At 66.4% G+C, this 56,854-nt stretch carries 54 protein-coding genes, 1 pseudogene and 1 riboswitch (1 of these 56 cut by a window edge); of the genes and pseudogenes, 34 read left to right on the top strand and 21 right to left on the bottom strand.

What is annotated here, in order from left to right; all coding sequences use genetic code 11:
- On the bottom strand, positions 1-1,070 hold the 5' portion of the coding sequence (locus ACQP1G_RS18720; protein WP_433205812.1) for an MFS transporter. It extends 412 nt beyond the left edge of the window; the window shows 1,070 of its 1,482 coding nt (coding positions 1-1,070); it begins with the start codon at positions 1,068-1,070; its stop codon lies off the left edge, out of view.
- A gap of 91 nt (positions 1,071-1,161) precedes the next feature.
- Here ACQP1G_RS18720 and ACQP1G_RS18715 point away from each other — a divergent pair, with 91 nt between their 5' ends.
- Both ACQP1G_RS18715 and ACQP1G_RS18710 read left to right on the top strand, forming a co-directional pair.
- The gene (locus tag ACQP1G_RS18715) at positions 1,162-1,839 is read left to right on the top strand and encodes a TetR/AcrR family transcriptional regulator (protein ID WP_433205809.1); all 678 of its coding nucleotides are present in this window, start codon (positions 1,162-1,164) and stop codon (positions 1,837-1,839) included.
- 57 nt (positions 1,840-1,896) lie between these two features.
- Positions 1,897-2,877, top strand: coding sequence for a zinc-binding dehydrogenase (locus ACQP1G_RS18710; RefSeq protein WP_433205806.1), 981 nt, complete (start codon positions 1,897-1,899; stop codon positions 2,875-2,877).
- Positions 2,878-3,056: 179 nt separating this feature from the next.
- Here the strand turns inward: ACQP1G_RS18710 and ACQP1G_RS18705 are convergent, their stop codons facing one another.
- The 5 genes from ACQP1G_RS18705 to ACQP1G_RS18685 all read right to left on the bottom strand — a co-directional run bounded on the left by ACQP1G_RS18705 (position 3,057) and on the right by ACQP1G_RS18685 (position 7,239).
- Positions 3,057-3,737 (bottom strand): O-methyltransferase, encoded by a 681-nt coding sequence (locus tag ACQP1G_RS18705; protein WP_433205803.1) that lies wholly within the window; start codon positions 3,735-3,737, stop codon positions 3,057-3,059.
- Between the two features lie 538 nt (positions 3,738-4,275).
- On the bottom strand, positions 4,276-5,997 hold the full coding sequence (locus tag ACQP1G_RS18700) for an urease subunit alpha (protein WP_433205800.1): 1,722 nt from the start codon (positions 5,995-5,997) through the stop codon (positions 4,276-4,278).
- Between the two features lie 84 nt (positions 5,998-6,081).
- The gene (locus ACQP1G_RS18695) at positions 6,082-6,393 is read right to left on the bottom strand and encodes an urease subunit beta (protein WP_433205797.1); all 312 of its coding nucleotides are present in this window, start codon (positions 6,391-6,393) and stop codon (positions 6,082-6,084) included.
- Between the two features lie 77 nt (positions 6,394-6,470).
- Positions 6,471-6,773, bottom strand: a complete 303-nt coding sequence (locus ACQP1G_RS18690; protein ID WP_364790948.1) for an urease subunit gamma — start codon at positions 6,771-6,773, stop codon at positions 6,471-6,473.
- A 67-nt stretch (positions 6,774-6,840) separates the two neighbouring features.
- A complete protein-coding gene (locus ACQP1G_RS18685; protein ID WP_433208628.1) occupies positions 6,841-7,239 on the bottom strand; it encodes a PaaI family thioesterase in 399 nt (132 codons plus the stop codon).
- Between the two features lie 324 nt (positions 7,240-7,563).
- Here ACQP1G_RS18685 and ACQP1G_RS18680 point away from each other — a divergent pair, with 324 nt between their 5' ends.
- Complete coding sequence (locus ACQP1G_RS18680; protein WP_433208625.1) at positions 7,564-8,067, top strand: nitroreductase family protein; 504 nt, start codon at positions 7,564-7,566, stop codon at positions 8,065-8,067.
- A gap of 6 nt (positions 8,068-8,073) precedes the next feature.
- On the opposite strand, the gene ACQP1G_RS18675 is transcribed toward ACQP1G_RS18680, so the two are convergent.
- Entirely contained in the window at positions 8,074-8,787 is a 714-nt protein-coding gene (locus ACQP1G_RS18675) for a hypothetical protein (protein ID WP_433205794.1), read from the bottom strand.
- 82 nt (positions 8,788-8,869) lie between these two features.
- Here ACQP1G_RS18675 and ACQP1G_RS18670 point away from each other — a divergent pair, with 82 nt between their 5' ends.
- From ACQP1G_RS18670 to ACQP1G_RS18620, 11 genes and pseudogenes are all read left to right on the top strand, one after another.
- The gene (locus ACQP1G_RS18670; protein ID WP_433205791.1) at positions 8,870-9,970 is read left to right on the top strand and encodes a FecCD family ABC transporter permease; all 1,101 of its coding nucleotides are present in this window, start codon (positions 8,870-8,872) and stop codon (positions 9,968-9,970) included.
- A gap of 61 nt (positions 9,971-10,031) precedes the next feature.
- Positions 10,032-11,192 (top strand): FecCD family ABC transporter permease, encoded by a 1,161-nt coding sequence (locus ACQP1G_RS18665; protein WP_433205788.1) that lies wholly within the window; start codon positions 10,032-10,034, stop codon positions 11,190-11,192.
- Positions 11,189-12,025 carry an ABC transporter ATP-binding protein gene (locus ACQP1G_RS18660; protein ID WP_433205785.1) on the top strand — a complete coding sequence of 279 codons (837 nt, stop codon included), beginning with the start codon at positions 11,189-11,191 and terminating at the stop codon, positions 12,023-12,025. Before ACQP1G_RS18665 ends, ACQP1G_RS18660 begins: the two co-directional genes overlap by 4 nt.
- Positions 12,026-12,122: 97 nt before the next feature.
- Positions 12,123-12,515, top strand: a complete 393-nt coding sequence (locus ACQP1G_RS18655; RefSeq protein ID WP_040689937.1) for a BlaI/MecI/CopY family transcriptional regulator — start codon at positions 12,123-12,125, stop codon at positions 12,513-12,515.
- A 64-nt stretch (positions 12,516-12,579) separates the two neighbouring features.
- Complete coding sequence (locus ACQP1G_RS18650; RefSeq protein ID WP_433205782.1) at positions 12,580-13,518, top strand: M48 family metalloprotease; 939 nt, start codon at positions 12,580-12,582, stop codon at positions 13,516-13,518.
- Positions 13,519-13,638: 120 nt separating this feature from the next.
- Positions 13,639-15,042, top strand: a pseudogene (locus ACQP1G_RS18645) (DEAD/DEAH box helicase); the annotation flags it as partial.
- A gap of 514 nt (positions 15,043-15,556) precedes the next feature.
- Positions 15,557-16,402 (top strand): DMT family transporter, encoded by an 846-nt coding sequence (locus ACQP1G_RS18640; RefSeq protein ID WP_433205779.1) that lies wholly within the window; start codon positions 15,557-15,559, stop codon positions 16,400-16,402.
- A 92-nt stretch (positions 16,403-16,494) separates the two neighbouring features.
- Positions 16,495-17,931 (top strand): GuaB1 family IMP dehydrogenase-related protein, encoded by a 1,437-nt coding sequence (locus ACQP1G_RS18635; RefSeq protein WP_433205776.1) that lies wholly within the window; start codon positions 16,495-16,497, stop codon positions 17,929-17,931.
- Positions 17,932-18,610: 679 nt separating this feature from the next.
- Positions 18,611-20,017: a hemolysin family protein gene (locus tag ACQP1G_RS18630; protein ID WP_433205773.1), complete on the top strand. Its 1,407-nt coding sequence runs from the start codon at positions 18,611-18,613 to the stop codon at positions 20,015-20,017.
- A complete protein-coding gene (locus ACQP1G_RS18625) occupies positions 20,010-21,074 on the top strand; it encodes a hemolysin family protein (RefSeq protein ID WP_433205770.1) in 1,065 nt (354 codons plus the stop codon). Before ACQP1G_RS18630 ends, ACQP1G_RS18625 begins: the two co-directional genes overlap by 8 nt.
- Positions 21,071-21,997, top strand: a complete 927-nt coding sequence (locus tag ACQP1G_RS18620; RefSeq protein ID WP_433205767.1) for a 3-methyladenine DNA glycosylase — start codon at positions 21,071-21,073, stop codon at positions 21,995-21,997. The genes ACQP1G_RS18625 and ACQP1G_RS18620 overlap by 4 nt, the downstream gene beginning before the upstream one ends.
- A 157-nt stretch (positions 21,998-22,154) precedes the next feature.
- On the opposite strand, the gene ACQP1G_RS18615 is transcribed toward ACQP1G_RS18620, so the two are convergent.
- On the bottom strand, positions 22,155-22,298 hold the full coding sequence (locus tag ACQP1G_RS18615; protein ID WP_433205764.1) for a hypothetical protein: 144 nt from the start codon (positions 22,296-22,298) through the stop codon (positions 22,155-22,157).
- Positions 22,299-22,664: 366 nt separating this feature from the next.
- On the opposite strand from ACQP1G_RS18615, the gene ACQP1G_RS18610 reads away from it, so the two are divergent.
- The 5 genes from ACQP1G_RS18610 (at position 22,665) to ACQP1G_RS18590 (ending at position 27,267) form a co-directional block, all read left to right on the top strand.
- A complete protein-coding gene (locus tag ACQP1G_RS18610) occupies positions 22,665-23,381 on the top strand; it encodes a class I SAM-dependent methyltransferase (protein ID WP_433205761.1) in 717 nt (238 codons plus the stop codon).
- Positions 23,382-23,415: 34 nt separating this feature from the next.
- Positions 23,416-23,859 carry a nitroreductase/quinone reductase family protein gene (locus ACQP1G_RS18605; protein ID WP_433205758.1) on the top strand — a complete coding sequence of 148 codons (444 nt, stop codon included), beginning with the start codon at positions 23,416-23,418 and terminating at the stop codon, positions 23,857-23,859.
- 400 nt (positions 23,860-24,259) lie between these two features.
- Complete coding sequence (locus tag ACQP1G_RS18600) at positions 24,260-25,834, top strand: LVIVD repeat-containing protein (protein WP_433205755.1); 1,575 nt, start codon at positions 24,260-24,262, stop codon at positions 25,832-25,834.
- A gap of 2 nt (positions 25,835-25,836) precedes the next feature.
- Positions 25,837-26,484: a DUF305 domain-containing protein gene (locus ACQP1G_RS18595; protein WP_433208622.1), complete on the top strand. Its 648-nt coding sequence runs from the start codon at positions 25,837-25,839 to the stop codon at positions 26,482-26,484.
- A 54-nt stretch (positions 26,485-26,538) separates the two neighbouring features.
- Positions 26,539-27,267: a hypothetical protein gene (locus tag ACQP1G_RS18590; protein WP_433205752.1), complete on the top strand. Its 729-nt coding sequence runs from the start codon at positions 26,539-26,541 to the stop codon at positions 27,265-27,267.
- A 161-nt stretch (positions 27,268-27,428) separates the two neighbouring features.
- On the opposite strand, the gene ACQP1G_RS18585 is transcribed toward ACQP1G_RS18590, so the two are convergent.
- Positions 27,429-27,986 (bottom strand): hypothetical protein, encoded by a 558-nt coding sequence (locus tag ACQP1G_RS18585; protein ID WP_433205749.1) that lies wholly within the window; start codon positions 27,984-27,986, stop codon positions 27,429-27,431.
- Positions 27,987-28,408: 422 nt separating this feature from the next.
- Positions 28,409-30,592, bottom strand: a complete 2,184-nt coding sequence (locus ACQP1G_RS18580) for a malate synthase G (protein ID WP_433205746.1) — start codon at positions 30,590-30,592, stop codon at positions 28,409-28,411.
- A gap of 257 nt (positions 30,593-30,849) precedes the next feature.
- On the opposite strand from ACQP1G_RS18580, the gene ACQP1G_RS18575 reads away from it, so the two are divergent.
- Genes ACQP1G_RS18575 through ACQP1G_RS18560 form a run of 4 tightly spaced genes read left to right on the top strand, consistent with a single transcriptional unit; the run spans position 30,850 to position 34,626 of the window.
- Positions 30,850-31,605 carry an SDR family NAD(P)-dependent oxidoreductase gene (locus ACQP1G_RS18575; RefSeq protein WP_433205744.1) on the top strand — a complete coding sequence of 252 codons (756 nt, stop codon included), beginning with the start codon at positions 30,850-30,852 and terminating at the stop codon, positions 31,603-31,605.
- On the top strand, positions 31,602-32,651 hold the full coding sequence (locus ACQP1G_RS18570) for a zinc-binding dehydrogenase (RefSeq protein WP_433205741.1): 1,050 nt from the start codon (positions 31,602-31,604) through the stop codon (positions 32,649-32,651). The genes ACQP1G_RS18575 and ACQP1G_RS18570 overlap by 4 nt, the downstream gene beginning before the upstream one ends.
- Positions 32,648-33,334, top strand: coding sequence for a TetR/AcrR family transcriptional regulator (locus ACQP1G_RS18565; RefSeq protein WP_433205738.1), 687 nt, complete (start codon positions 32,648-32,650; stop codon positions 33,332-33,334). Before ACQP1G_RS18570 ends, ACQP1G_RS18565 begins: the two co-directional genes overlap by 4 nt.
- 2 nt (positions 33,335-33,336) lie before the next feature.
- The gene (locus ACQP1G_RS18560) at positions 33,337-34,626 is read left to right on the top strand and encodes an acyl-CoA dehydrogenase family protein (RefSeq protein WP_433205735.1); all 1,290 of its coding nucleotides are present in this window, start codon (positions 33,337-33,339) and stop codon (positions 34,624-34,626) included.
- Between the two features lie 5 nt (positions 34,627-34,631).
- Here ACQP1G_RS18560 and ACQP1G_RS18555 read toward each other — a convergent pair whose 3' ends face one another.
- The gene (locus tag ACQP1G_RS18555; RefSeq protein WP_433205732.1) at positions 34,632-35,309 is read right to left on the bottom strand and encodes a DUF4232 domain-containing protein; all 678 of its coding nucleotides are present in this window, start codon (positions 35,307-35,309) and stop codon (positions 34,632-34,634) included.
- 231 nt (positions 35,310-35,540) lie between these two features.
- Here ACQP1G_RS18555 and ACQP1G_RS18550 point away from each other — a divergent pair, with 231 nt between their 5' ends.
- Positions 35,541-35,759 carry a hypothetical protein gene (locus ACQP1G_RS18550; RefSeq protein WP_433205729.1) on the top strand — a complete coding sequence of 73 codons (219 nt, stop codon included), beginning with the start codon at positions 35,541-35,543 and terminating at the stop codon, positions 35,757-35,759.
- 439 nt (positions 35,760-36,198) lie between these two features.
- Here the strand turns inward: ACQP1G_RS18550 and ACQP1G_RS18545 are convergent, their stop codons facing one another.
- A complete protein-coding gene (locus tag ACQP1G_RS18545; RefSeq protein ID WP_433205726.1) occupies positions 36,199-36,897 on the bottom strand; it encodes a winged helix-turn-helix transcriptional regulator in 699 nt (232 codons plus the stop codon).
- A gap of 91 nt (positions 36,898-36,988) precedes the next feature.
- Here ACQP1G_RS18545 and ACQP1G_RS18540 point away from each other — a divergent pair, with 91 nt between their 5' ends.
- From ACQP1G_RS18540 to ACQP1G_RS18520, 5 genes are all read left to right on the top strand, one after another.
- A complete protein-coding gene (locus tag ACQP1G_RS18540; protein ID WP_433205723.1) occupies positions 36,989-38,128 on the top strand; it encodes an acyl-CoA dehydrogenase family protein in 1,140 nt (379 codons plus the stop codon).
- Between the two features lie 394 nt (positions 38,129-38,522).
- A complete protein-coding gene (locus tag ACQP1G_RS18535) occupies positions 38,523-39,443 on the top strand; it encodes a cutinase family protein (RefSeq protein WP_433205720.1) in 921 nt (306 codons plus the stop codon).
- Positions 39,444-39,678: 235 nt separating this feature from the next.
- Positions 39,679-40,224 carry an HNH endonuclease gene (locus tag ACQP1G_RS18530; RefSeq protein WP_433205717.1) on the top strand — a complete coding sequence of 182 codons (546 nt, stop codon included), beginning with the start codon at positions 39,679-39,681 and terminating at the stop codon, positions 40,222-40,224.
- A 27-nt stretch (positions 40,225-40,251) separates the two neighbouring features.
- Positions 40,252-40,521 carry a WhiB family transcriptional regulator gene (locus tag ACQP1G_RS18525; protein WP_433205714.1) on the top strand — a complete coding sequence of 90 codons (270 nt, stop codon included), beginning with the start codon at positions 40,252-40,254 and terminating at the stop codon, positions 40,519-40,521.
- Positions 40,522-40,666: 145 nt separating this feature from the next.
- Positions 40,667-42,271, top strand: a complete 1,605-nt coding sequence (locus tag ACQP1G_RS18520; protein ID WP_433205711.1) for a VWA domain-containing protein — start codon at positions 40,667-40,669, stop codon at positions 42,269-42,271.
- A 4-nt stretch (positions 42,272-42,275) separates the two neighbouring features.
- On the opposite strand, the gene ACQP1G_RS18515 is transcribed toward ACQP1G_RS18520, so the two are convergent.
- The gene (locus tag ACQP1G_RS18515; protein ID WP_433205708.1) at positions 42,276-43,106 is read right to left on the bottom strand and encodes a Vgb family protein; all 831 of its coding nucleotides are present in this window, start codon (positions 43,104-43,106) and stop codon (positions 42,276-42,278) included.
- On the bottom strand, positions 43,099-44,586 hold the full coding sequence (locus ACQP1G_RS18510) for an ABC-F family ATP-binding cassette domain-containing protein (protein ID WP_433205705.1): 1,488 nt from the start codon (positions 44,584-44,586) through the stop codon (positions 43,099-43,101). Before ACQP1G_RS18510 ends, ACQP1G_RS18515 begins: the two co-directional genes overlap by 8 nt.
- Positions 44,587-44,646: 60 nt before the next feature.
- Here ACQP1G_RS18510 and ACQP1G_RS18505 point away from each other — a divergent pair, with 60 nt between their 5' ends.
- The 4 genes from ACQP1G_RS18505 (at position 44,647) to ACQP1G_RS18490 (ending at position 47,386) form a co-directional block, all read left to right on the top strand.
- The gene (locus ACQP1G_RS18505) at positions 44,647-45,234 is read left to right on the top strand and encodes a TetR/AcrR family transcriptional regulator (RefSeq protein ID WP_433205702.1); all 588 of its coding nucleotides are present in this window, start codon (positions 44,647-44,649) and stop codon (positions 45,232-45,234) included.
- 48 nt (positions 45,235-45,282) lie between these two features.
- Complete coding sequence (locus tag ACQP1G_RS18500; protein WP_433205699.1) at positions 45,283-45,963, top strand: hypothetical protein; 681 nt, start codon at positions 45,283-45,285, stop codon at positions 45,961-45,963.
- Positions 45,964-46,571: 608 nt separating this feature from the next.
- Positions 46,572-46,907: an ArsR/SmtB family transcription factor gene (locus ACQP1G_RS18495; protein WP_433205696.1), complete on the top strand. Its 336-nt coding sequence runs from the start codon at positions 46,572-46,574 to the stop codon at positions 46,905-46,907.
- A complete protein-coding gene (locus tag ACQP1G_RS18490) occupies positions 46,904-47,386 on the top strand; it encodes an SRPBCC family protein (protein ID WP_433205693.1) in 483 nt (160 codons plus the stop codon). Before ACQP1G_RS18495 ends, ACQP1G_RS18490 begins: the two co-directional genes overlap by 4 nt.
- Before the next feature lie 53 nt (positions 47,387-47,439).
- On the opposite strand, the gene gcvP is transcribed toward ACQP1G_RS18490, so the two are convergent.
- The 7 genes from gcvP to ACQP1G_RS18455 all read right to left on the bottom strand — a co-directional run bounded on the left by gcvP (position 47,440) and on the right by ACQP1G_RS18455 (position 54,961).
- A complete protein-coding gene (gene gcvP / locus ACQP1G_RS18485) occupies positions 47,440-50,244 on the bottom strand; it encodes an aminomethyl-transferring glycine dehydrogenase (protein ID WP_433205690.1) in 2,805 nt (934 codons plus the stop codon).
- 173 nt (positions 50,245-50,417) lie between these two features.
- A riboswitch (glycine riboswitch) is annotated at positions 50,418-50,518 on the bottom strand.
- 133 nt (positions 50,519-50,651) lie between these two features.
- Complete coding sequence (locus ACQP1G_RS18480) at positions 50,652-51,215, bottom strand: MerR family transcriptional regulator (RefSeq protein WP_364381510.1); 564 nt, start codon at positions 51,213-51,215, stop codon at positions 50,652-50,654.
- Between the two features lie 447 nt (positions 51,216-51,662).
- Entirely contained in the window at positions 51,663-52,136 is a 474-nt protein-coding gene (locus ACQP1G_RS18475; RefSeq protein ID WP_040689884.1) for a bifunctional nuclease family protein, read from the bottom strand.
- A 160-nt stretch (positions 52,137-52,296) separates the two neighbouring features.
- A complete protein-coding gene (ftsR, locus tag ACQP1G_RS18470) occupies positions 52,297-53,133 on the bottom strand; it encodes a transcriptional regulator FtsR (RefSeq protein WP_433205687.1) in 837 nt (278 codons plus the stop codon).
- 74 nt (positions 53,134-53,207) lie between these two features.
- On the bottom strand, positions 53,208-53,693 hold the full coding sequence (gene odhI / locus ACQP1G_RS18465; protein ID WP_330254658.1) for an oxoglutarate dehydrogenase inhibitor Odhl: 486 nt from the start codon (positions 53,691-53,693) through the stop codon (positions 53,208-53,210).
- Between the two features lie 170 nt (positions 53,694-53,863).
- On the bottom strand, positions 53,864-54,262 hold the full coding sequence (gcvH, locus tag ACQP1G_RS18460) for a glycine cleavage system protein GcvH (protein ID WP_433205684.1): 399 nt from the start codon (positions 54,260-54,262) through the stop codon (positions 53,864-53,866).
- A 39-nt stretch (positions 54,263-54,301) separates the two neighbouring features.
- Positions 54,302-54,961 carry a CDP-alcohol phosphatidyltransferase family protein gene (locus ACQP1G_RS18455; RefSeq protein WP_433205681.1) on the bottom strand — a complete coding sequence of 220 codons (660 nt, stop codon included), beginning with the start codon at positions 54,959-54,961 and terminating at the stop codon, positions 54,302-54,304.
- 176 nt (positions 54,962-55,137) lie between these two features.
- On the opposite strand from ACQP1G_RS18455, the gene ACQP1G_RS18450 reads away from it, so the two are divergent.
- Positions 55,138-56,832: a GMC oxidoreductase gene (locus ACQP1G_RS18450; RefSeq protein WP_433205678.1), complete on the top strand. Its 1,695-nt coding sequence runs from the start codon at positions 55,138-55,140 to the stop codon at positions 56,830-56,832.
- The last annotated feature ends 22 nt before the right edge of the window (positions 56,833-56,854 follow it).

The following is a 56,854-nucleotide window of genomic DNA, read 5'->3' as shown; positions in this document are numbered from 1 at the left end:
ATCAGCATCACATTGCCGACCGCCGAGGCCAGCAACGCCAGCACGAAGGTGGAGCGCACCCCGAGCTTGTGCCCGACCCGCGCACCGCCCATCGAGCAGACGAACACCGCGATCGCCATCGGAATCCCGAGCAGCGCGGCCGCCAGCGGCTCACGTCCGGTCACCGATTGCAGATAGACGCTGGTGAGATAGCTCATCGCCGCCAGCGACATCATGCCGACCAGACTCGATCCGATGGCGACCGTGAACTGCACCCGCCGGAACAACCGCAGATCCAGCAGCGGTTCGGCCAGCTGTCGCTGCCGCCGCACGAAGACGGCGAGTAGCACGACGCCGATGAGTCCGATGACGATCGATGTGATGTCGAACCCTTCGGCCGCGATCTGTTTGACCGCGTATACCACCGGTAGGATGCCGCCGATCGACAGCAGCACACTCGCAATATCGAGCGGTCCGACCACACCGGAGCGATGTTCGGGCAGTACGAACGGACCGAAGGCGAGCAGGATCAGCAGCACCGGAATGTTGATGAGAAATACCGAACCCCACCAGAAGTGGTGCAACAGCACCCCGCCGAGAATCGGACCCACCGCGGATCCGCCCGCGAAGAACGCAGTCCACACACCGATCGCGGCGGCGCGTTCACGGGCATTCGGAAACAGGCTGGAGATCAGTGCGAGACTCGACGGCAGCAGGGTCGCGCCGCCCATACCCATCAGCGCCCTGGCGATGATCAACACCATCGCGCTCGGCGCGAAGGCCGCGATGATCGAGGCGATGCCGAATACCGAGGCACCGACCAGCAGAATGTTGCGCCGTCCGATTCGATCCCCGAGATTGCCCATGGTGATGAGCAGGCCCGCGATGAGGAAGCCGTAGATATCGAGAATCCACAGCTGCTGCGCGGCCGACGGATCGAGATCGAGGGTGAGCGTCGGCATGGCCAGAAACAGCACCGAGATATCCATCGACACCAGCAGCACCGGCAGCAGCAGCACCGCGAGGCCGAGCCGAGCGCGCCGCGAACCTGTCGGCGCCGTCGCCACCGGCGCGGCCTCCACCTGAGTCATTCCGAATGTCCTCTCCATGTCGCGTACGGCGTACGCGTCAGTCCGGGTACAGTGTACGCATGCGGGTCCAAAACCGGAAGCGAGTCATGGGATGACTGAGCCGAAGCTCACTCGAGCCGCCATCGTCGACACGGCGATCACCCTCGCCGATGCGGAAGGGCTCGACGGGTTGTCCATGCGACATATCGCCGAGCGAATGGGCGTCGGCGCCATGTCGCTGTACCGGCACGTCGCGAATAAGGACGAACTGCTCGCCCTGATGACCGATGAGATATCGGCTCGCAACCCGTATCCGTCACCGGAGGGCAAGAACTGGACCTGGCGCGACCGAGTCCGTATTGCCGCCGAGATCGATTGGGCGCTTTACCAACAGCATCCGTGGGTGCTGCTCACCTTCGCCATGCCCCGCTACAGTTTCGGCCCACAGGGCCTGGCCTGCTTCGCCTGGCTGGTCGAGGGTCTGCGCGAGTTGAATGTCTCGACCCGCGAGGCGGCCACCATGGCATTCGCGGTGTGGAACTACATCTCCGGGGCCACGCTTCCGCACATCAGTGGTGCGCTGGTCGCGCGCAAGGGCATGAATCCGGAGGGGTCCAACGGACTGCGGGCCCTACTGGAAGGAAAATCACAGCTGCCGATTCCGGCCGCACTCGCCGATCTGGACGGCAGCGGTGTCAGCGATCTGACCTCGGAGGATCTGCTGTATCTGGGATTGTCCGCGCTCTGCGACGGATTCGAGGCCCGTTGCGTGCAGGCGAGCACGCCTTGACCTGAATGGCACTTCAGGTTGCAGGGTTGACTCCACTGCCGACGAACAGGAGTCACCGTGCACGCCATCCGCCTTCATACCTTTGGACCGGCCGAGAATCTGCGCTACGAAACGGTTTCCGATCCGGTGCCGGGGCCGGGCCAGGTGCTCATTCGGGTCGCGGCGGCGGGTGTGCATGTCATCGATACCGCGTTGCGCAGGGGCGAGCCCGGCCCGTACCCGCTGCCGCAGTTGCCCACCATCCCGGGCCGTGAGGTCGCCGGGACCGTGGACCGGATCGGACCGGATGTCGATACGTCCTGGCTCGGCAAGCGGGTCGTCGCCCATCTCGGGATGGCACCCGGCGGCTATGCCGAGTTGGCCGTGACGGAAACCGCTCGACTGCACGAGATTCCGGCCGATCTCGATGCGGCCGAGGCAGTCGCGATCGTCGGCACCGGGCGAACGACCATGGGGATCTTATTGTTCACCGAACTCGGTCCCGACAGTGTGGTGGTGGTAGCCGCCGCGGCGGGCGGTATCGGGACCCTGCTGGTTCAGTATGCGAAGAACGTCGGGGCCACGGTGGTCGGTCTGGCCGGTGGGCCCGCGAAAGTCGAACTGGTGCAACGCAATGGCGCGGATATCGCGATCGACTACCTACTCCCCGACTGGCCGGATCAGGTCACGGCGCGACTCGGCGACCGGCGCGCCACCGTACTGTTCGACGGTGTCGGCGGCGAAATAAGCCGCGCCGCCATCGATCTGCTCGGCAAGGGCGGCCAGCACCTCAGCTACGGCGCGGCCAGCGGTGCGCCGCGGTCGCTGCCGGAGCAGGAGTTGGCCACGCGTGGCATCACCTCCGAACTGGTCGTCGGACCGCGGCTGCTGCAGCGGGTCGGCGGCGATCTGCGCCCGCTCGAGGACAAGGCGATGGCCGAGGCCGCAGCCGGTCGACTGCGGCCCGCGGTCCAGCGATTCGCGCTGTCCGATGCGGTCGGCGCGCACCGCGCGCTGGAGACGCGCGGCACCGTCGGCAAGGTGGTACTTCAGGCGTAGGAGCGATAGCCCGGATCGTTCTCCTCGCGGAAGCCCTCGACCGTGGCACGCACGGCACGGTCGAGGTTGTCCGTGATGACCAATGAAGATCAACCGTCACAGCCTCGTTCGTCCTACGGAGCGTCGGTATCAACCGGGCTGCCCGACTCCGACGCGGCGTGCCCGGCCGTCAGCAACGCTCAGTCGGTGAACTCGCCGTTGACCACGGCGTAGGCGAAACCGTCCCAACCCTTACTACCGACGGTTTGCACCACCGTGGCGTCGAGGCTCGGTTCGGAGGCGAGCAGGTCGACCAGGTCGCGGCTGGCCTGCACGGCCGGATCGTCCGAATTCTCGTCGACGACACCACCATTGCGCACGACATTGTCGACGATGATCACCGATCCGGGCCGGGTCAAACGCAGTGCCCACAGCACATAGTTCGAGTTGTTGACCTTGTCGGCATCGATGAACACCAGATCGAACGGCTCCGGATCCTCGTCCGCCAGTACCGGCAGACTGTCCAGCGCCGCGCCCACCCGGACCTCGACCCGATCCCCGACCCCGGCCCGATCCAGATTCTCGCGCGCGACCCGCGCGTGCCGCGGCTCGAATTCCAAGGTGACCACCAGGCCGTCCTTACCCACCGCCCGCGCCAGCCAGATCGTGCTGTACCCACCGAGCGTCCCGATCTCCAGCACCCGTCGCGCGCGAACCGACCGCGCGATCAAGTGCAGGAACTTCCCTTGCGCCGGTGATACGTCGATGGCGGGCAATCCGGCCGCCGCGTTCGCGGCCAATGCCGTCGCGGTCGAATCCTCGCCTCCCACCAAAGAGTCCACGATGAAGCTGTCCACGTCGGCCCACTCGAACGTCGTCATAATCGCAGTCTGCCACCGGATGCGTCGATACCGGCCGAACCAGGCGCTAGCAATCGGATGGGCACACCCGCGAAAACATGCGCGACGTCGCCGACATCATCGCCCGGGGCCATCCCTACCACCCAGCGGTGAACGTTGTCAGCACCACTCGGGCGCGGCTTTGCCCAGTTCCTGTGCGCACCATCGCGCACGACGACAGATCAGGTCACTGGACGTTTCAGTCACCGAAACGGCTGCCATTCGGCCGTGCAGGCTCTGGTACTGCTGGACCTTGCGCTCGAGATTTTCGGCCCATTGTGCGAGGTCATCGGCCGCCTGGCCCGGGTCACCATTCAGCAACTCGGTCCCATCCCAGCCATGGCGCACGTTCTCGGTACCGATTTCCGGGGGTCACGTGATCTCCGGCCCGACGCCCGAACCGACCTTACGAGGTCGGATCGGCACTGGCAACACGCCTGCAGAGGTGCACGTGTGGATTGCGTCGAGATGCCGCGGCCAGGCGCCGCAACGGCCTCCGGCGCGGACCACCGTTTCGTGGTCAGAACAGGAAATACCGCTGGGCCATGGGCAACTCGGTCGCGGGCTGTTCGGTCCAGACCTCGCCATCGACACGGACGGTGAATGTGTCCGGGTCGACTTCGATGCGCGGCATGGCGTCGTTGTTGGGCATATCGGTCTTGGTGACGCCACGAACGTTCTTGACGGGGGCCAGTTTTCGGCGGAGGCCGAGACGGTCGGCGAGACCGTCTTCGATGGCCTGTTCGGAGACGAAGTGTAGCGAAGTCGCCGCGGCGACCAGCGGTGCCGCACCGAACATGGGCCGCGGCAACACCGGCTGCGGAGTGGGAATGGAGGCGTTGGCGTCGCCCATGGCGGCCCAGGCGATCGCGCCGCCCTTCAGGACGGCGTGTGGGCGGACACCGAAGAAGGCCGGATCCCAGAGGACGAGGTCGGCGAGTTTGCCGACCTCCACCGAGCCGATTTCCTGGTCGAGACCGTGCGCGATGGCCGGGCACATGGTGTATTTCGCGATATACCGCTGCACGCGGGCGTTATCCGCGGCGCCGTCGCCCGGCAGCGCACCGCGGCGGCGCTTCATGACGTGCGCGGTCTGCCAGGTACGCATGACGACCTCGCCGATGCGGCCCATGGCCTGCGAGTCACTGCCGATCATCGAGATCGCGCCGAGATCGTGCAGCAGATCCTCGGCGGCAATGGTGGAGGGCCGGATCCGGCTCTCCGCGAAGGCCAGGTCCTCCGGGATGGACGCGCTGAGGTGGTGGCACACCATCAGCATGTCCAGATGCTCGTCCAAGGTATTGACCGTATGCGGGCGGGTCGGGTTGGTCGAACTGGGCAGCACATTGAGATATGCGGCGACGGTGATGATGTCGGGCGCATGCCCGCCGCCCGCACCCTCGGTGTGATACGCGTGGATGCCGCGGCCCGCGATGGCCGCGAGGGTGTCCTCGACGAATCCGGCCTCGTTCAAGGTGTCCGAGTGCAGCGCCACCTGCACGCCCGCCGCATCGGCGACGGTAAGACAGGCATCGATCGCGGCCGGGGTGGACCCCCAGTCCTCGTGCAGTTTGAAACCCGCTGCGCCGCCGCGCAATTGCTCCCACATGGATTCGGCACTGACCGTATTCCCCTTGCCGAGCAGCACGATATTCATCGGCCAGCCGTCGGTGGCCTCCAACATCCGTGCCAGATGCCAGGATCCGGGTGTGACGGTGGTCGCCTTGCTGCCCTCGGCCGGACCGGTGCCGCCGCCGATCAGTGTGGTGATGCCGCCGCCGAGTGCCTCGTCCATCAGCTGCGGACAGATGAAGTGCACGTGACAGTCGATCGCGCCCGCGGTGAGAATGCGGCCGTTGCCCGCGATGACCTCGGTATTCGGGCCGACCACCAGATCCGGATGCACCCCGTTCATGGTGTCCGGATTGCCCGCCTTGCCGATCGCACGGATGCGGCCGTCTCGAATACCGACGTCGGCCTTGATGATTCCCCAGTGGTCGATGATGACCACGCCGGTGATCACGGTGTCCGGGGTACCCTCGGCACGGGTCGCGCGGGCTTGGCCCATGGATTCGCGCAACACCTTGCCGCCGCCGAATACGGCCTCGTCGCCCGCGAGTCCCGGTCCGCCGCTGCGGTCTTCGGTGATCTCGATCAGCAGATCGGTGTCCGCCAGGCGAATGCGGTCACCGGTGGTGGGGCCGAACAGTTCGGCATACCGCGCACGGCTCAGCTCACTCATCGCGTTCCACTTCCCGGCCTGCGGGCACTCCGCACCGAATCGTCTGCGATTACCTCCGCGGGATACGAATCGCGCGGGTTCGTGCTAGTCATCAAGACGGCCGGGTGGGGTCAGGCTGATGCCGTGGACCTCGCGAGTGCCGCCGAAGGGTACCAGCGAAACCCGTTGGCCGAGACCGGGTTCGAAACGCACCGCAGTACCGGCCGGGATGTCGAGCCTGCGCCCGTGCGCGGCCTCACGATCGAAGCGCAGCGCGGCATTCGCCTGTGGGAAGTGCACATGGCTACCGACCTGGATCGGGCGGTCACCGGTGTTCACGACGTCGAGTTCGATGCGGTCGGAGCCGGCGTTGAGTTCGATTGTGCCTTCGGCACAGAGATATTCACCCGGAATCATGACAACGCCCGGCGTGTGGCGCGAACGCGGTCCCGACGTTCGCCGGGACGACGGTGTGACAGTCGCACGCGGCGCTCCTAACCGATCGGGTGGTGCACGGTCACCAGTTTGGTGCCGTCCGGGAAGGTGGCCTCGACCTGCACGTCGTGGATCATCTCCGGCACGCCCTCCATCACATCGGCACGCGTGAGAACTGTTCGCCCCGACGACATCAGCTCTGCGACAGTGCGTCCGTCGCGGGCGCCCTCGAGTACGTGATCGGTGATCAGCGCGACCGCCTCGGGATGGTTCAGCGCGAGCCCGCGTGCCTGCCTGCGCCGGGCCAGTTCGGCCGCGTAGCTCAGCAGCAGCCGTTCCTGCTCGTGCGGGGACAGTCGCATCCGGGCTCCTCGGCGGTCGTGGATCAGGGTGACGGTAATTCTGGCACGCCTGTGTCGGGGGCGCCGGTCAATCCCTGGCGGGCAGGTTCTGCAGCCGCACCTGGCCGCGTGCCACTGTGCGACCCTCGTCATCGGTGAGCACGACCTGCCACAGCTGCTGCAGCCGGCCGCGGTGCAGCGGCGTCGCCTCACCGAAGACCTTGCCCTCGCGCACCGAGCGCAGGAAGTCGGTGTTGTTGTTCACCCCGACCACGGTGCCTGTATTGCCCTGCGCCGTGTACCAGACCCCGCCGCCGATGCTGGCGAGCGATTCGATGACCGTGCAGTACACCCCGCCGTTGACGATGCCCGCCAGCTGCAGCAGCTGCGGCCCCACGGTCAGCTCGCCACGCACCCGATCCGGCGTGACCTCGGTGAATTCGAGGCCGATCAGATCGGTGAAGGTGTTCTTGCTGAGCTCGGTCATCAGCTCGGGCGTGACATCGGCCAGCGACTGGATCTGGGCAACTTCCTGCTGTGTCATGTATTCACCTTGGCACAGCGCGTCTCGGCCCCCGCGCCATGCTCCCCGTGACCACTTCTCGGCCGAGGTGCTGGTTCGCCATTCAACGGTGTTATTCGCCCGATACAGAGCGGTGGGCTCCACACATACGTGGAGCCCACCGCGGCAATGGATCGGGGGTTCACGGCAGCCCTCCGGAACACTCGGCCGACCCCAACGCCGCTCACAGTATAGGTCAGGCTTACCTAACTAGGCAACTCTGCGGTGTGCCACATTGGGCTCGTGGCGATGCAGTCGATCAAAACCCTGCGGTCTACCAGACACTTTCTGCCGGAGCCCGTTCCGCGCTCGACCATCGAGGACATCATCGACACGGCCCGATGGACCGGTTCGGCGCGTAACCGCCAACCGTGGCGGTTCATCGCGGTGACCACCGACGCACTGCGCATCGAGCTGAGCAAGCTCGGGCGCTACGCAGGCCATCTCGCCGAGGCGCCGTTGATCCTGGTATTGCTCTCTGCGGACAACGGTTTCACCGATACCGAGTTCGACATGGGTCGCATCTGCCAGTCGCTCTGCCTGGGGGCGCACGACCGCGACCTCGGCACCTGCGTCACGACATTTCACCCCAGCGATAACGTCACCCGGCTGGTCGCCCTGCTCGGCATCCCATCCGGCTGGCTCCCGCACCACGCGATTGCCATCGGCCGCGGTGACCCGCACCGGCATCGGCGTCCATCGGCCGTCCCCACCGGGCGACTGCCCGGATCAACCCTGCTCACCTGGGCATAGGCGGACTTACCGAACCGAGCACCCCACGACACGCCGTACCGGCAGACCGCGCTCTTCCAGCGCCAGCAGCAATCCCTCACCACGCCGCGCACCAGCCATGGAATCCGTCCGCGCCAGATCCGGTACGTAGGTGGCCGCGCCGACGATGGATTCGCCGACGAGCGACCAGAATCGACGTTCGCCGAGCCCCGAGCAACCCGCCAAGGTGCGCTGGATCAACCGCAGCGAGGGTTCACACCGATGCGCGAGCCAGACGTACATCGCCTGCTCGCACGGCAACGTCACCACGCCGGGCTCCCCCGCAAGTCGATCACCGTCGAGCACGCGAATTGTGGTGTCGGCCAAGCCAGCCCAATCGATGCCGCCATCGTTGTCCGCATGGATCCACAGGTTCTCGATACCCGGATCCCAGGCTCGTCCTTCGGCTACCAGTAGGGCGACCACTCGCCCGATCACCGCGTGGATCAACGCGGTCGCCACCACTTCGGCGGCGGTATCGGCGCTGATCATTTCCGCGGCGTGGCGCCGATACATCAGCTCGATCCGGCCCTCACGCAATCCGTCGGCAAGCCGCCACCACCGTCGTTTGCCCTGCTCGGACATCGCCGCCACCGCATATACCCGTGGATGTTCGGGTTGCAGCGAGCGCAGCCGGGCGCACGCTCTCCCGAACGCCACAGGGGACTGGCGGGGCATGCGGGTTGTCACTGACTCGGGCATCGAACCTCCTCGGGGCGGCTCCGTCATGGGGTCGGCATCGAAAGATAGGTTAGGCTTACCAGACCTAGCAACCGGACACCATATGTCGAGTCAGGAGAAGTTCGTCGCCGTGACGGCATCAGGCACCATCGCGCCGGGGGCGCGACGGACAAATCCACCGCGTCGTCGTCGGCATGGACTCGTCCTGCTGAGTGCGCTGCTCTTGCTCGCCACCGTGGCCAGCATCGCGATCGGCACTCGATCGCTGTCCCTGGGCACCGTCTACGACGCCGTGCACAACGCCCTCACCTGTCCGGGTGGACCGTTCAACTGCCCGGCCGGATCGACCGCGGAGGAAATCGTGCGCGGACTTCGCTTGCCGCGCACCGCACTTGCATTGGTCACCGGGCTCGCACTGGGGATCGCCGGTGCGCTGATCCAGGGCTATACCCGCAATCCGCTCGCCGACGCGGGACTGCTCGGATTGAATGCGGGTGCGGCATTCCTTGCGGCGCTGAGCATTTACCTGTTCGCATTCACCGCGCCCGAACAGTACATCTGGTTCGCCTTCTCGGGAGCGCTGGTCGCGGGGCTGGTGGTGTTCGGGGCGGCGGCGATCGGCGGCGGTAAGGCAAGCCCGCTGAGCTTGGTGCTGGCCGGTGCCGCGGTGACCGCATTCCTACAGGCCATGACCAATGCCATTGTGCTGCTGGACAATGCGGCGCTGGACACCTACCGATTCTGGGTGGTCGGCACCGTGAACGGACGCGACGCCGAGGTGTTCTGGCAGGTGTTGCCGTTCTTGGCGATCGGTGTGGTGCTGGCCGTCGTTGCCTCGCCCGGGCTGAATCTGCTCAGCCTCGGTGACGAGGTCGCGCGTGGGCTCGGGGTGAATGTCGGGCGCAGCCGGGCGCTCGGATCGGCCGCGATCGTTTTGCTGTGTGGTGCGGCGACGGCGGCCGTCGGCCCGATCGCATTCATCGGGTTGGTAGTGCCGCATGTCGCACGGGTTTTCACCGGTCCCGACTACCGCTGGCTGATCCCGTATTCCGGACTGCTCGGCGCATTACTTTTGCTTGTCGCCGATGTGGTCGGGCGAATTGTGGCGCGGCCCGGTGAGTTACAGGTTGGCGTAATGATCGCGGCCCTCGGCGCACCGTTCTTCATCCTGCTCGTCCGCCGCAAGAAGCTGGTGAGCCTGTGAGCGACATGTCACACTGCCGGTCGACCGAGCCACACGTGGGGCGGTTATGAGCGAGCAAACGATGGACACGGCATCTCCGGATCCCGCGGAAATCCGCCAGAGCGCATTGACTTCGACCCGGACTCCGCAGGCGACAGCCGCCGCACCACTGCATCGCATCCGACCGGCGCTGCGCCTCGGTCCGGTGTCCCTGGTACTGCGGCCCACTATGGCAGTCATCGTTGTTGCACTCGCCGCGGCTCTGCTCGCACTGTTCTGCCTCGATATCGCCTTCGGCGACACCCACATTCCGCTCGGCCGAGTACTGGATGTGCTCGCCGGCGGCGGCACCCGATCCCAGCGTTTCATCGTGCTGGAATCGCGCCTGCCGCGCGCGCTCACCGCACTGGTCGTCGGCGCGGCGCTCGGCATCGCGGGTGCGATTACCCAGTCCATCCTGCACAACCCGTTGGCCGCGCCGGATATGCTCGGCATCACCACCGGCTCCAGCCTCGGCGCGGTCGCGGTGCTTGTCGGAACCGGTGGCGCGACAACTGGATTCGCCGCTAGCGTCGGCGCTCCGCTGGCCGCACTGGCGGGTGGACTGCTCGCCGCGATCGCCATCTACCTCCTCGCTTGGGGCCGCAGCGCGACCGGTGAGCGCGGCGTCACCCCGATGCGACTGGTGCTGATCGGCATCGGTGTGAACGCATTGCTGTTGTCCGGCATCAGCTTTCTGCTCACCCGCGCCAGCCTGCAGGACGCCGCCCGCGCGCAACTCTGGCTCAACGGCTCACTCAGTAGTGCGGATCGGACCGGACTGATTCCGGCCGCACTCGCGCTGGGCGTTGTCGCGTCGGTAGCGGTGGGATCCGCGAGAACCCTTGCGGCACTGCGCCTGGGCACCGACACCACCCGGGCACTCGGGGTGCGGATCCAGACCCAGCAGATGCTGCTGATCGGCGCGGCCGTGGTGGCCGCATCCGTCGCCACCGCCGCGGTCGGTCCGGTCGGATTTGTGGCGCTCGCCGCACCGCAGATCGCCCGCCGACTGCTGCGAACTCCCGGCGAACCGCTCATCGGCTCGGCGTTCATCGGTGCCATCCTGGTGATCGGCGCGGATGTGGCCGCGCGATCGATGTTTCCGGTCGATCTGCCGGTCGGTGTCGTGACCGCTGCCTTCGGCGGACCGTTCCTGCTCTACCTGCTCGTGCGTATGAATCGGAAGGCGACACTGTCATGACTCGCGATACCCGGCTCGCCGCACAGGACGTCACCCTCGGCTACGGCGACCGCGTCATCGTCGACGGCCTCAGCATCGATATCGCCCCCGGCGTGATCACCACCGTCATCGGCCCCAACGGCTGCGGCAAGTCGACCATGTTGCGCTCGCTGGGTCGCTTGCTGCGCCCGCAGCAGGGGCGAATCCTGTTGGACGGCAAGGCGATCTCGTCGATGAAGACCAAGGATGTCGCGCGTATCGTCGGCATGCTCCCGCAGTCGCCGGTCGCGCCCGAGGGGCTGACCGTCGCGGATCTCGTTGCGCGCGGCCGTCATCCGCACCAGTCCTGGATCCGGCAGTGGTCGGCCACCGACGAAGACGAGGTCTTGTCCGCGCTCGCGGCGACGGGCATTGCCGAGTTGGCCGATCGCGCGCTCGACGAGTTGTCCGGCGGGCAGCGTCAGCGCGCCTGGATCTCGATGGCCTTGGCCCAGGGCACCGATATCCTGCTGCTCGACGAGCCGACCACCTACCTCGACCTCGCACATTCGGTCGAGGTCCTGGACCTGGTCGACCGGTTGCACTGCGACCTCGGCCGCACCGTGGTGATGGTGCTGCACGATCTCAACCTGGCCATCCGCTACAGCGACCAGCTGATCGTCATGCGCGACGGACGCATCATCGCCCAGGGCGCGCCCGCCGACATCATCAATGTCGCGCTGCTGCGCGAGGTCTTCGATCTCGACGCCTCCGTACTCGAGGATCCGGTCTCCGGCCGACCGATGGTCGTGCCCATCGGAACCAGGCACGTCCTGGCGGCGTATGCGGCGCAGCCGGGCACAGCCCCCGAGTAGTTCCCGGCCGGGCCTATGACAAATGCCACACCAGCAATCAGGCAGTTACGACGTCGCGTAGTACGCAATTGCGTCGTTGAGTCCGTAAACTTGTGGGATGGCAGGACTTGGTGAACTCGAGAAAGCGGTCATGGACCAGCTGTGGTCCAGTGACGAGCCGCAGACCGTACGGCAGGTACACGAGGCTTTGGCCGCCCGCCGTGAGCTCGCGTACACCACGGTGATGACGGTGCTGCAACGGCTGGCGAAGAAGAATCTGGTGGTCCAGCGACGCGACGACCGCGCCCACCGCTACGCCCCGGTGCACACCCGCGACGAACTCGTGGCCAGTTTGATGGTCGACGCACTGCAGCAGGCCGATGTGGCGGGCAGTCGCGCGGCCGCGCTCGTGCACTTCGTTGAACAGGTCGGCAGGGACGACACGGATGCGCTGCGCGAAGCACTCGCTAAGCTCGAAGCATCCGAAGATACTGCGCCGCCGAAGCAGTAGTCTTGGGATCCTGGCCTCACAATGAGGTGAGTGCCCTGGCCCCACAACGCAGTGAGCTGAGTCGATGAACGCAACCGCGCCGGTCTTTGCCGGTCTCGCTTTGCTTCTCGCGGGGCCCGCCCCAGCACTGTTGAGCCGCGCGACCTGGCCGTACCGGACACCCCGCGCCGCGCTCGTGTTGTGGCAGGCCATCGCGCTCGCCGCCGTGCTCAGCGCATTCGGCTCGGGTCTGGCCATCGCCGCCCAATTGCTTGTACCGGGACCGGACGGTCGCCCGACCACCTCCCCGGCACGCGAAATCGATGCACTCGGATTGCCGCTGTGGCTGGCGTACGTCTTCGTCTTCGCGTTGACGCTGTTGGTCGGCGCGCGCCTGATCTACGCGATCGTGCGCGTCGGCGTGCACACGCGCCGACGTCGGGCGCACCACCGCATGCTCGTCGATCTGCTCGATCAGAGCGGACCGCAGCGCCGCGCCGCCGATATCCGGGTACTCGGCTCGACCGAGCCGATCGCCTATTGCCTGCCCGGCTTGCGCCAGCGGGTCGTATTGAGCGAGGGCACGCTCACCAGCCTGCAGGACGCCGAGGTCACGGCCATCGTCAGCCATGAGCGCTCCCATCTGCGGGCTCGCCACGACCTGGTGCTCGAGGCCTTCACCGCGGTGCACGAGGCCTTCCCCCGGGTGGTGCGCAGCAAGGCCGCGCTCGGCTCGGTGAAATTGCTGATCGAATTGCTCGCCGATGACTCGGCGGTCAAGGTGACCGGCCCGAAGCCGCTGGCCCGCGCCCTGGTCGCCTGCGCCAAATCCACCGCACCGCAGGGCGCGCTCGCCGCTGGCGGTCCGACCACCTTGATCCGCATCCAGCGACTGGGTGGACGGATCGGCGATATTCGGGTCGCCTCGGCGGCATATCTGGGGTCGGCGGCCATCCTGGTGGTCCCGACCATGGCTGTCGCGGTACCCTGGCTGGTCGAACTGGATCGACTGCTCCGTAACTGATTCATCCGGTTCCACCTGACACACCCGGTCCTACCGCATCCCGATGACCGGGCCCAACCATCTCGGCGGCACCACGCGTGCCCGGATCCCCCGCGCCGAGACACGAAAGGCACACCCCCTTTGACCTCCTCCACCCCTGCCACCACCTTCGCGGATCTGGGCCTACCCGCCGTGCTCGTCCAGGCATTGCGCCGCGACGGCATCGAGGCCCCGTTCCCGATCCAGGCCGCGACCGCGACCGATGCGCTGGCGGGTAAGGATGTGCTCGGGCGCGGACCGACCGGCTCCGGCAAGACCCTGGCCTTCGGGCTGCCGATGCTCGCCCTGCTCGCGGGCGCCCAGGCCAAGCCGGGTAAGCCGCGCGGTCTGGTGCTGGTGCCGACCAGGGAACTGGCGGCCCAGATCGAGAAGGCACTGGACAACGTCGCCTTATCGTTGGGGTTGCGGATAGCCTCGGTGGTCGGCGGCGCGCCGATCAAGCGGCAGGCCGATCGGCTCGCGCGCGGTGTCGACCTGCTCATCGCCACGCCAGGGCGCCTCGAAGATCTGATCAACCAGCGCTCCGCCGAGCTGTCCGACGTGCGGATCACCGCACTCGACGAGGCCGACCATATGGCCGATATGGGCTTCCTGCCCCAGGTCACCAAACTGCTCGACCGGACGCCGAAAGACGGTCAGCGACTGCTGTTCTCGGCCACGCTCGACGGTGAGGTCGACAAGCTGGTCAAGCGCTATCTGCGGTCCCCGGTCACACATTCGACCGCACCGCCGTCGGCCTCGGTCGCGACCATGTCGCACCACCTGCTGTATCTGCGCAAGGCCGATAAACGCGAGATCACCGCGCAGATCGCCGCGCGCGACGGACTGACCATCATGTTCGTGCGCACCAAGCATGGTGCGGACCGGCTCGCGAAGCAGTTACGCGCGTCCGGAATCACCGCGGGCGCGCTGCACGGCGGTAAGGCGCAGAACAATCGCGTGCGCACCCTCGCCGCATTCGCGGACGGCACGACACCGGTGCTGGTGACCACCGACGTGGCCGCGCGCGGCATCCACGTCGACGGGATTTCCCTTGTCGTGCATGTGGATCCGCCCGGCGAATCGAAGGCATACCTGCATCGCGCTGGCCGCACCGCGCGCGCCGGTGAGGACGGCGTCGTCGTCACACTGGTCACCGAGGACGAACGCGCCGAGGTCGAGAAGATGACCCGCAAGGCGGGCGTCGACGTCGACGGCGTGCAGGTGCGTCCGGGTGACCGGCGCCTGATCCAGATCACCGGTGCGAAGCAACCGTCGGGCGTGCCGATCGTCGCGGCGAACTCGGCGGTCACGGTGGGCGACGAAGGTGAGTCGAAGGTCGGCGCTGGTCGGCGCGGTGGATCGAACCGCAGGTCGGGCGGCACGGGTCGCGGTGCGGGATCGGGTCGCGCCGGTCGCGGCGCGGGTTCCGGCGGCACCGGTCGACGTGCGGGGGCGGGTAATGCCACCCGCGGCGCAGCATCGGGTCACGCCGGACGGGGCGCCGGGTCCGATGGCGCCGGTCGCGGTGCGGGTTCTGGCGGTGCTGATGGTCGTGGTGCTGGTTCGGGTGGCGCGAAGCAGTCTTCGGGCCGGTCTTCCAGTTCCACCGCGACGTCGAATCGGCGCGGTGTCGGATCTTCGGGTCGAACCGCGGGTGCGTCGACGGGCACCGCGGCCACTGGTCGGACCGCAGGCATGGCAACAGCTGCCCCTGGCCGCGGCGCGGGATCGGCGAAGACGGCTCCGGGGCGGACCGCGAGCGCGGCATCGAGTCGTGCTGCTGGATCCTCGAAGACGACCGCCCATACCGCCGCTGGCCTCGGCACCGGATCAGGCTCCGCCGCGCGCGGAGCATCGGCCAACCATGGCACCGGGGTGGGTTCCGGTCGCGGCGTCGGCTCCGCCGCGGCGGATCGCACCGCCGCGACCAGCGGCGACACGCCCGGGCGTGCGCGGCGACGCGCCGGGCGGGCACAGGGGGTTCCGGGTAGCCGCAATCGCGGGGCAAACTGACCGAGTGTCGAATCACGAGGTGGGCGCGGTTGCCTGTGCCTTGATCGGGGCGCTGCTCTTCGCGGTGGCGGCGGTCGCGCAACAGCATGCCGCGGCCGCAGTCCCCGAAAACGAGTCGCTGATGGGTTCGCTGGTGCGCAATCCGCGCTGGTGGGCCGGAATCGTCGGAGATGCCGGCGGTTACGCGATGCAGGTCGCCGCACTGACCTTGGGTGCGGTGCTGCTCGTGCAACCGATCCTGGTGAGCATGCTGGTCTTTGCGCTTCCAATATCCGCCCGGCTCAACGGCCGCCGGATCACCCCGCGCACCTGGGCGACCGCCATCGCCCTCGCGGCGGCCCTGGCCTGCTTCTTGATCGTCGGCGATCCGACCAAGGGCAATACCACTGCGCCCCTGCGTGATTGGATCCCGCCGCTGGCCGCACTGCTGACCCTGCTCGCGGTCGCGCTGGTCATCGGTATCAAGTCCGCCGACCCGACCCGCCGTGCCCTGCTCTTCGGCGCCGTCGGCGGTGCCCTGTTCGGCGTCGCCGCCGCACTCACCGCCTATGTGACGGAGTTGTTCGACGGCGGCCTCGGCCATGTGCTCGGCAGTTGGCAGACCTGGGCACTGGTCGCATGCGGCCTGATCGGCCTCTACCTCCAACAACGCGCCTTCCAGTCCGGCCCTCTCGTTGCCTCGCTGCCCGCCGTCACCATCGCCGAACCCCTGGCCGCCGCCTTCATCGGCATCACTGTCCTCGACGAACGCTTCCGCACCGACCAGATCGGCCTACTCGTCATCGCCGTCGCGGTAATCATCATGTGCGCGACCACAATCCAACTCTCGCGCGTACAAGCCGAGGCCTGATCTGCGGCGTCGCGGCCCTCGCCGCACGCGTGGCGCGGACCGAATGCTGGGCAATTGCACACAACGACGGCGCACCGGTTAGAATCGGTTAAGTGCAGTTTCTCCCTGGTCATCAGCCGCCGTACGACCTGACCTACGACGACCTCTTCCTCGTCCCGAATCGGACGGATGTCGCGTCACGGTTCGACGTGGATCTATCGACCGCAGACGGGTCCGGCACCACCATTCCTATTGTCGTCGCGAATATGACCGCGGTCGCCGGACGCCGGATGGCCGAGACGGTCGCCCGCCGCGGCGGCATCGTCGTTCTGCCGCAGGATCTCCCGATCGCCGCGGCCGCCGACACCATCGCCTTCGTGAAGAGCCGTTCGCTCACCGCGGACACCCCGGTCACCCTAGATCCGGAGCGTTCGATATCCGAGGCCGTCGCCCTGATGCACAAACGCGCCCACGGCGCTGTCGTCGTCGTCGACGGCGGGAAGCCGGTCGGCGTGGTCACCGAGGCGTCCTGCACCGATGTCGACCGCTTCGCTCGGTTGCGCGATGTCGCGATCACCGATTTCGTGCAGGCACCGGCCAGCACCTCGCCGCGCGATATCTTCGATTTGCTCGAGGCCGAGCACGCGCAACTCGCCGTGCTCATCGCCGAGGACGGCGGCCTCGCGGGCGTGATGACCCGCACCGGAGCCATCCGCACCGGCATCTACCAGCCCAATGTCGACGCCGAGAACAAGCTGCGGGTGGCCGCCGCGGTCGGCATCAACGGCGATGTGGCCGCCAAGGCGAAGGCATTGGTCGACGCCGGTGCGGACCTGCTCGTCATCGACACCGCGCACGGCCACCAGGCCAAAATGCTCGAAACCCTCAGCGCCATTCGCGATCTCGGACTCGGCGCGCCGCTGGTCGCGGGCAATGTGGTCTCCACGCAGGGCACCCGCGACCTGGCCGCGGCGGGCGCGGACATCATCAAGGTCGGTGTCGGTCCCGGCGCCATGTGCACCACCAGGATGATGACCGGCGTCGGCCGTCCACAGTTCTCCGCGGTAGCCGAATGCGCCACCGCCGCAAAGGAACTCGGCGTGCACATCTGGGCCGACGGTGGCGTCCGACACCCGCGCGACGTCGCCTTGGCACTGGCCGCCGGCGCGTCCAACGTGATGATCGGCTCCTGGTTCGCCGGCACCTACGAATCCCCCGGCGACCTGCGTGTCGACCGTGACGGCAACGCCTACAAGGAAAGCTTCGGCATGGCCTCCAAGCGTGCCGTCGCCGCCCGCACCGCCAGCGACAGCGGTTTCGACCGCGCCCGCAAGGCACTGTTCGAAGAGGGCATCTCCAGCTCGCGGATGCGCCTGGACCCGGAACGCCCCGGCGTCGAGGACCTCATCGACCACATCTGCTCCGGCGTCCGCAGCGCCTGCACCTACGCGGGCGCCCGCAGCCTGCCCGAGTTCCACGACCAAGCGGTACTCGGCGTCCAGTCGGCCGCCGGTTTCGCCGAGGGCCGCCCACTACCGAGCGGCTGGTAGAAGCCGGACTCCCCTGCTCTACCGACCACCACTAAGCGAGTCTTACAAGCGAGGAGTTCGCGGCCCGTCTCGCATCCGAGCCATCGAAGCGCATCCGCCGAAATCGCGAGTCTCGACCACTGGACGGATATGCATCCAGCGGCGACGTACCCACCCACTCGCCCAACACGGAGCGAGTCTTACAAGCGAGGAGTTCGCGGCCCGTCTCGCATCCGAGCCATCGAAGCGCATCCGCCGAAATCGCGAGTCTCGACCACTCGACGGATATGCATCCAGCGGCGACGTACCCACCCACTCGCCCAACGCGGAGCGAGTCTTACGAGCGACCGTTCGCGGCCCGTCTCGCGTCCGAGTCGTCGAAGCGACGCGCCGAAGGCGCGAGTCTCGACGGCTCGGACGCGAGACCAAGGGGGCCGCGAACACGCCGCGCCGCAGGCGCGGCAAATCCAACAGAGCACCGGCCCACGCGGGCACGCGCGTGGGCCGGTAGCATAGGGGTTGCCGGTCTCCCGGCACCACAAACCCCATTTGCCGAGAGGAACAAGTTGTCACCCGCGTCCGAGGGCGCCGCACAGGAGGGCTCCTCTACCGAGCCGGGTGACAAACCCGGCGCTCTCCTTCTCACAGCAGCCCGATTCGATTCAGCCCGTCGTCGTGTATCTCGCAGGTGGTGCTGACGATGTCCGTCGTGCTCACCGTGCTCAGCCTGGTCGGGCTCATGGCCCTCACCGTCGGCACGGCATTGTTCGTCGCCGCCGAATTCTCGCTCACCGCATTGGAACGCAGCACCGTCGAATCGCATGTGCGCACCGTCGGAGACGCCCGCTCGCGAATGGTCCGACAAGCCCACACCACCCTGTCGTTCCAACTTTCCGGCGCCCAGCTCGGCATTACCATCACCACCCTGATCACCGGCTATATCGCCGAACCGGTGCTGGCCCGGCTGCTATCGCCGCTGTTCACCGCGCTCGGCCTGAGCGAGGGTGCGGCGCAGGGCATCTCGCTCACGCTGGCACTCGTGCTGGCCACCTCGCTGTCGATGGTCTACGGCGAACTGGTCCCGAAGAATATCGCGATCTCCAAGCCACTCGGCACCGCGCGGGTGACCGCGGGCCCGATGGTCGCCTTCTCGGTGGTGTTCAAATGGATGATCCGCTTCCTCAACGGCACCGCGAACTGGGTGGTCCGCCGCCTCGGCGTCGAACCCGCCGAGGAATTGCGTTCGGCTCGCTCCCCGCAGGAACTCGGCTCGCTGGTACGCACCTCCGCGTTGCGCGGCGCCCTTGACCACCGCACCGCGCAGCTGGTCGACCGCTCGCTGCAGTTCGGCGAGCGCAGCGCCGAAGAACTGATGACGCCCCGGGTCAAGATCGAGTCCCTGGACAAGTCCGACACCATCGCCGACCTCATCGCGGCCGCCAGCCGCACCGGTTACTCCCGCTTCCCGGTCATCGATGGCGATCTGGACAACACCCTCGGCGTGGTGCACATCAAACAGGCCTTCACTCATCCGGCGAATGTCCGCAAAACCATCCCGCTGTATCAGCTCGCGCGCCCGGTGCCGATCGTGCCCGCCAGCCTCGACGGCGACGAGGTCCTCGAGCGGGTGCGCGCACACGGTATGCAGGTCGCGCTGGTGGTCGACGAATACGGCGGCACCGCGGGCATTGTCACCATGGAGGACCTCATCGAGGAGATCCTCGGCGATGTCCGAGACGAACACGATGAGGAAGAACGCGATGTCCGCCGGGTCGCCGATGGCTGGGATTGCTCGGGTCTGCTCCGCATCGACGAGGTCTCCCGCGCCACCGGATACGACGCGCCGGAGGGCGAATACGAAACGCTCGGCGGTCTGGTGCTGACCCGGCTCGGCCGCATCCCGGTCACCGGCGATGAGGTGATACTGCCGAATCCGCGTTCCTCGCACCGCTATCCGGACGACGAGGAGGAGGGCGGCTGGATCGCCAAGGTGGAACGGATGGACGGGCGGCGCATCGACCGGATCCGGCTGGTCCCGGTCGCCGCCGCCGCGCTGAGCTCGCATCACGCCAACGCGCACAATGCCAAGGAGAACAGCCATGGGTGATCTCCTCGGCGTCCTGCTCACGGTGGTGCTGCTGGCGTGCAACGCCTTCTTCGTCGCCGCCGAATTCGCGCTGATCTCGGCCCGCCGCGACCGCCTCGAAGCGCTCGCCGCACAGGGAAAACGCAAGGCCGACACGGTGATCCGGGCCGGTGAGAACCTGTCCATGATGTTGGCCGCCGCGCAGCTCGGCATCACCATATGTTCGATCCTGCTCGGCCGGGTCGGCGAACCAGCGGTCGCGCACCTGCTGGAGGGGCCGTTCGATCTGGTCGGTATGCCCGAACAACTGTTGCATCCGATCGCATTCGCTGTCGCCCTGACGATCGTGGTGGTCCTGCACATCCTGTTCGGCGAGATGATTCCGAAGAATATCGCGCTGGCCGGACCGGAACGCAGTGCGCTGCTGTTGGTTCCGGTGCATCTGATGTGGTTGCGGTTGGCGCGTCCGGTGATCGCGCTCTACAACCTGGCCGCGAACCTGTCGCTGCGGATGCTGCGGATCGAACCCAAGGACGAACTGGACGCCACGGTTTCCAGTGTGGAGCTCGCCGAGATGATCGGTGAATCCCGTTCGGAGGGATTGCTGGACGAGGAGGAACACCGTCGCCTCACCCAGGCGCTCGGCACGTCCGATCGCGTCGTCGGCGATGTGATGGTGCCGCTGGCGACGACTCGCTCGGTTCCGTTGCGCGGCAATGGAACCGAGCTCGGCGATATCGAATCCGCCGTCGCGGAGACCGGTTTCTCCCGGTATCCGGTGCGCGCGAGCGATGGTTCGCTGGTCGGGTATCTGCATGTCAAGGATGTGCTCGACAAGGTCGCCGACGAGAGCGCCGGGCCGCATACACCCATACCGCGTACGGATATTCGCCCATTGCCGACCGTCGGCTCCGGCACCACGTTGTACGAGGCACTGGCTCGGTTGCGCCGCACCAACTCGCATCTGGGCCGGGTCGTCGACAATCGCGGCAATACAGTCGGCATTGTGGCGCTGGAGGATCTGGTGGAAGAGTTCGTCGGCACCGTGCGTGACGGGACGCACCGGGTGATCGAATGATCGTGCTGGCCGAGTCCGAGTGGCGGGCCAGGGCGGCCGCGCACCGGGCTCGGCTGGACGAACTCGTCGGACCGTATCTCGAACGACGCGCGGCGGGTTCGTCACATCCGGTGATCGATTTTCTGTTCACGTATTACGGGCACAAGCCCGCGCAGTTGCGGCGGTGGCACCCGGGATTCGGCATCGCATTGGCTGGGGCGCGCGAATACGACGGGGGCCGCGGATATCACCGCATCGACCTGCCCGACCACGCCGAGTCGGGCGAGGGGACGTTCGGTGCGGATACCGCATCCGGTGCGTCCGCATACACCGCGGACCCGGCCTACCTCGCGCGACGCCGCGACACCATCGCCTTCATCGCGAATCTGTTGCGCGCCACGGCATCCCGCCCGGCCCAGCTGTCCTGCTTCGGACTGCACGAATGGGCAATGGTGTACAAAACCGACGAGGTCCGCCACCAACAGGTCCCGCTCCGCCTCGGCGGCACCGGCACCGACGCGGTCGTCGAATCAATGTCCTTGCGCTGCACTCATTTCGATGCCTTCCGCTTCTTCACCCCGAATGCCGTCGGCCGCAACGCGGAACCCCTCACCCGCGCCGACCAGGTCGCCCGTGAACAGCCCGGCTGCCTGCACGCCAATATGGACCTCTACAAATGGGGTTTCAAACTGACCCCGCTCATCTCCTCCGACCTGCTCTTGGACTACTTCGAGTTCGCCTGCGCCGCACGCGAACTCGATATGCGCGCGAGTCCATACGACCTCACCGCATACGGTTATGAGCCGGTCCGCATCGAAACACCCGCCGGACGCGCCGACTACGTCCGCCACCAGTCGGATATCGCCCAACAAGCCCGCGTACTGCGCGCTCGACTCCTCACCGCGTGCCAAGACCTCCTCACCCTGGCTCCCGAAGCGCCATAGCCAGCCCGTCGAGACGCTCCACTCCGATCAGGGCCACCGCCGCGATGCGGCACCGGAAATCAACCAAGCCCCGCGGCCGGCACCAACCCTGCCCGCACCAGAAAGCGAAACCCCTGACCCGCAAGGTATCCGCTGGTGACGACACGGCTGGAGACGGTCAGGGTTCGATCAGTTCCTCGGCGGATTCGTCCTCGGCGGTACCGGTTCGGCGCAGGAAGTCGGCGATGATCTCGAGGTCGGCCTCCGAGTAGTGCGCACACAACTCGTCCATGCGCTCGTCTTCGCCATATCGTCCGATCACCGGTGGACAGGTTCACGAAGCGCGCCTCGGACGGTCGGCAAAACGGTCGTCGCGGGCAGCACGGTCTCGATGGGCACTGGCATCCACCATCATCGTTCTACCAGCAATCATTGCCATAAAGTACGGTTTCTGTATTCTATTGGCATCATAGAATATTGGTAACGTATCCAGCGATGTTCCGGCAGCCTCCGGCGGCCGCGGAACCAGTTCGGCCGGAGGTTGCGGTGCAAGAGAATTCGGAACGAGTGAAAGTTCACTTCGCCAGCGGTGGCACGCAGTGCGCCGCCTGGCACTACTTCGGGCGGAGCATGACGGCCGAACCTTCGGCAACGAACAAGTAGATGGACACGAAAGGCAAAGGCGCACATGACCAACCATGAGGAGACTCCGCCATCCGCCCCGCCCGCCGTCGACTACGAGCGGCTGTATCGCGGCGAGGAGGTCTTTCCGGGTGTTGCCATCGACCGGCCACCCTGGGACATCGGTCGGCCGCAACCACTGTTGCTGGATTTCGAGCGCACCGGCCGTATCGTCGGTGAGGTCCTCGATGTCGGCTGCGGACCAGGAGACACCGCCGTCCACCTCGCCGGACTCGGATACCGAGTGACCGGCCTCGACGTCGCCCCCACCGCTATCGAACAGGCCCGCGCCCGCGCTGCCGAACGAGAGGTCGCCGCGACCTTCGACGTCGCCGACGCCGTGGTTCTGGATGGGTACGACGCGTGTTTCGACACCGTGGTGAGCAGTGCGCTGCTGCACTGTCTCGATCCGGAGCAGCGTGTCACCCACGTGCATGCGCTGGCGCGCGTGCTCAAACCCGGCGGCCGGTTGATCCAGTTCTGTTTCCTGCGAACCGATCACGCCGAGTTGTATGCCCCGTATCCGATCACCGAGCAGCAGTTGCGCAGCGCATTCGAGCCGCCGACCTGGTCGGTCACCACACTGCGCACCGATCGACTGGAAGTGGCCGGGCCGGTCGGCCGGATGCTGAGCGCCTTCGCGCAGCACGGATTCGAACCCGAATTCACCGAGGCCGGCGCGATGCTGCTGCCGGTCCTGGTGCTCGAGGCGCAGCGCATCTGAGGCGCCACTTTCTATTTCACGAGAGGACCATGACATGGACGAGAACAGCTACCGCCGTCGGACAAACAGTTTCAACAAGATCATCGTCGGCCTACAGCGCATGGGTATCGCCTTCGGCCCGATGCAGCTTCTGACGGTCACGGGACGCCGAACCGGGAGGGTGCTCACCTTCCCGATCGCGGTCAACAAGCTGAAGGGCGGCCGATACATCTTCCAGGCGTTCCCGAAGGCCGCCTGGGTGGCCAATGTTCGTGCGGCGGAGGCGGTCACACTGACGCGCGGTCGGCGGACCTCGACCGCCCGGCTGACCGAGATTTCGGTGGAAGAGCGTCGGCCGCTGCTGCACGAGCTGGTCGCCGGGAGTCCGGCCAGTGTCGGCAAGCGTTTCGTCACAACGGGTCTGGCCGAGGCTGCGACACCGGACGGCGTCGCCGCGGCGGCTCACCAGATCGCGGTCTTCCGCGTCGACCCGGCCTGACAGCGCTCGATCGCGGCCGCTTCCGGCGGCCGCGATCGAGACCGGGTAGCGATCAGACCTGTTCCACCACAGGCTCCTCGACCGATCCGGACTGCTACGCAGAGGACGCTCGCTTCGTGCAGAATGTCGCCCCACACGTGTGACGTCCGGGCGCAGTCGGCACCGACCGAGCGATACACGAGACTCAGACAGTCTCTCTTCGATGCCTGTACAACATTGCGAACATCCGACACCGCCGCAATCGCCGTCGACTGAGCGCTTCCCCGCAACACCCTGTCCACCAGCTATTTTCACCAAAATGTTCCTTTAAGTTACCGCCTGTTACTACCATGCAGTCAGTTCATGTTCCGTCTGAGTCGGCGCCGTCTGCGCCCATGATGAGGAAAGTTGGGATGCAACGATGCACCCGAAACTGACACTGCGCCGAGCCCGGCCACTGGCTCTGCTCGCCACGGCGGTCCTCGCCGCGATGATGCTGCCGAGCAGCGCGTCGGCCGATCTACAGTCCGATATCGCCACCGCGGTCCAGGAATTCCTCGATATCGGCCGCACCTCGGTGCCGCGGGCCGACTGCGGACCGGGATCGATGCCGGAAACCGGGCTGCAGGGTGATGTTCCGGCCGCCGACCGCGATAGTCGGCGCAGCACCCAGGGCTACCGCTGCAATATGTCGATGGTCGGCAATTACGCCGGGCGCGGGGCCGGCATCACCTCCACCAGCTTCGACCACTGCGCCTATCTGGGTTCGTTCTTTCCCGGCGATCTGATCAGCGAGGGTCGCGGCGTCCAAGTCCTCGATATCTCCGATCCGGCCGATCCACGGCCGACGGTCACCCTGACCGAACCCGCGATGCTGGCGGGCACCTGGGAGAGCCTCAAGGTCAATACCGAGCGCAAACTGCTGGTCGGTACCGGTGTACCGGTCGGCGAGGGCGTCGGCTATCTGTCGGTCTACGACATCTCCGATTGCGCGTATCCGAAGCTGCTCAATCCGGGTCCCGGCTCGAATCTGCTGATGCCGCTGCCGATCACCACGCACGAGGGCGGCTGGTCCCCCGACGGCCGCACCTACTGGGCCTCGGGTATCGCACCCGGTTTCGTCAGCGCCATCGATCTCACTGATCCGGCGAATCCGCACGTCATCTGGCAGGGCCTGACCGGCATCGAGGCGCACGGCTTCGGCATCAGCCCGGACGGCAACCGAATGTATCTGTCGGCACTCGGCGGATTCACCGTGCTCGACATCAGTTCCGTACAGCGCCGCGACCCCAACCCACAGGTCACCCATATCGGCCGTACCTTCTGGACCGACGGGTGGGCCACCCAGCACAGCGTCCCGGTGACCTATGACGGCCAGCCGTACCTCTACACCGTCGACGAAGGTGGTTCCGGCGGTGTGAAACTCATCGATATCTCCGATGACACCGCCCCCAAGGTCGCCGGGAAGGTCAAGCTGGAGATCAATCTGCTGCAGAATATCGACAGCAATATCGGTAGCTCCATGGGCGGTTCGGCCTTCGCCTACGAATCGCACTACTGCGCCGCCGACCGCCCCGACGATCCCACGGCGCTCGCCTGTGGCTGGATCTCCTCCGGCATCAGGGTCTTCGATATCCGCGACCCGCACAATATCCACGAGATCGCCTACTTCAACCCGCCCGCCCGCACCGGGCAGAACCTGAGTCTCTGGAACTCTCCGCACGCCCTCGCCTCGATCATCGGTGTGCCGTTCATGAGCGCACCTCCGGCCGCACGCGCGGTACTCGAGGGGCAGTTCAATCCGTTGGACGCGCTCACGCCGCGCACCGGCAACCTCGCCTTCGGTGATGTCTCCACCGACTGGTGCTTCTCGCCGCCGGAGTGGCGCGGCAACCAGCTGTATGTCGCCTGCTCCGATAACGGATTCATGGTGCTGCAACTCGACAATGACGTGTACACGGCACCCGCGGATCAGCGATCAACCGTCGGGTCGTGACCATGTCCCGCTGGTTTCGAGTCGCGGCGTTCGCCTGCGTAGCCTTCGCTCTGCTGGTTGTCGGCGCGGCGGTGCGGCCGCTCGTCCTACCCGAAGGCCATACGGCCGCACCGGTTCTCAGCTCGGTGGAGATCGGGTTCGCGCAGGATATGACCGCACATCATCAGCAGGCGCTGATCATGGTGCAGCGCTTGGATCGTGGGGTCGCCCCGACGGTACTGCGTCTGGCACAGCAGCTCTCGGACGCCCAGCGCATCGAGATCGGCACGATGCTCGGGTGGCTGCGGTTGGCGGATGCGTCGCCGTTGTCGCCACACCCGATGGCCTGGATGCACGCCGATGCGGCTGCGTCGCACCAGCATTCGACCGCCCTTGCCGGTCAGCCGACCGGGGACACGATGCCAGGCATGGCGAGTACCGCCGAACTCGATGCGCTCGCCGCCGCCCGCGGTCACGATGCCGAAATCCTTTTCCTGCAACTGATGTTGCGCCACCATCAGGGTGGACTGGCCATGGCTCGCGCCGCAGACGAGTTGCTGGCCTCCGGCCCCGTCAAGGAAACGGCGCGGTCGATGTTCCAGAGCCAGAGCCAGGAGGCCGGCGTTCTCAGCGTGCTGCTCACCCAACTCGGCGGTCAGCCACTGCAATAGCCGGCCCCGGTATGGTCGATCTAGATCAACGGCATAGGAAGGATCGAGCGATACGTGATCCGGACCGAGGCAGTCACCGTTCCCGAACACGTGCACGGGTATCCCGGCGTTGCCTTCGGCGGATATGTGGCGGGTCTGCTCGCCGGGCGGTCCGAGGCCGCCGAGGTGCGCGTCGACTTCCGCGCCAAGGTGCCGCTGGAGGCACCGATGTCGTTGCGCCCCACCAGATCCGGTGGACATAGGCTCACCGACGCCGACGGCGTGCTGCTCGCCGAAGCCACGCCGGCGGTGCTCACCATCGATCCTCCACCCGCTCCGACCTGGGCCGAGGCCAAGGCGGTCACCGATGCGGCCATGGTGTCGCGCCGCGTCACCGACTGCTACGGCTGCGGCGCCGCCTGCGCAACCGGCCGGGGCCTGCGCCTACTCACCTGGGACACTCCGGACCACGATCTCATCCTCGCCGCGTGGACCCCCGACCCCGAACTCGCCGACGAATCCGGCCGACTCCCGCCGGAAGTCGTCTGGTCGGCCCTCGACTGTCCCGGCGGCTGGACCGCGATGCGCAAACAAGGTATGCGCATGGGCGGAGTCACCGCTGCCCTCACCGCCACCCAACTGCACCCCATCTACCCCGACTCCCCCTACATCTCCTACGCCTGGCCCATCACCCGCCAAGGCCGCAAACACACCGTAGGCATCGCCCTCGCCACACCCTCCGGCGAACTCTGCGCCCTGGCCGAAGCTCTCTGGATCGAACCCAAACCTGAACCAGCTGGCTGAAAATCCCGTTTTCGCCCGCCGCCCGCCAGCCTGGTCGCATCCTTCGCAGATCCGCATCGCCCCGATACGCACTAGGCGATATCGGTGCATCCGAGCTCATGTATGACGTTGGTATGTGCCAGGTTTCAAGCTTCGGCTCCGATAACGGCCTCGGCCAGTCGTCAGGTGCTTTCGACGAAGCGGTACCAGGGGCCATGGAAGGGTTCGTAGCCGATGCCACCGGCGGCGGGTTCGCCGATGCTGGGGGCACTGTCCGGGAAGTAGGCGAAGCCTTCGGAATTCGTCGCTCCACCGTCGACATAGAAGAGGCAGGCACCGTCGCGGCGGGTGATGTAGGTGACGCTGTAGACGCCGAGGCGGGTGCGGTGGCCCGGATTGGCGCAGGCGGTGGCCTGATCTTCGAGGATGGGGCGGGACAGGCGCCAACCGGCGGACTGGGGGATCTCGTACCACACCAGGGCGGCGAGGACGGCGATGAGAATCGGGGCGGCCAGGCCGACGAGGATGGCGTGGTAGCGGATCAGGCCGAGGATCGCGAAGCAGACGGCAACCACGCCGACGACCGAAAGCCCCACCCACAGCAGCACTTCGGTCGGAAAGCTGCCCTGGGCCGCCAGCTCCCAGCACAGCGCCGCGCAGAGTAGCGCGATGACGGCGGTGATGGCGCCCATCCAGAGCTCGAACCAGAGCGGTGTCGGTCGGGGGCGGCCGCTGTTCATGTCAAGAAGATACGTCGGCGGGCCCTATCCCCGAAGGGAATCGGCGCGGGCCGGAGGAGATATCGCCGGGCGGAGGAAAACCCCCGGCCACGGCATCCTACGTGGAGCCATGACCGGGGGTTTGTCGCACAAGATGTTCCGCTCGTCGATTACAGCGGCGGGAAACCGGCCGAGCCGGTAGCCATCCAATTCCAGAACTGTGCCGCGCGATTGGCGAGCAGGGCGAACACATCAAGGACAACGCTTCCCATAGAACTTCCTCACATCCGACTATCCCATGCAGCGCCCAGGGTAACGGATCGTTACATAGGCCGAAACCGGTCATCCACCTCGCCGATGGCCGCCCTGTGGTAAAGGAATCCCCCGCCCGGCAAGAGGCTACCGGGCGGGGGATTCACGAGTTCCTCAGACACACAACGCCCTTAGACGCAGGCGAGCGCCTTGGCCTCCCGACGACGCCGGTGCAGGATCGGCTCGGTGTAGCCATTGGGCTGCTTGGTACCTTCGAGCACCAGTTCCTTCGCGGCCTGGAACGCGACGCTGCTCGCGAAGTCCGGCGCCATCGGCCGGTAGTTCGGGTCGCCCGCGTTCTGCTTGTCGACCACCGGCGCCATCCGCTGCAGGCTGGCCACCACCTCATCGGCGGTGACCACGCCGTGGCGCAGCCAGTTCGCCATCAGCTGGCTCGAAATGCGCAGGGTTGCACGGTCTTCCATGAGACCGATATCGCGGATATCGGGCACCTTGGAGCAGCCGACGCCATGGTCGATCCAGCGCACCACGTAGCCGAGAATGCCCTGGGAGTTGTTGTCCAGCTCCTGCTGCTTCTCCTCGGCGGTCCAGTTCGGGTTCGCCGCGAGCGGGATCTCCAGGATCTGGTCGACGGTGGCGCGACGGCCATCGGCGCTGATCTCCTGCTGCCGCTCGAACACGTCGACCTGGTGGTAGTGCGTCGCGTGCAGGGTGGCGGCGGTCGGCGAAGGCACCCACGCGGTATTGGCGCCCGCACGCGGGTGGCCGATCTTCTGCTCGAGCATGTCGTGCATCAGATCCGGCATGGCCCACATGCCCTTACCGATCTGCGCCTTGCCGGGCAGGCCGGTGGCCAGACCCGTGTCGACGTTCCAATCCTCGTAGGACAGGATCCACTGCTGGGTCTTCATCTCGGCCTTGCGGACCATCGGCCCGGCCTCCATGGAGGTGTGGATCTCGTCGCCGGTGCGGTCCAGGAAGCCGGTGTTGATGAACACCACGCGCTCGGATGCGGCATGGATACACGCCTTCAGGTTGACCGTGGTGCGGCGCTCCTCGTCCATGATGCCGACCTTGAGGGTGTTGCGGGTCAGACCGAGCACATCCTCGATCCGGCCGAACAGCTCATTGGTGAAGGCGACCTCGTCCGGGCCGTGCATCTTCGGCTTCACGATGTAGACCGAACCGGTGCGGCTGTTCTTCAGCTCGGTATCACCGAGCAGGCTGTGCTTGGCGATCAGCGAGGTGATCAGGCCGTCCATGATGCCCTCTGGCACCTCATTGCCCTCGGCATCGATGATCGCGTCGGAGGTCATCAGATGACCGACGTTGCGCACGAACAGCAGCGAACGGCCGTGCAGCACCAGTTCGCCGCCGCCGACCGCGGTGTAGACACGGTCCGGGTTCATGGTGCGGGTGAAGGTCTTATCACCCTTGGTCACCTTCTCCGCCAACTCGCCCTTCATCAGGCCGAGCCAGTTGTGGTAGCAGAGCACCTTGTCCTCGGCGTCCACCGCCGCGACCGAATCCTCGAAGTCCATGATCGTGGTGACCGCGGACTCCAGCACCACATCCTTGACACCCGCTGGATCGGTCTTGCCGATCGGCGAGGCGGCGTCGATCTGGATATCGACGTGCAAACCGTTGTGCTTCAACAGAATCGAGCTCGGCGAGGCCGGATCGCCCAGGTAGCCGACCAGTTCCGCACCGTCGGCGGCCAGGGTGGTGACCTGGTCGTTGCTCAGCGTGACGGCAAGCTTGCCGCCATCGATCGCGTAGTGCGTCGAGGCCAGGTGCGAGCCGTTGGCCAGCGGGGCCGCGGTATCGAGGAACGTGCGCGCGAATTCGATCACGCGGGCGCCGCGGACCGGGTTGTAGCCGGTGCCCTTCTCGCCGCCGTCCGCCTCGGAGATGGCATCGGTGCCGTAGAGCGCGTCGTACAGCGAACCCCAGCGCGCGTTCGCGGCATTGATCGCGAAACGGGCGTTCATCACCGGCACGACCAGCTGCGGGCCCGCGGTGGTGGCGATTTCGGCGTCCACATTCTGGGTAGCGATCGTGAAGTCGGCCGGTTCCGCGCGCAGGTAGCCGATGTCGCCCAGGAAGCTCTTGTAGGCGGCCTTGTCATAGTTCGCGCCGGGGTGCTCGGCGTGCCAGGCGTCGAGCTTGCCCTGAATTTCGTCGCGTTCGGCCAGCAGGGCGCGGTTGCGCGGGGCGAGGTCATTGATGACCTGCTCGGCTCCGGCCCAGAACGCGGCGGAATCTACGCCGGTTCCGGGGAGCGCCTCGTTCTCGATGAACTCGTGGAGAACGCTGGCCACCTGGAGCCCGCCGACCTGAATCCGCTCTGTCATCTACTGCCTCACTTTTGAGAAAGCCGGGTGGGAAAAATCGCAACCAATGTTACCCGTCGGTAGTGATGTGACGGTGCGTCGGGTCGATTGCCGCGCGGCGCTTTTGTCTGCCGCCACACCGAACCTCGGATGCCGGTTCGTCAGCGAGTCGCGATGGATGTCTTGCGGGGATCGCCCGGACCCCTTGATTGTATCGGTCCGCCGAATTAATGTACTGACTGGAACATTTCTCCGCATCGGGATCAATGGAGCGCAAGGTGGCATTGCCGGAACAGTCGTTGGCGGACAAGGTCGTGCTGGTTACCGGCGGTAGCCGGGGCCTGGGCCGAGAGATGGTGCTGGCCTTCGCCGCCGCCGGGGCGGATGTAGTGATCGCCAGCCGCAAACTCGACGGGTGCGTCGAACTCGCCGATGAGGTGAAGAACACACACGGACGGCGGGCGTTGCCGGTGGCATGCAATGTCAGCGAGTGGGCGCAGTGCGATGCGCTGGCCGAGGCGGCATATGCGGAGTTCGGCCGGGTCGACGTGCTGGTCAACAATGCCGGGATGTCGCTGCTGTATCCGAGCTTGGATCAGGTCAGCGAGGCGATGTTCGACAAGGTGATCGCGGTCAACCTCAAGGGCCCGTTCCGACTGTCGACCTTGATCGGCACCCGGATGGCGGCCGCCGGTGGCGGCTCGATCATCAATATCTCCTCGATCGAGGCGGCGCGACCGGAACCGCTCGCGGTCCCCTATGCGGCCGCCAAGGCCGGATTGTCCAATCTCACCGGCGGCCTCGCGCAGAGCTTCGGGCCGACGGTGCGGGTCAATACGATTCAGTGCGGTCCGTTCGCCACGGATATCGCCAAGGCGTGGCCCGATGAATTGCGGGCGGAACTGTCCCGACATATGGCGCTGGGGCGGGTCGGGCAGCCGGAGGAGATCGTCGGCGCGGCACTGTTCTTCGCGACGGACGCCTCGGCCTATTGCACCGGCGCCACCCTGGCCCTGGACGGAGGCTGGCGATGAAAGCACTGACTTACGCTGGCCCGCAACAGATCTCGTTCACCGACGTACCCGATCCGGTACTGCCCGGTCGGGACGGGGCAATCGTCCGGGTGACGGCGGCCGGGATCTGCGGTAGTGATCTGCACATCTATGCCGGGCACGGCTTCACCAGCGGCACCGGCTACAGCGTCGGGCACGAGGCGGTCGGTGAGATCGTCGAATCGGGTTCGGACGTCCAGGGATTCGCTCCCGGTGATCGAGTGCTGGTGTCCGCCTCGGTCGGCTGCAATCGCTGTGCGAAATGCAAGGTCGGCATCGTGGCGGCCTGTGAACGGCATCCGCTGCCGGTCGACGCCTGCTACGGCCTCGGCGGATCGCTCGCAGGTGCACAGGCCGAATTTCTCGCGGTCCCGCACGCCGAGGGGAACCTGGTGCGGCTGGCCGACACAGTCAGCGACGAGGCCGCGATCGTGCTCACCGACAATGCGCCGACCGCCTGGTACGGCGCGCGCCGCGCCCGCATCGCGCCCGGTGAGACGGTGGTGGTGATCGGACTCGGCCCGGTCGGACTGATGGCCGTGCAGTCGGCGTTCGCGATGGGTGCGTCGCGGGTGCTCGGGGTGGATCTGGTGCCCGAACGTCGCAAGCGCGCCGTCGAATTGGGTGCCGAGGTGGTCGAATCCGACGAGCCCAAGACCGTCATTCGCGAATTGCTGAGCGGTGGCGCGGATGTCGCGATCGAAGCGGTCGGTGCGGATGAGACCATCAAGCTGGCCATCAGCGCTGTCGGACATCGTGGGCGAGTGAGTGTGATCGGCGTCAGCCATAATCGCGCCTTCCCGTTCCATATGCAGCTGGCGCAGGTCAAAGAACTCGAATTCCATATCGGACTGTGCTCGATCCAATACGAGCTGCCCGCGCTGCTCCGGCTCACCGGGGCTGGCCGACTGCGGCCCGAAGCCGTTGTCACACATCGGTTCCCGATGTCGGACGGTGCACACGCCTACCGCATGTTCGCCGATCGAGCCGACGGGGTGTCCAAAGTCGTCCTGGATCCCCAACGATGAGAGCCTCGCGCAGCGATTCGTTGGGGGGTGGTGGCCGGGCGACGGGTGCGCCCGAGATCGGTTCGCCGCGCCGCCGCGGACGTCCACCTGCCGCGGAGACCACAGCCGAGGCGACACGGGGGCGGATCGTCGCGGCCGCAGTGGAACTGTTCGCGGAGAAGGGGTTCCACGGCACCGGCGTCGCCGAAATCGGTGACCGGGCCGGGGTGCAGCGGGGTGCGCTGTACTACCACATCGGGTCCAAGGAAGAACTCCTCTGGCAGATCCTGCGCGATTACATCCAGCTGATGCTCACCGACGCGCAGCGGATCGCGCGCGGCACCGATGACCCGATCGGCAAGCTGCGCAGGCTGATCCACAGTCACGTCGGCCTGATCATCGAGCACCGCCGCGAGGTCGCCATCCAATTGCGCGATGTGACCGCGCTGACCGGTGACCGCGGCGAGGAGTTGCAGGAGATGCGCGACGAGGTGCAGGAGTGCTGGCAACGCGTCATCGACGCTGGTCACGCAACGGGCCTGCTGCGCACGAACGACCACGTGGTCACCAACAGCGTGCTCGGCATGCTCAACATGGTGATCTTCTGGTATCGCCCGCACGGCGGCCATTCCCCCGGGGAAATCGCCGACATCCTCGCATCCACCGTTCTCGATGGCATTGTCACAACGACAACGAAAGGCTGACCATGGCTTGGGATTTCGAAACCGATCCGGAATATCAGCGCAAGCTCGACTGGGCGGCCGAGTTCGTCCGCACCGAAGTGGAGCCACTCGACCTGCTCTACCCGAATCCCTACGACCGCACCAACACCGAGGCGATGGCGCTCATGCGCCCGCTGAAGGAAAAAGTGAAGGAGCAGGGGCTGTGGGCCTGCCATCTCGGGCCCGAACTCGGCGGCCCCGGTTATGGGCAGCTTAAGCTCGGACTGCTCAACGAGGTGCTGGGCACATCGGTCTGGGCGCCGTCGGTATTCGGTTGCCAGGCACCGGATTCCGGTAACGCCGAGATCCTCGCGCACTACGGCACGCCGGAACAGAAGGCCGAGTACCTGGAGCCACTGCTCGCCGGTGAGATCGGCTCCTGTTATGTGATGACCGAACCGACCGGCGGCTCGGATCCGACGCTGTTCAAGACCCGCGCGGTGCGCGACGGCGACACCTGGGTCATCAACGGCGAGAAGTGGTTCAACTCGAACGCGCAGTTCGCCAGCTTCCACATCGTCATGGTGGTCACCGATCCGGATGTCAGTCCGTACCAGGGCATGTCGATGTTCATCGTGCCCGCCGACACTCCCGGCCTGGAGATCGTCAAGAACTTTCACGTGCACGGGTTCAGTGAACACGAGGGCCACCTGCGCTTCACCGATGTCCGGGTGCCCGCCGACCATCTGCTCGGCCAGGAGGGTATGGGCTTCATCGTGGCACAGACCCGCCTCGGTGGCGGTCGGGTACACCACGCCATGCGCACAGTCGCGTTGGTACGCAGGGCCTTCGACATGATGGCCGAGCGCGCCGTCTCGCGGCCGATGCGCAAGGGCCCGCTCGCGGGACTGCAGATGACCCAGGAACGCATCGCAGACAGCTGGATCGAGATGGAACAGTTCCGCCTGCTCGTGCTGCGTACCGCTTGGCGTATCGATAAGGAACAGGACTATTTGAAGGTGCGCAAGGACATCGCCGCCATCAAGGTCGCGATGCCGAAGGTGATGCACGATATCGCCCAGCGCGCCCTCCACCTGCACGGCGCCATCGGCGTCAGCCAGGACCTGCCCTTCGTCGACATGATGAACTACGCCGAGGTCATGGCGATCGCCGACGGCCCCACCGAGGTCCACAAGATCACCCTCGCCAAGGAAGTCCTGAAGGACTACACCCCCGGCGACCCGGTGTACCCCAGCGGCTACCGCCCCGCCCTGCGCGAGCAGGCGCGCGAACTCGTCGCGCGACGCCTCGAACACATCGTCGGCAATTTGTAGATCACTCAGGCGGTCGGCTCGGTGACCGGGTGGACCTGCAGTTCGCAGGTGTCGATCGAGGTCACCAGCCGGGCTGTTGCGGTGGTGTTCGGCGGAGTGACCTGCAGATCGGTGTAGGTCGGGCACGGGTTTCCCGCGGCGTCGAACGCCACGCCCTCCACGACTGCTTCCGCGTTGTGATCACGATCCAGCACGACGGTGGGCGGGGTGTCGACGCCGCTCGGGAGGCCGCCTAGATAGCCACGCGGGGTTCGGGTCGCGTGCACCAGCGGCCCGCCCGCGCCGGTATCGACGCCGGGGTATCCGGTGAGCGTGCACGGGCCGCTGGCCGTGGGGATCCCGAAGTGCAAGCGGACGCCACGGTGGCCGAGCCCCGGCGACATCGGATCCGCGCCCAGGAGGACCTGGCCGTCGACGCAGGGCGGTGCGACCTGCTGGCCTGTCGTCGGCTCGCCGCTCGAAGGCCCACCGGTCGTTGGTTGCGTCGCCGTCGGACCGCCGGTCGACGGCTGGCCGGTCGACGGCTGGGCGTTTTCCGGTCCGCTGCTCGTAGACCGGGTCGTTGCCGACGTCGGTGGATGATCGCCGGCGGGCTCGCTGGCGCATCCGACGACTGCGAGCACGCCGCAGGTGAGCAGCGGGATGTACCGCCGAATCGCTTTCGATGCTGTCCGTTTCGACATGGAAAACTTCCTTGTGCTGTCGGTTTGAAGCAGCGCCACAACAGTATTCGGCGCGATGCCCCGATGGATATCTCCGATCGACACGCACGACCCCCCGGCCGGACGAGCTTGTCGAGCTGTTTATCGGCTGCCGCCGCCGCGCGTTATCGCCACGCACCACAACCAGAGCGCGAGAAGTACCGCAATACGATCGAGCGGGCGGCATACCCTGAACTATCCGGAGGTGATCGAGTGAATGTCTACGAGGTGCGAAAGGTGCACAGCTGCGAGTTCTGCGGCACCGAAGACGAGACCCTCACCACCCGAACAACATTGGACGACGCGAAGACAGCCGCCGAACACGACGCCGGTCTAGCGTTGGCGTGGGAAGGCATCGCCGACGACGAATGCCCGCTGTGGGCCGATCGCGAAGACGGCGTCTACCGCTACTACATCTACCAACAGTCCTGAAGATCCCACCAAACCTCACCGATGACGGCGACGGCACCGCGATTCGATCAGAGCCCCATTACGCCGCCCCTCTGTGGCCGCCGTGCTCGCTGTAGGCACCGACAAAGCTCGAGTTCAACGGGTGCGGCACTCGGCTCGTCAGCGGCTCCACGTCGGGCGGGCAACGCGGCGGCGGACAGCGCGACCGCTCCACGCCGCGACGGATCGACAGGGCGACGGCGCGACGGCGGAAGAAGCAGCGGCGAGGCGGGCAGCACGGCAGCCTCGAGGGGCGAGGGTGGCCACGGCCCCGACGGCGAACGGTCGGCAGCACGGCGGCGGACAACGCGACGGCGCCACGGGCGCGGCTGCCTCGAGAGGCACGGGTCGCCGGGTCCCGGACTGCGCACGGGGGCGGACAACGCGACATATCGACGGCGCGACGGACAGCGCGGCCGGCTCAGGACGCGCGGGTCACCGGGTCCCGGACTGCGGACGGATCCGAGTATCCCGCAACGGGACTCAGCCGCAGCACCGACGGCATGCGGCGGGTGAGCGCAGACGGCCCATGGAATTCCACTCGACCCGTTCGCATTGCATGCGACAGCGGGATGCGGCCCAGCCAAACCTGGTACAGCGAATCGATATCGGAGTTGATGGTGACGTCGATCGGATAGCCGGGATCGGCATCACATACCGAGGCGATGCCGGATTCGATCACGATCCAGTAACGACGGAAGTCATCGGTGAAGCGTACGCACAGCACATGTCGCTTACCCGGGAACGAGGACGTATCCAGCCGGGAGTGCATCCACCACACCAGCAGACCCGCATCCAACTCCTCGGGCTGCGGTTCGCCGAAGGTCCAGCGTGCACCCCATTCGCCCAGGCCGAAGAGGATCGGTTCCAGTTCCTGACCGGCCGCGGTGAGCAGGTATTCGGTCCCGACCTTGTCGATCAGTCCGGCCCGCTCGAAGTGGCGCAGCCGCTTGGCGAGCAGGCTGCGCGACAGCCCGGGCAGACCGCGGGCCAGATCATTGAAGCGGCTCGTGCCGATGAGCAGATCGCGCAGGATGAGCAGCGACCAGCGCTCGCCGAGCACATCGAGCGCACGGGAGATCGGACAGTACTGGCCGTAGCCTGCGGTCGTGCTCGTCATGCTCACCTCGCGATCCGAGGTCCATTTTCTGGACCGGGAGAGTCCACTTTCTGGACTATTCGGTTATCGCGGCCGTTCCTAACTTCGAAACATGACGACTATTACTGATGACATCACCGACACCACTACCGACTGGATCACCCGGACGCGCCGGGTGGGGGAAACCCTGCGCGCCGATGTCGCCCGGCGCGACCGTACCGGGGACATCTCCGCCGACGCCTTCGACCTGCTGCGCGCCACCGGACTCTCCGCCGCGCTCGTGCCGACCGAATTCGGCGGCGGCGGCGCATCGCACCGTGAAATGGGCGAGATTCTGCGCGAACTCGGCCGCCACGACCCGTCCACCGCCGTCGCCTTCGCGATGCACACCCATCTGGTGGCCGCGCAGGTCTGGCGGCACAACCACGGTATCGACGCCTCGGCGGTGTTCGGCAAGGTCGCCGCGGGCGCGATCCTGGTCAGCACCGGCGCCTCGGACTGGGTCGAATCCAACGGCCGGGCCGAACGAGTCGATGGCGGCTTCCGGGTGAGCGCGCGCAAGGCGCCCGCCAGCGGCTGCGAGGTCGGCAATGTGGTGGTGACCAGCGTGCGTCGCGGTGACGCACCGGGGGGACCGCAGGTGCTGCACTTTGCGATACCACTGGACACCGATGGCGTGCACATCGAAAAGACTTGGGACACTATCGGTTTGCGGGCCACCGGATCGCACACGGTGGTCTTCGAGGATGTCTTCGTCCCCGATGCCGCGATCTCGCTGACCCGCCCGGCCGACGTGTGGCCCCCGGTGCTGAACGTGGTGATCGGCGCGGCCCTGCCACTGGTACTGGCGGCCTATCTCGGCATCGCCGATGCCGCGATCGAATTGACCGCAGCACTCGTGGCCGATCGGACCGAACCGCACACCTTCCAACTCGCCGGCGAAATGATGAACGCGCACACCATCGCCGCCGATCTGATCGCCGCCATGTTTACCGATTCGGATAATCTGCGGTTCGACAATACCGACGCCTACGGCGCGCGCACCCTCAGCCGCAAGACCGTTGCCGCCGACACACTCGTCGACACCGTCCGGTTGGCCATCGAAACCGTTGGTGGCGCTGGCTTTTCGCGCACCTGTGAGCTGGAGATGTGGTACCGCGATATCCACGGCTGCCTGTTCCACCCGCTGCCACGGGCCAAGCAGACCCGGTTCACCGGGCGGGTGTTGCTCGGCCACTCGCCGATCGGCTGACTCGGCTCGCTCGTCCGGAATACCCGAACACGGGACGAACGCCCGCCGAGGGGGTTCAATGGATGCTCATACGATGATGCGCGGGAGGGATCATTCGGTGTCTGTCACCGCCACAATCGTGGACTCGGCGACCGACGCCGCCTAGTCCACGATGAAGGAGCCGCGCACCCTCGCCCGCGGCTCCTTCATCTCCCGGGAAATACCCGGCGCGAAGCTCGCCGCCACAGCGGGCAAACATCCAGCATCGGCGCGATCGGCGAAAAACGCCCGTCCTTTGTGATGGCATGTTCTCGCATTACCCCTGCTCAGACCGTACGGTTGTCTCCGACGCGACGGCAGGCGTTCGCGTACGGCCCTTGGCCGCTTCGGACCCAGCAACACCGAGGTGTGGACCATGCTCATGCGCAAGATGATCGGCGCCGTGGCGGGAACAGTCATGGTGGGTGCGGCGGGCGCCATCGGCGGTGCGGGTGCGGGTGCGGGTGCGGCCACGGCCCCGGCCGCGCCCGAATGCCCCGACCTCTACGTCGTGGCGATACCCGGCACATGGGAGACCTCCGATGCCAACCCCAGCGAGGGCATGCTCGCGAGCGTCACCGATAACCTGCCGACGAATACTCGCACCGACTATGTGACCTACGCGGCGACCGCATTCCCCTGGGAGACCGATGTTTACGGGCGCTCGAAGAAACAGGCCATCGATAATGCCCGCGGCCTCGTCATGACGATGGCCCAGCAATGCGACGCGACGAAGATCGCATTGATCGGGTACAGCCAGGGCGCCGACGCGGCAGGCGATCTCGCCGCCGAAATCGGCACCGGGTCGAGTCCGGTCCCGCCCGAGCGCATTGCCGCGGTCGGCCTCATCTCCGATCCGCGCCGCTCCCCCACCGATGCACTCGTCGGTCCGCCGGTGCAGGGGGCCGGTGCGGGCGGCCCGCGCATCGGCGGCTTCGGCCTCCTCAGCCAGCAGACCAGGACCATCTGTGCCGTCGGTGACCTCTACTGCGCCGCGCCGCCCACCGACTTCGCCACCCGATTCGCCGGATTCCTGGCCCAGGCCTCCGACCCCGATCCGGCGCAGCTGTGGCGCTATCAGCAGGAGGCGTTCGCAATCATCGACGACCTGACGGCGACCGGGGTGGTCCCGCTCATCCAGAACCAGCTCGCCGATCCGGAGATGAACGAGCGCAAACAGGAATTCGAGCGTTTCTATCACTCGTTCGTGCACCAGAACTACCCCGTCTACGTCGTGGATTCCAGCGGGGCGACCGCCACCTCGTGGCTGCGGCAGTGGCTGGTCGGCCTGGCCTGAAAAACCCGTCGCCAGCGGTGGGCCCGCTGTGCCACCATGGATTTCGATGATGATCACCGGATACCGCGGTGATCGAAGAGCTTCGGAAAGGAGGAGGCGGCCGTGACCATTGTCGTATCGAGCCAGCGTCGGTGTGACGCGCACGTCGAGCAGGTAACCCGCCGCCTCCCGGCCGGCAACTGACCGACCGCCGCCTTCTCCGATTCGCTCGCTCTCCCGAAACATGGTGATTCCCATGACGTTCCACCGTGCCACCGATTCGGTGGTGTTGACTGTCGACAACTGGATACACACCCGAGTACTGGTGCTCAACGCCAGCTACGAGGCGCTCACCGAGATCAGCGCCGAACGGGCCGTCGTGCTGCTCATGGGCGGCGCCGCGGAATCGATCGCGGATCGCGAGCCGCATCTCCCGATTCGGTCCAAGCACCTCGAGCTCGCGCTGCCGGAGACGATCCGGTTGCTGCGGTATGTGTACCTCGACCACGTGACGCGGGTACACGACGGCAGCCGCGCGACCCTGGCCGGTGTCCTGCGCCGGGACAGCCACCGGTGCGGGTACTGCGCGTCCCGGGCACGCACCGTCGACCACATCCGGCCGCGCAGCCGGGGTGGTCCGAACACCTGGAACAACTTGATCGCCGCCTGCGCGCCGTGCAACTCGGCCAAGGCCGACCGCACACCGGAGGAGGCGGGCATGCGGTTGCTGTGGGAACCCAAGGCGCCCAACGATATGGCCGCGCGCCAGCAGCGGATCTGGAAGCAGTTGGCCGCCACCTGAGCCGAGAGCGAAAGGAGAAGGCTCGAAATGACCGTCGAATTGGAGATCGACGCGGTTGTCGATCTGACCGACCTGCTCCCGCTCTCGGATTCTCGGGAGTGGCATCGGGCGGCCTGCCGCGGCGACCCGAACCACGAGGCGTGGTTCCCGTACCCGTCGCAGGACTTCGCATACGCGCGCGGGGTCTGCGCGAGCTGTCCGATTCGGGATGCCTGCGGTGAATTCGCCGGGCGCACCGGACAGTCCGGGGTGTGGGGCGGACACGAGTTCGATCGCGGACGGATGATCCGGCCCTAGTTGCCATGGCCCCGCCACGCCGTGCCGGTGCGCCGCACCGGGCGCACCGGTACGGCAAATCTGGCGTGAACATACACTGAAGGTCGTGGGCACACATCGCAGCGGAACCAGGTCCCGGGGCGTCAGCAAAGGTCCGGTTATCGCAGTGATTGCCGTTTTGCTGCTCGTCGCGGCGGTCTTCGCATTCCTGCAACTCAGCGATCGCGCGGCGAATCGCGACAAGTCGGCCGCGGCCGAGTGCAAGGACGGGCCGTCGACACTGTTCGTCACCGTCGATCCAGAAATCGCCGACCCGGTGCGCGCCGCGGCCGAGGGATACAACGCGACCAACCCGAAGGTGCGCGATCACTGCGCGAAGGTGGTGGTTACCGCCCGGCCGTCCGCGGCGATCGTCGAGGGATTCACGGCTGGCACGTCGTGGAACGGCGCGCTCGGGCCGCAGCCTGGGCTATGGGTCGCCGATTCGATGCGCTCCATCGAATCCATGCGCGTGCCCGGCCTTATCGAGGGCACTCCGGCGCCCGTCGCGCTGAGTTCGATCGTGGTCGCCGTTCCCGAGGAACTGCGCAACGCACTCGAACAGGCCAAGATCACTTGGGCGGATCTGCCACGACTACAACAGGGTTCGCTCGACGAGCTGGGCCTCTCGGGCTGGGGCGGACTGCGGATGGCGCTGCCATCCGGTGACGCGACAGTTGCCGCTGCGGCCGCGGTCGGCTCCGCGGTGTCGGGCACCGATCCGCTCAGCGACGAGGTCGCGCAATCCGGTCAGGTTGTCGCCGCGATCTCCGGGCTTGCCGCCAAGGCGCCGCAGGCGGCGGATACCGCTGCCGCACTGGCCGTTCTCGGTGGCGCGAGTTCAACCATCCATGCGGTGGCCGCAACTGAGCAGCAATTGAAAGCACTCGGCGGTACATCCGAGTTCCGGCCCGCGGGGACCGCACCGGTCGCCGATCACCCGGCCGCGCTGATGTCGGGAGCCTGGGTGGACAAGACGCAGAATCTGATCGCGTCGATCTTCGCCGACTACCTGCGCGCGCCCCAACAGTCCGCGGCATTCACCGCTGCCGGATTCGCCCCCGCACCGGCAGCCGCCGCACCCGCGCCGTCGCGGACCGCACTGGACAAGGTGCGCACCACCCTCGCCAATCCTGTTCTCGGAGTGCAGGCTACGGTGCTGCTCGATGTCTCGTCCTCGATGGGCAATACCGACGGATCCGCTACCCGGCTCTCGAATGTCCTTGGCGCCCTTCGCTCTACGATGAACGTGATGCCGCCGGACTTCGGGCTCGGCATCTGGACCTTCGGCAAGGATCTCGACGGGACCAAGCCGTACAAGATCCAAACCCACACCGCGGCCTTGAGCACCGAACAGCGCACCGCACTCGATACGGCTCTGGATACGGTGAAGCCCACCGATTCTCGCACCGACCAGGCCTACCCGGCACTGCTGGCTGCCTACCGCGCCGCCGTCCAGGGGTACACCGCCGGGCGCACGAATTCGGTCCTGCTGATCACCGACGGCCCCGACGACGACTCCACCACCACCGGAGCCAAACTGCTCACCGACCTGACCGCAGCCATCGACCCCGCCCACCCGGTCCGCCTCGATGTGATCGTCATCGGCGGCAGCGGGACCGAAACCCTGCAAACCGCCGCCCAACGCACCGGAGGCACCTACACCCGCCTCGCGACCTCGGACGACATCAGCTTCGGGACCGCGATGGTCCACGCACTGACGACGCCGTGAGGGCTCAACTGGTCCGCACCCGCACCAGTGCACCGGATTCCATTGCCACCCAGATCGCGCCGTCTGGCCCCACGGTGAGTCCGTGCGGCTCGGCACCCGGGAGCTCCTGCTCGGTGATCTCACCGGTCGTGGTGATCCGCCCGAGGCGGTTGGCCGCCCATTCGGTAAACCACAGGGCGCCATCGGGTCCGGTGATGATGGCGTGTGGTCGGGCCGTACGGTCGGGTAGGGGGTACTCGTCGATCTTGCCGTCGGGCGTGATCCGGCCGATTTGACCCGCGGCGATCTCCACGAACCAGAGGGCGCCGTCGGGACCGGCTGTAATACCAACGGGCATAGCGCCTTCGGTGGGCAGCGGGTGGACGGTGCGGGTGCCCGCGATGGTGATCCGACCGATCGCATTGCCCTGGTTCAAGGTGAACCACAGGGCTGCGTCCGGGCCGGAGGTGATCATGGAGGGCATGCCTTCGACCGGGTAGGTCCTCACCTCGCCGTTCATGGCGCGGCGGCCGATCCGGTTCGCCTGCAATTCCGTGTACCACATCGCGCCATCCGGGCCGGTGGTGATGCCGTACGGCGAATCCGCTTCGAATGCGCTGGTTTCGCCGGTCGGCGTGATCCGTCCGATCCGATTGCCACGAAACTCCGTGAGCCACAGGGCATCATCCGGTCCCGCAACGATCACGGTCGGCTGTCCGTCGGCCGGGTCGAGCTGGATGGTCTCGACTTCGCCCGCGGCACAACGCCCGATCGCACCCTTCGATACCAACGTGAACCAAACTGCACCATCCGGGCCGGTCGTCAGCCCGTAGGGCGCGCCGGAAAGCTCAATCAATCTCGTCCACTCCGATCTGCATTCCCTTGAACCGGGCCCGCAGCGCCCGATCGTGCGTCACGATGACCAGCGCTCCGGCGTAATCGCGCAGCGCGGCTTCCAGTTCCTCGACCAACGTCAGCGACAGGTGGTTGGTCGGCTCGTCGAGCAGCAGCAGGTCGTACTCCCCCGCCAACAGTTCGGCCAGCGCCAGCCTGCGCCGCTGCCCCTCCGATAGTGCACCCACCGCGACATCGAGCACGTCCCGATGGAACAACCCGGTCGACATCAGCGCCTCCCGCCCGTGCCCATAGGTCTCGGCCACCGTCGACTCCGGGTCGAAAACCACGTCCTGGCGCAGATATCCGACACGTCCACGTGCACTGTCGTAGATCTTGTCCAACAGCGTCGATTTGCCAGCACCGTTCGGCCCGTGGATCAGCACCCGATCCCGCGGACCGAGCGTCAGGGCACCGAGCTCGAACGATGCTGCCCGTCCCGGCCCGAACCTTCCGCGAAACCGCAACGGCTCCGGCGGCCGCCGCACCGGATCCGCCCGGAGCCTGCGCAGCCGTTCCGCTGTCTGCCGAACCCGCGAAGCGACCGAATTTTGCACCCGACCGGCATTGCGGTCGTAGGCCATCTTGTTGTTGTCCTTCATCGCCCGCCCCGCCGCGACCCGATGCGCCGTCGTGCTCGCGAACTCCTCGAGTCGCGCGATCTCGTCCTGAAATTCGGCGTACGCCTGCTCCCAGCGTGCCCGCGCTGCGGCCTTCTCAGCGAGGAAACCGCTGTAGCCGCCACCGAATCGGGTGATTCCGCCGTCCTCGACCTCCACGATCGCGGTCGCCACCCGATCCAGGAACGTCCGGTCATGGGAAACCACAACCACCGTCCCCGAATGTGTCCGCAACCGCTCCTCCAGCCAGATCATGGCCGCCGCATCCAGGTGATTGGTCGGCTCGTCCAGCAGCAACACCTCGGGCGAGGCAGCTAGCAGACAGGCCAGCCCGAGCCGGGCCTGCTCACCACCCGACAAACTCGGCAACGGACGCTCGCGCTCGATGTGCGCCAGTCCGAGACCGTGCATCGACTTGTCGACTCGGGTGTCGGCGTCGTACCCGCCGCGCGCCTCGAACGCCGTGAGCAACTCGCCGTATGCGGCCATATCCTCGGCCTCCGCTGCCCGTTGCAGCCGCCGCTCCAGCTCACGCAACTCGGCCAACGCGAGATCGATGGCCTCGCCAACAGTGCGGCCGGGCACCGTTTGCGCCAAATGTCCGATGCCGCCGGCCGCACGCACCGTGCGCTCACCGTCATCGAAGCTCTCGATACCTGCCAGGATCCGCAGCAAAGTCGACTTGCCGCAGCCGTTTTCGCCGACTATGCCTGCCCGCTCACCGGGCCGGATGGACAACGTGACGCATTCGAGCACGACTCGGTGTCGGTAGGACTTCGACATGTCCCGCAGGGTCAGTTGGGTGGTCAGATGGCTCTCCAATCGCTACTTGTGTAGCTTTAAGCTAACAAGCCGACCTAACTAATGCAACAGGAGTTGTCTTTGGAGACGCAGAAACGCCCCGGCGGACGCAGCGCCCGCGTCCGTGACGCAGTGCGCCAGGCCACCCTGGCCGAGCTGACCTTGCGCGGCTATCAGGGCCTGACCGTCGATAACGTCGCGCAACGCTCCGGTGTGCACAAGACCACCGTGTACCGCCGCTGGGGCAGCCCCGAGGGACTCATCGCCGACGCCCTCGAACTCGCGGAGAGCGAACCGTGGCCGATTCCCGATACCGGCTCACTCGACGACGACCTGCGCGGCATAACCGATCTGGTGCGCACCGGGTTCGCCGACCCCGACGCGGGACCCGTCGCGAGTGCGTTTATCGCTGCGGCAGTACAGAATTCCGCCGCGGCCGAAGCCCTCCGGCGCTTCTACGCAGCCCGGCACGCGCAGTCCGCCGAGGTCGTTCGCCGCGCGGTCGCCCGCGGCGACCTCCCCGACACCGTCGATATCGAGGAGGTTATTCGCTTCGCCGTGGCGCCGATCTACTACCGCCTGTTCATCACGCACGAACCGGTGACCACGCAAGACACCCTCCGCGCGGCCGATGCCGCACTGGCCGCTGCGCGTGCGGGCGCGATCTGACGGCCGATCGGGGCACAGCGGAGCACCCCGCAATGCAATGATGACCCGGTGACTTCCTGGCTTCCGCTTCTCAGCTCGCTCATCGTCGCGGCCGCGGCGCTCATCGGCGTCCTGATCAACAACCGGACGAACCGCAACGCGATCACCGCGGCCGACGAGCGCAACCGGACCACACTCGATGCCGCACAGCGCAATATCGAGACGACCAATGCCGCCGCGCAACGTAATATCGACAACGCCAACGCCGCCGCGGAGCGCCGCGAACAGGACAAGTGGCGACGCGAATCGGTTCTGACCGCAATCTCCTCGGTACTGCTCTCCGCCGCAGACGTCCGCCAAACCCTGTGGGACACCCTCGATTGGAAGGCTGAATCCGTCGAGGAGGTGGACAGTTTCGGCAAGGAATTACATCAGAGCATCTCCGCATGCAACGGCTACATCACCCGACTCCGCGTCCTGTCGAACCCCAAGATCCCGCACCGCTGCGAAGATCTCCTCCGCACCCTCACCGCAGCCGAGAGCATCACCGTGCAACGCCTCAAGGTCGAACTCGACCACGAAGCAACCATGGACGACGTCAACGCGATCCGCGCACTGTGGCACAAGGCAATTGCCAACACTGTCCAAGATGAGCGCGCCGTCATCGACGCAACGCGCTCGGAACTGGGAATCGAAGCCCTCAGCGAGATCCCGGAACTCGAACCCGAGGCCGCGCCGGACCCGGCGTAATCCCTTGTGGGGCGGCTCAGATTCCGGCTGGAACGATGGAACGGCCGCGCAGACCAGCCGAACCTGCTGCCCCACAGCAACATCACGCGCCCGACCACTCGCCGCAACCATCGGCATCCCCGGATGCAGGTCGGGCACGACCATGCCCTCGACATGGATGACCTGCACCGTCCTACAGACGACGATCCCGCGATCCCGCGCTGACATCCCGGCCTCGCAATCGCACGCCGCAGAATCATCGAGCCATGCCGGTACAGTGTCGAGATCCAGCCCGACGTCGTATTCGCGCGCAGTCTGCATGCGCGAATCTCCACCCCAAGCTGCGGTCCGGATGCGCTGCCCAGCGGACCACGTCGGCTGGCCGGCAGCAGCCCGGGTCAGGACTTGAATCGTCACAACTCCGCCGATGAATCCGTGACGGACCTGCTTCGACAAGCCGAACGGATGCGCTGTTGCCCATTCGCCCGGCAGCCTCCCACCGAGCTGATAACCCCAATCGATCAGCCCCTTCAAACCGGCAGAAGCCATCATTTCCTCCGGTGCACCGAGACGTGCGGAACCGACCAACCCATGGACAACGACTACCCGTAAGTCTAAACTTACGGTTCGTGAAGGCTTACCGAAATGCCGCGTTGGACGCGCTGGGGGATCCCACGCGGCGGGCGATCTTCGAGCGGCTCGGGAAGGGGCCGTGTGCGGTTGGCGAGTTGGCCGATGAGCTGCCGGTCAGTCGGCCTGCGGTTTCTCAGCATCTGAAGGTGCTGAAGGAGGCGGGGCTGGTGGTCGACCAGGCGGTGGGGACCAGGCGGGTGTATCGGCTGAATCCGCAGGGGATCGACGGGCTTCGGGTGTACTTCACGCAGTTCTGGTCGACGGCGATGTCGGCCTTTCAGGACGAGGTGAACAGGCAGGCAGCTGACGCCTCGAGAGAGGAGAAGCCATGACACAGCAGTTGAGCGATAAGGAAGTTCGGGTCGAACTCGTCGTCGATGCGCCGATCGATCGGGCCTACGACGTGTTCACCACTGGAATCGATAGTTGGTGGCCGCGCGCGCATCACATCGGCAAGGGCGAGCTCGCGCAAGAGGTCATCGAACCGCGTGCGGGTGGACGGTGCTTCGGCAGGGAAGCCGATGGCACCGAATGCCCTTGGGGCACAGTGCTCGTCTGGGATCGACCGCGCCATTTCGCGTTCTCCTGGGAGATCGGCCTGGACTGGCAGCACGACACGAATCCGGATCGCGCCAGCCGCGTCGATGTCACGTTCGAGGCAGTGACGCCCGAGCGTACCGCGGTGACGCTGGTGCACTCCGGCTTCGAAAACCATGGCACGGGTTGGGAATCCATGCGGGACAGCGTCCAAAGCGAGGGCGGCTGGCCCGATCTGGTCAACAGCTACGGCAAAGTGGTTGCCGCGCAATAAGAGCGGTTATCGAGCCGCACCTACAACGGGGTCGAGGTGCGGCTCGGTAGCCGTCAGTACGCGTCGAGCGGCGGGCAGGAGCAGACCAGATTGCGGTCACCGTAGGCGCCGTCGATGCGCCGCACGGCGGGCCATACCTTGGCCCGGTCGGCAGCCAATCCCTGCGGGTACACCGCGATCTCGCGGCTGTACGGATGGTCCCACTCCCCGACCAGACAGGCCGCAGTATGCGGCGCGCCACGCAGCGGGTTGTCCTCCACCGGCCATACGCCCGCGGCGACCTGGTCGATCTCGGCCCGGATCGCGATCATCGCGAGGATGAATTCGTCGAGCTCCGCGAGGTTTTCGCTCTCGGTGGGCTCCACCATCAGCGTGCCAGCGACCGGGAAGCTCATGGTCGGTGCGTGGAATCCATAGTCCGCCAGGCGCTTTGCCACATCATCGACGGTGACACCGGTCTGCTTGGTGATATCGCGCAGGTCGAGGATGCACTCGTGTGCGACCATCGAATTCTCGCCGGTGTAGAGCACCGGGAAGTGCTCGTTCACCCGTCGGGCGATGTAGTTCGCCGACGCGATGGCGGTCAGGGTTGCCTTGCGCAGACCATCCGCACCCATCATCCGGATGTAGGCCCAGGTGATCGGCAGAATCGAGGCCGAACCGTAGCGGGCCGCCGACACCGCGTGCGAATCCGACTCCAGTGGATCCCCCGGCAGGTACTCGGCCAGATGCGAACGAACCGCGACCGGCCCGACACCGGGACCGCCGCCGCCGTGCGGAATACAGAAGGTCTTGTGCAGATTCAGATGGCTGACGTCACCACCGAAGCGACCGGGACGGGCGAGGCCGACGAGCGCGTTCAGGTTCGCACCGTCGACGTACACCTGGCCACCGGCGTCGTGCACCAGCGCGCACAGTTCGGCGACCTCGTGCTCGTATACGCCGTGCGTCGACGGGTAGGTGATCATGATGCAGGCCAGCCGCTCCGCGTGATCGGCGATCTTGGCGCGCAGATCGTCCAGATCCACGTCACCGTTCGCGCGGCACTTCACGACCTCCACCCGCATACCGGCCATGGTCGCCGAGGCGGCGTTGGTGCCGTGCGCGCTGGAGGGAATGAGGCAGGTATCGCGGTGCGCGTCACCACGATCGAGGTGGTAGCGGCGGATCGCCACCAACCCGGCGTATTCGCCCTGGCTGCCCGCATTCGGCTGCAGGCTCACCGAGTCGTAGCCGGTGATCGCCGACAGCCAGTTCTCCAGATCGGTGATCACCTTCAGCAAGCCTGGCGCATCCTCGACCGGCGCGTACGGATGTACGCGGGCGAAGCCGGGCCAGGTGATGGCCTCCATCTCCGCGGTCGCGTTGAGCTTCATGGTGCAGGAGCCCAGCGGAATCATGCTGCGGTCGAGGGCGATGTCCTTATCGGACAACCGCCGCAGGTAGCGCAGCATCGCGGTTTCGGTGTGGTAGCTGGTGAATGCCGGATGGGTCAGGAATTCCGACGTGCGGGTCTCGATGGAGAACGCCGTCGCAGGCGCGCTCAGCTCAGAAGACAGTGCGGTGCCGAAGGATTCGAGCACGGCGGCGACATGCGTCTCGGTCGTCGCCTCGTCACAGGCGACACCGACGTGATCCGCGTCGACTAACCGCAGATTGATACCGCTCGACTTCGCCTTCGCCACAACGGCTTCCGCACCGCCGGGCACCCGCACCAGCAGCGTATCGAAGTAATTGTCGTGCACGACCGCACCATCGAGTCCGGCCGCGATGGCCGCCGTCCGCCGGTGCACGCGCCGGGCGATCTCACGCAGCCCGTCGGGTCCGTGGTAGCTCGCGTACATCGCGGCCACAATCGCCAAGAGCACCTGTGCCGTACAGATATTGGAGGTCGCCTTTTCGCGGCGAATATGTTGCTCGCGGGTCTGCAATGCGAGTCGGTACGCCTTGGTGCCATCGGCGTCCACGGAGACGCCGACGAGTCGCCCGGGCAACTGACGCGCATGCCCGGCATGCACCGACAGATATCCGGCGTGCGGACCACCGAAGCCCATCGGCACACCGAAACGCTGTGTGGTGCCGAAGCATACGTCCGCACCCTGCTCACCCGGCGGCGTGATCAGCGTCAGCGCAAGCAGATCCGCGCCGACCGCGACCAACGCGCCCCGCTCGTGCGCCGCCTCGATCATCGGCCGCCAGTCGACGATCCGGCCCGACGCACCCGGAACCTGGACCAGCACACCGAAGTACTCACCATCGGGCAGTTCGCCGCTGGACAGGTCCGCCTCGACGATCTCGATTCCCAGCGGCTCGGCCCGAGTGTGGAGCACGGTCTTGGTCTGTGGGAACAGATCGTCGGAGATCAGCAGCCGCGCGGACTTGGACTTGCCCGCCCGACGCAGCAGCGTCATCGCCTCGGCAGCGGCGGTGGCCTCGTCCAGCATGGATGCGTTGGCCACCTCCATCCCCGTCAGATCCGACACCATCGTCTGGAAGTTGAGCAGTGCCTCGAGTCGCCCCTGGCTGATCTCGGGCTGGTAGGGCGTATAGGCGGTGTACCAGGCCGGATTCTCCAGCAGGCTGCGCACCAGCACCGGCGGGGTCAACGTGTCGTAGTAACCGAGCCCGATCATCGAGGTGGCGACGGTATTCGAATGGGCGAGCGCGGCCAGTTCGTCGAGCACCTCGTGCTCGGTCGCGGCGGGCGGCAGCACCTCGAGTCCGGAGCCGTCCAAAATACTCGCGGGCAGTGCCGCGGTGGCGAGCTCGTCCAGCGAGCCGACGCCGACGACGTCCAGAATCCGGGCGAGTTCGTCCCGGTCGGGTCCGATGTGGCGGTCGGCGAATGATCGAGTCACGACAGGCTCCCAAGGTCGGGCGGGGTCGACCAACGACGGTCGACGGATACCGGCCCTCCCCCTCTGTCGTGGAGCCTGAGAGATTCGGATGTCACGACGCAGTTGCCGGGACCCCTTTCCCCATGGGCGGGCAATCTCCGCGTTGTGCGGAATCACCACTTTCCAGAGACGTCGAAGCCCGTACGGTCCCTTTTGCCTGAGAGATTGACGGGGAGGTGCTGCTCCTTCGGCGCCCGAACTCTTGTGAAGCTCGGAACTCTCCCGCACGGCGGCGACGCACCGCTAGTTTATGCCGCGCGCGCAACGAATGACGCCACCGGACCCCGGATGGGTGTGTAGCCCTCATCACTCCGGCACAGATGACGAGTGCCCGCCGCCACAGCGACGGGCACTCGTCGAGTCGATCCCTAGCCGGTCTTCCGATTCATCCGGGCCTTACGACGGAAGGACAGTTCGTCCTCCGGCCGCTCGCTGGCGCTGCCGCTCACGGCACGCTCGGCCGGGAAGTTGGCGATGGCTCCGGTCAGTTCCCGCATGGCGCCGCTGACCGCGATTCCGAAGACGCCCTGCCCACCCTGCAGTAAATCGACTACCTCCTCGGGCGAGGTGCACTCGTACACCGAGGTGCCGTCGGAGAACAGCGTGATGCCCGCTAGATCCTGAACGCCGCGGCTGCGCAGATGGTCGACGGCGATGCGGATGTTCTGCAGCGAGATGCCCGCGTCCAATAGTCGCTTCACGATCTTCAGGACCAGAATGTCCTTGAACGAATACAGCCGCTGACTGCCCGAGCCCGCTGCCCCACGGATGGACGGAACGACTAGTCCAGTGCGCGCCCAGTAGTCGAGCTGCCGGTAGGTGATCCCGGCCACCTGGCATGCGCTGGGGACGCGGTAGCCCACCAAGTCATCGGGCACCGAATCATCCGGGAACAGGCCTGGCTGTACCACATCCTGCGATTGCTCTGCCACTGACCACTCCCTTGCTTCGCCGACGCTAGCCTCATCAATGACCCGGCTCCGTCACGACCAACGACCGGCCATAACGGACGTGGTCCAACTATCGAGATTACTCCCCTTGATTCTCTCGGGAGCGCCATCATCCGACCAAACGCGACGCGCGGTAGAACTCTCGACCTCTACTTCACCCCTAGAAAAAAGTCCGCCACCGCACCCAGTTCCACAGCGACACACGCGGATTGACCACTACCGCGGGCGATCACACGGGCCAAGGGACGAACAGCCGTGTGCCGTGACAGATTCCTGAGGTGCGACGGCGACATGTCGCGAACCCGCCCTGCCCAACCCCGATGGAGACCTGGTTCGACCCATGGCGATCTGCCGCACAGTCGATATGGCGCACCCGCCGATCTGCCCTCCCGGCCGACCCGGAAGGTGCACCGACCAACGGCAGCGGGCTCAGCTGTCGGTGGCCTTGAAGTCATCCGGGGAGACCGACTCGAGGAACTCCTTGAACTTCTCCACTTCGTCCTCGCGCTCGTCCGGCATGACCAGCCCGGCCTCCTCGAGCACCGGTTCCTCGGCATAGATCGGGCAACCCACGCGCAAGGCGATCGCTACCGAATCCGATGGCCGGGCCGAGATCCGCAGGTCGTTCTCGAAGACCAGATCCGCGTAGAAGGTGCCCTCCTGCAGATCGACGATCCGCACTTCCTTGAGGGTGTGCCCGAGGTCGGCGATCAGGATCTTGATCAGATCGTGGGTCAGCGGACGGATCGGGGTCACCCCCTCTTGTTCCAGCACAATCGCGGTCGCCTCGGCCTGCCCGATCCAGATCGGCAAGTACCTGTCCCCCGACGCCTCGCGGAGCAACAGCACGGGCTGGTTCTGTGGCTGCTCGACACGAATGCCGATTACGCGCATCTCACTCATCGCACTGCCTCCCAATGACTCGCCGGCCGCCCGGCATGACCGCTGCAGAGCTCGCCGTACCACGAGTCTAAGCGAACCTCGACGCGCACAGCATTCCGTGTGCACAGCCGAAATCGGCGTGTTGTCCGTCTGGAACGCAAAGCGGAACCCGCTGGAAATCTCAGCCGCCGAGCGACGACCGAACCGACGCCTTCACCAGACAGGTGTGCAGCGTCAGCGACAGTGCCGCGAGTTCGCGCACCGTCTCCTCCGCGCGGGCGCGCGCGCCGGCGTCGCGGCTCTTGGCGATCGGGGCCGCGATCTGCGCCACCAGCGCCGCCTCACGGTCCGCGGCCAGCTTGAAGGCGCGCAAATGCCGTGCCTCCAGGCCGAATTCGGCCATCGCCTTGGCGGTCTTGGCCAGAGTCACCGCGTCCGCATCGAAGAAACCCGCGGCGCCCGGCGTGATCAGATTGGCCCGGATCAGATCGGCGAGGAACTTCTCGTCGATCTCGGCCTGGGCGAGCAGATCCGCGCGGGTGAGCCGGATTTCGTGATCGAATCGCAGCTCGTCGGGCGAGATCTCACCGGGTACGACACCCAGTTTGCGCGGCGCCGCGGTGCGGGCCGCGCTGTGCGCCGCAGGTGTTGCGGTGGGCACGGAGTCCGGCGAGGTATGCCCGGACTCCGGCGCACCGTTGCGGCCGGAGTGCGCCCGGGCGCGGGCTTCCCGCACACCGAGCGTCGCCGCACCGCTGTCGATCGCTTCGAGCTGTTCCTTGATCACCTTCAAGGGCAGGTACTGATCGCGCTGTGCGGTCAGGACGAACCTGAGCCGTTCACAGTCCGCGATCGAGAACCTGCGATAACCCGACGGTGTGCGCTCGGGTCTGATCAGCCCCTCGGCCTCGAGGAAGCGGATCTTCGAAATGGTGATGTCCGGAAAGTCCGGCCGCAGCAGGTCCAGCACGGAGCCGATCGACATGCCTCCGCGAGCCCACTGCGCCGCGCCCGTCATAGCACCGAGTCTTTCATGACACAGCGTTCTTTCCTGTCAACACCGCCGACACGTGCAAATCCGTGCCGCAGGCGTCACAGGCTGCCCGCACCCGCCGATGGCTCGTTCACCTGTGCCCGCGGTCCGGTGAGGAACACGAGGCGGAACTTGCCGATCTGTACCTCGTCACCGTTCTGCAACTCCGAGGAGTCCACCGGCTCCCGGTTGACGTAGGTGCCGTTGAGGCTGCCCACATCGACCACCTGGAAGGAATCGTCGTCCTGCCGGAACTCGGCGTGCCGACGGCTGACGGTGACGTCGTCGAGAAAGATGTCACTGTCGGGATGGCGGCCCGCCGACGTGGTCGGCTGATCGAGCAGGAACCGCGAGCCCGCGTTCGGGCCACGCTTGACGACCAAGAGGGCTGCACCAACAGGCAGACCCTCGACCCCTTGGACCGGCTGTTCGCCGGTCGCCTCAGCGGAGCGCGACGCGTCGACCTCGTTCAGGAAATCCGCGCGGAAGACCGACGTCGTCTCGGCCGCGGTCTCCCCGTAACCCGGGTCTTTGTTCTCGCTCACCGTTTCTCTCCTCCTCGAACCTGATTATCCATGCAAGCAGGTGCTGCCTTCACCGCCACGACCTGGGGATCCTGGCGCTAGAACACCGGCTGCCAAGCACCGGCACATCTGTTGGCATTGACCGTACCCTGCCAGGGCGTACCCGTGCAGGTAGAACCGGGAAGGCTTGGTCAGCCCCCGATAACTCCTTGGTAACCCGCAGCATCCAGCAGTTCACCGAGCGCCGCATCCGTGCTGGCCTCATCGCTCAATTCGAGCTCGAAGATCCACCCCGCGCCGTAGGGATCGGTATTCAGCGTTTCCGGCGTCGAGCTCAGATCATCGTTCACCGCAACGACTTTCGCGGCCAGCGGGGCGTAGATATCGGACACGCTCTTGGTCGACTCCACCTCGGCGATACTGTCCGCGGCGGCCACGTCCTTGTCAACGTCGGGCAGTTGCACGAACACAACGTCACCGAGTTGAGACTGGGCGTAGTCGGTGATGCCCACCCGAACCCGGGTCGGGCCGACCCGCTGCACCCATTCGTGCTCTTCGGTGTAGCGCAGATCCTCGGGGGTCTGGGTCACAGGCGTCCTTTCGTCGTCGACTCGACGCAACTCTAATCGCTACTCACTGTGGTGCGGCACAGCCGGTATCGCTCGCGCGACGGCGAAAGCCTTCCAGATGTAGAGCACGCCGGTCCACGCATACACCGCCGTACCCCAGACCAGGAATGCCCCACCGAAGGCACGGCCGAAACCTGCCAGCGCCCAATCCATCTGACCGGCCAGCAGCCACGGCAGCGCGGACATCAGTGCGAAAGTGGCAGCTTTGCCCAGGTAGATGACCTCCGGCGGGTCCAGATCGCGGCGTTTGTACACCGAAAGAGTCAGCGCGAGGATGGCGTCGCGGCCGATCAGGATCACCGCGACCCACCAGGGCAGCAGCCCGCGGATCACGAATGCGGCCAGCGTGGTGATCAGGTACAGCCGATCCACGAACGGGTCGAGCAGCGCACCCAGCCGCGACGACTGGTCGAGCAGCCGGGCCAGCTTGCCGTCCAGGAAGTCGGTCACGCCGCTGGCCACCAACAGCGCGAACGCCCAGCCGTCGGCCCGCACCACCAGCAGCAACCACAGGAACAGCGGAACGCCCGCCAGTCGCAGCACGCTCAGGGCATTCGGGACGGTGAAGATGCGGTCGTCGAAGATACCGCCTACGGCCGGGTCGCCCGTGCCGGAGTCGGCGCGTTCGCCCGGATCCGTTTTCCCCGATTCGGTTGTCACAAGCCCGTGCATACCGCACAGACCCCGGTTCACGCCATCCGGGCACGCCGGTTGCGATCACTTTCGCGCACCGGCACGCTGTGCCTTACACCGCACACCCGTCGGTGACAGAATGAGTGTGAAACCATCTCATACAGTTGGTGACCAACTTGCCGCACGGCTCAGAGAGGGAGACCATGTCCGCATTCGACTACGACGTGGTAGTGATCGGCTCCGGATTCGGCGGCAGTGTGAGCGCGCTGCGCCTCACCGAGAAGGGCTATCGGGTCGGGGTACTCGAGGCGGGCCGCCGCTGGAACGCCGAGGATATTCCGAAGACGAATTGGAATGTGCGCAAATCGATTTGGGCCCCACGCCTCGGTTTGACCGGACCGCAGCGGATCAGCGTCCTCGGCAAGTGCGCGGTCTTCTCCGGCGCCGGCGTCGGCGGTGGTTCGCTCATCTACGGCAATACCCTCTACGAGCCGCTGCCGAACTTCTACACCGATAGGCAGTGGGCCCATATCACCGACTGGAAGGCCGAACTGGCGCCGTACTACGACCAGGCCCAGCGCATGCTGGGGGTGGCGCCCAATCCACGGATGACACCGGCCGACGAGGTGATCAAGGCGATCGCCGAGGATCTCGGTGTCGGCGATACCTTCCACCCCACGAACGTCGGCGTGTTCTTCAACGAGGCCGATCCCGGCACCGAAGTCGAGGATCCGTACTTCGGCGGCGCCGGCCCGCGGCGGCGCGGCTGTGTGCACTGTGCGCAGTGTTTCACCGGCTGCCCGAACAATGCGAAGAACACCACCACGACGAACTACCTGTACCTGGCCGAAAAGGCCGGGGCCGAGGTGCATCCGCTGACCACCGCGACCGCCGTGCGGCCGCTGTCCGGCGGTGGCTACGCGGTCGAGACCGAGCGCTCGGATCGCTGGATCCGCAAGCAGCGCAAGACCTTTACCGCCGAGCAGGTGGTATTCGCCGGTGCGGCGCTCGGCACCCAGAAGCTCCTGCACAAGATGCGCGATGAGGCCGTGCTGCCGGATCTGTCACCGCGCCTCGGTGAACTGACCCGCAGCAACTCCGAGGCGATCCTCAATGTGGTGAGCCGCTCGCGCAGCGATTTCGCGGAGGGCATCGCAATCACCTCCTCCATCCATCCGGAGGCCGATACCCATATCGAGGTATGCCATTACGGCAAGGGGCAGAACGCACTGTTCCCGATGTCGGTGCCGATCGTGGACGGCGGGGCGTTCCGATTCCTGCGCTTCCTGCTGGCCATCGTTGTGCACCCACTGGTGTTCCTGCGCAGCCTCAACGCACACCAGGCCTCGGAGAAGTCGGTGATCCTGCTGGTCATGCAGTCGCTGGACAATTCGCTGACCTCCTACCGCAGGCGCGGGCAGTTGAAAACCAGACAGGGCACCGGGGAACCGAATCCGACCTGGATTCCGCTGGCACACGATATCGGCCGCCGATTCGGCGCCAAGGTGAACGGCGATACCCACGGCCTGATCATGGACGTGCTGAATATCCCGGCCACCGCGCATTACATCGGCGGCTGCGTGATCGGCGAGGGGCCGGAGGCCGGTGTGGTGGATCCGTATCAGCGGGTATTCGGATATCCCGGTTTGCATGTCGCGGACGGTTCTGCGGTCACGGCGAACCTCGGAGTCAATCCGTCGCTGACCATCACCGCACAGGCCGAGCGCGCAATGGCGTTCTGGCCCAACAAGAACGAGGCCGATCCGCGCCCCGAACTTGGCTCGGCGTATCAGCGGATCTCACCGGTCACCCCGAAGCATCCGACCGTACCCGGATCGGCCACCGGCGCCCTGCGGCTGCCGATCACCCCGGTCGATCCCCCCGTCCCCGCGACCTGACCGTGTCGGGCGTGCTGAAGCG

It is taken from the genome of Nocardia sp. CA-107356 (assembly GCF_050946365.1).
Classification (GTDB): Bacteria; Actinomycetota; Actinomycetes; order Mycobacteriales; family Mycobacteriaceae; genus Nocardia.
The sequence above is the reverse complement of the archived record's forward strand: the minus strand, read 5'-3'. Positions and strand labels throughout refer to the sequence as shown.

What these genes read in the sequence shown, in the direction of transcription:
- ACQP1G_RS18660 (WP_433205785.1), top strand. Translation starts at nt 11,189, where the DNA reads ATGACTCGCGATACCCGGCTCGCCGCACAGGACGTCACCCTCGGCTAC.
- ACQP1G_RS18530 (WP_433205717.1), top strand. Translation starts at nt 39,679, where the DNA reads ATGACGTTCCACCGTGCCACCGATTCGGTGGTGTTGACTGTCGACAAC.
- ACQP1G_RS18540 (WP_433205723.1), top strand. Translation starts at nt 36,989, where the DNA reads ATGACGACTATTACTGATGACATCACCGACACCACTACCGACTGGATC.
- ACQP1G_RS18630 (WP_433205773.1), top strand. Translation starts at nt 18,611, where the DNA reads ATGTCCGTCGTGCTCACCGTGCTCAGCCTGGTCGGGCTCATGGCCCTC.
- ACQP1G_RS18690 (WP_364790948.1), bottom strand. Translation starts at nt 6,773, where the DNA reads ATGCGACTGTCCCCGCACGAGCAGGAACGGCTGCTGCTGAGCTACGCG.
- ACQP1G_RS18650 (WP_433205782.1), top strand. Translation starts at nt 12,580, where the DNA reads ATGAACGCAACCGCGCCGGTCTTTGCCGGTCTCGCTTTGCTTCTCGCG.
- ACQP1G_RS18535 (WP_433205720.1), top strand. Translation starts at nt 38,523, where the DNA reads ATGCTCATGCGCAAGATGATCGGCGCCGTGGCGGGAACAGTCATGGTG.
- ACQP1G_RS18545 (WP_433205726.1), bottom strand. Translation starts at nt 36,897, where the DNA reads ATGACGAGCACGACCGCAGGCTACGGCCAGTACTGTCCGATCTCCCGT.
- ACQP1G_RS18715 (WP_433205809.1), top strand. Translation starts at nt 1,162, where the DNA reads ATGACTGAGCCGAAGCTCACTCGAGCCGCCATCGTCGACACGGCGATC.
- ACQP1G_RS18695 (WP_433205797.1), bottom strand. Translation starts at nt 6,393, where the DNA reads ATGATTCCGGGTGAATATCTCTGTGCCGAAGGCACAATCGAACTCAAC.
- ACQP1G_RS18670 (WP_433205791.1), top strand. Translation starts at nt 8,870, where the DNA reads ATGTCGAGTCAGGAGAAGTTCGTCGCCGTGACGGCATCAGGCACCATC.
- ACQP1G_RS18680 (WP_433208625.1), top strand. Translation starts at nt 7,564, where the DNA reads ATGCAGTCGATCAAAACCCTGCGGTCTACCAGACACTTTCTGCCGGAG.
- ACQP1G_RS18620 (WP_433205767.1), top strand. Translation starts at nt 21,071, where the DNA reads ATGATCGTGCTGGCCGAGTCCGAGTGGCGGGCCAGGGCGGCCGCGCAC.
- ACQP1G_RS18570 (WP_433205741.1), top strand. Translation starts at nt 31,602, where the DNA reads ATGAAAGCACTGACTTACGCTGGCCCGCAACAGATCTCGTTCACCGAC.
- ACQP1G_RS18585 (WP_433205749.1), bottom strand. Translation starts at nt 27,986, where the DNA reads ATGAACAGCGGCCGCCCCCGACCGACACCGCTCTGGTTCGAGCTCTGG.
- ACQP1G_RS18705 (WP_433205803.1), bottom strand. Translation starts at nt 3,737, where the DNA reads ATGACGACGTTCGAGTGGGCCGACGTGGACAGCTTCATCGTGGACTCT.
- ACQP1G_RS18595 (WP_433208622.1), top strand. Translation starts at nt 25,837, where the DNA reads ATGTCCCGCTGGTTTCGAGTCGCGGCGTTCGCCTGCGTAGCCTTCGCT.
- ACQP1G_RS18565 (WP_433205738.1), top strand. Translation starts at nt 32,648, where the DNA reads ATGAGAGCCTCGCGCAGCGATTCGTTGGGGGGTGGTGGCCGGGCGACG.
- ACQP1G_RS18600 (WP_433205755.1), top strand. Translation starts at nt 24,260, where the DNA reads ATGCACCCGAAACTGACACTGCGCCGAGCCCGGCCACTGGCTCTGCTC.
- ACQP1G_RS18700 (WP_433205800.1), bottom strand. Translation starts at nt 5,997, where the DNA reads ATGAGTGAGCTGAGCCGTGCGCGGTATGCCGAACTGTTCGGCCCCACC.
- ACQP1G_RS18490 (WP_433205693.1), top strand. Translation starts at nt 46,904, where the DNA reads ATGACACAGCAGTTGAGCGATAAGGAAGTTCGGGTCGAACTCGTCGTC.
- ACQP1G_RS18675 (WP_433205794.1), bottom strand. Translation starts at nt 8,787, where the DNA reads ATGCCCGAGTCAGTGACAACCCGCATGCCCCGCCAGTCCCCTGTGGCG.
- ACQP1G_RS18625 (WP_433205770.1), top strand. Translation starts at nt 20,010, where the DNA reads ATGGGTGATCTCCTCGGCGTCCTGCTCACGGTGGTGCTGCTGGCGTGC.
- ACQP1G_RS18605 (WP_433205758.1), top strand. Translation starts at nt 23,416, where the DNA reads ATGGACGAGAACAGCTACCGCCGTCGGACAAACAGTTTCAACAAGATC.
- ACQP1G_RS18475 (WP_040689884.1), bottom strand. Translation starts at nt 52,136, where the DNA reads ATGAGTGAGATGCGCGTAATCGGCATTCGTGTCGAGCAGCCACAGAAC.
- ACQP1G_RS18610 (WP_433205761.1), top strand. Translation starts at nt 22,665, where the DNA reads ATGACCAACCATGAGGAGACTCCGCCATCCGCCCCGCCCGCCGTCGAC.
- ACQP1G_RS18580 (WP_433205746.1), bottom strand. Translation starts at nt 30,592, where the DNA reads ATGACAGAGCGGATTCAGGTCGGCGGGCTCCAGGTGGCCAGCGTTCTC.
- ACQP1G_RS18655 (WP_040689937.1), top strand. Translation starts at nt 12,123, where the DNA reads ATGGCAGGACTTGGTGAACTCGAGAAAGCGGTCATGGACCAGCTGTGG.
- ACQP1G_RS18665 (WP_433205788.1), top strand. Translation starts at nt 10,032, where the DNA reads ATGGACACGGCATCTCCGGATCCCGCGGAAATCCGCCAGAGCGCATTG.
- ACQP1G_RS18560 (WP_433205735.1), top strand. Translation starts at nt 33,337, where the DNA reads ATGGCTTGGGATTTCGAAACCGATCCGGAATATCAGCGCAAGCTCGAC.
- ACQP1G_RS18555 (WP_433205732.1), bottom strand. Translation starts at nt 35,309, where the DNA reads ATGTCGAAACGGACAGCATCGAAAGCGATTCGGCGGTACATCCCGCTG.
- ACQP1G_RS18450 (WP_433205678.1), top strand. Translation starts at nt 55,138, where the DNA reads ATGTCCGCATTCGACTACGACGTGGTAGTGATCGGCTCCGGATTCGGC.
- ftsR (WP_433205687.1), bottom strand. Translation starts at nt 53,133, where the DNA reads ATGACGGGCGCGGCGCAGTGGGCTCGCGGAGGCATGTCGATCGGCTCC.
- ACQP1G_RS18685 (WP_433208628.1), bottom strand. Translation starts at nt 7,239, where the DNA reads ATGACCGAGCTCAGCAAGAACACCTTCACCGATCTGATCGGCCTCGAA.
- ACQP1G_RS18525 (WP_433205714.1), top strand. Translation starts at nt 40,252, where the DNA reads ATGACCGTCGAATTGGAGATCGACGCGGTTGTCGATCTGACCGACCTG.